Annotated in this window: 50 protein-coding genes and 1 pseudogene; 37 read left to right on the forward strand and 14 right to left on the reverse strand. The window is 62.3% G+C overall.

Annotation, left to right across the window (positions count from 1 at the left end):
• Positions 1–233: 233 nt before the first annotated feature.
• The 6 genes from cobA (at position 234) to CO670_RS26875 (ending at position 5,261) form a co-directional block, all read left to right on the forward strand.
• Positions 234–1,073: a uroporphyrinogen-III C-methyltransferase gene (cobA, locus tag CO670_RS26850; RefSeq protein WP_097593020.1), complete on the forward strand. Its 840-nt coding sequence runs from the start codon at positions 234–236 to the stop codon at positions 1,071–1,073.
• Positions 1,070–2,377, forward strand: a complete 1,308-nt coding sequence (locus CO670_RS26855; protein ID WP_097593021.1) for a cobyrinate a,c-diamide synthase — start codon at positions 1,070–1,072, stop codon at positions 2,375–2,377. Before cobA ends, CO670_RS26855 begins: the two co-directional genes overlap by 4 nt.
• Positions 2,374–3,417, forward strand: coding sequence for a threonine-phosphate decarboxylase CobD (gene cobD / locus CO670_RS26860; RefSeq protein ID WP_097593022.1), 1,044 nt, complete (start codon positions 2,374–2,376; stop codon positions 3,415–3,417). Before CO670_RS26855 ends, cobD begins: the two co-directional genes overlap by 4 nt.
• Positions 3,414–4,394 carry an adenosylcobinamide-phosphate synthase CbiB gene (gene cbiB, locus CO670_RS26865; protein ID WP_097593023.1) on the forward strand — a complete coding sequence of 327 codons (981 nt, stop codon included), beginning with the start codon at positions 3,414–3,416 and terminating at the stop codon, positions 4,392–4,394. Before cobD ends, cbiB begins: the two co-directional genes overlap by 4 nt.
• A gap of 88 nt (positions 4,395–4,482) precedes the next feature.
• The gene (locus CO670_RS26870; protein ID WP_097593024.1) at positions 4,483–4,683 is read left to right on the forward strand and encodes a hypothetical protein; all 201 of its coding nucleotides are present in this window, start codon (positions 4,483–4,485) and stop codon (positions 4,681–4,683) included.
• A gap of 149 nt (positions 4,684–4,832) precedes the next feature.
• A complete protein-coding gene (locus CO670_RS26875; RefSeq protein WP_097593025.1) occupies positions 4,833–5,261 on the forward strand; it encodes a L,D-transpeptidase in 429 nt (142 codons plus the stop codon).
• Here the strand turns inward: CO670_RS26875 and CO670_RS26880 are convergent.
• Positions 5,251–5,970, reverse strand: coding sequence for a Crp/Fnr family transcriptional regulator (locus CO670_RS26880; RefSeq protein WP_097593026.1), 720 nt, complete (start codon positions 5,968–5,970; stop codon positions 5,251–5,253). The two genes, CO670_RS26875 and CO670_RS26880, sit on opposite strands and share 11 nt — an antisense overlap.
• A gap of 105 nt (positions 5,971–6,075) precedes the next feature.
• On the opposite strand from CO670_RS26880, the gene CO670_RS26885 reads away from it, so the two are divergent.
• The 8 genes from CO670_RS26885 to CO670_RS26920 all read left to right on the forward strand — a co-directional run bounded on the left by CO670_RS26885 (position 6,076) and on the right by CO670_RS26920 (position 12,684).
• The gene (locus tag CO670_RS26885) at positions 6,076–6,291 is read left to right on the forward strand and encodes a hypothetical protein (protein WP_097593027.1); all 216 of its coding nucleotides are present in this window, start codon (positions 6,076–6,078) and stop codon (positions 6,289–6,291) included.
• A 52-nt stretch (positions 6,292–6,343) separates the two neighbouring features.
• On the forward strand, positions 6,344–6,622 hold the full coding sequence (locus CO670_RS26890; RefSeq protein ID WP_003540486.1) for an acyl carrier protein: 279 nt from the start codon (positions 6,344–6,346) through the stop codon (positions 6,620–6,622).
• A gap of 179 nt (positions 6,623–6,801) precedes the next feature.
• On the forward strand, positions 6,802–7,284 hold the full coding sequence (locus CO670_RS26895; protein ID WP_004678659.1) for a 3-hydroxyacyl-ACP dehydratase FabZ family protein: 483 nt from the start codon (positions 6,802–6,804) through the stop codon (positions 7,282–7,284).
• A complete protein-coding gene (locus tag CO670_RS26900) occupies positions 7,281–8,486 on the forward strand; it encodes a beta-ketoacyl-ACP synthase (protein ID WP_097593028.1) in 1,206 nt (401 codons plus the stop codon). The genes CO670_RS26895 and CO670_RS26900 overlap by 4 nt, the downstream gene beginning before the upstream one ends.
• A 10-nt stretch (positions 8,487–8,496) precedes the next feature.
• A complete protein-coding gene (locus CO670_RS26905) occupies positions 8,497–9,783 on the forward strand; it encodes a beta-ketoacyl-ACP synthase (RefSeq protein WP_088687586.1) in 1,287 nt (428 codons plus the stop codon).
• Positions 9,784–9,839: 56 nt separating this feature from the next.
• A complete protein-coding gene (locus tag CO670_RS26910) occupies positions 9,840–10,868 on the forward strand; it encodes a zinc-binding dehydrogenase (protein ID WP_004669770.1) in 1,029 nt (342 codons plus the stop codon).
• 6 nt (positions 10,869–10,874) lie between these two features.
• A complete protein-coding gene (locus CO670_RS26915) occupies positions 10,875–11,810 on the forward strand; it encodes a lipid A biosynthesis lauroyl acyltransferase (protein WP_097593029.1) in 936 nt (311 codons plus the stop codon).
• A gap of 181 nt (positions 11,811–11,991) precedes the next feature.
• Positions 11,992–12,684 carry a PAS domain-containing protein gene (locus CO670_RS26920; RefSeq protein WP_097593030.1) on the forward strand — a complete coding sequence of 231 codons (693 nt, stop codon included), beginning with the start codon at positions 11,992–11,994 and terminating at the stop codon, positions 12,682–12,684.
• A 5-nt stretch (positions 12,685–12,689) separates the two neighbouring features.
• Here the strand turns inward: CO670_RS26920 and CO670_RS26925 are convergent, their stop codons facing one another.
• From CO670_RS26925 to CO670_RS26935, 3 genes are all read right to left on the reverse strand, one after another.
• Positions 12,690–13,049 (reverse strand): VOC family protein, encoded by a 360-nt coding sequence (locus CO670_RS26925; protein ID WP_097593031.1) that lies wholly within the window; start codon positions 13,047–13,049, stop codon positions 12,690–12,692.
• The gene (locus CO670_RS26930) at positions 13,050–13,448 is read right to left on the reverse strand and encodes a polyketide cyclase (protein ID WP_097593032.1); all 399 of its coding nucleotides are present in this window, start codon (positions 13,446–13,448) and stop codon (positions 13,050–13,052) included.
• Between the two features lie 69 nt (positions 13,449–13,517).
• On the reverse strand, positions 13,518–14,303 hold the full coding sequence (locus CO670_RS26935; RefSeq protein WP_097593060.1) for a helix-turn-helix domain-containing protein: 786 nt from the start codon (positions 14,301–14,303) through the stop codon (positions 13,518–13,520).
• A 214-nt stretch (positions 14,304–14,517) separates the two neighbouring features.
• Between CO670_RS26935 and gndA the strand changes: the two genes are divergently transcribed.
• The 5 genes from gndA to CO670_RS26960 all read left to right on the forward strand — a co-directional run bounded on the left by gndA (position 14,518) and on the right by CO670_RS26960 (position 18,319).
• On the forward strand, positions 14,518–15,969 hold the full coding sequence (gene gndA, locus CO670_RS26940) for an NADP-dependent phosphogluconate dehydrogenase (RefSeq protein ID WP_176539032.1): 1,452 nt from the start codon (positions 14,518–14,520) through the stop codon (positions 15,967–15,969).
• Positions 15,970–16,130: 161 nt separating this feature from the next.
• Positions 16,131–16,409 carry a type II toxin-antitoxin system ParD family antitoxin gene (locus CO670_RS26945; RefSeq protein ID WP_097593034.1) on the forward strand — a complete coding sequence of 93 codons (279 nt, stop codon included), beginning with the start codon at positions 16,131–16,133 and terminating at the stop codon, positions 16,407–16,409.
• A 171-nt stretch (positions 16,410–16,580) separates the two neighbouring features.
• Complete coding sequence (locus tag CO670_RS26950; RefSeq protein WP_097593061.1) at positions 16,581–17,075, forward strand: N-acetyltransferase; 495 nt, start codon at positions 16,581–16,583, stop codon at positions 17,073–17,075.
• Between the two features lie 22 nt (positions 17,076–17,097).
• On the forward strand, positions 17,098–17,607 hold the full coding sequence (locus CO670_RS26955) for a GNAT family N-acetyltransferase (RefSeq protein ID WP_097593035.1): 510 nt from the start codon (positions 17,098–17,100) through the stop codon (positions 17,605–17,607).
• Between the two features lie 94 nt (positions 17,608–17,701).
• On the forward strand, positions 17,702–18,319 hold the full coding sequence (locus tag CO670_RS26960; protein WP_097593036.1) for a class I SAM-dependent methyltransferase: 618 nt from the start codon (positions 17,702–17,704) through the stop codon (positions 18,317–18,319).
• 185 nt (positions 18,320–18,504) lie between these two features.
• Here the strand turns inward: CO670_RS26960 and CO670_RS26965 are convergent, their stop codons facing one another.
• The 5 genes from CO670_RS26965 to CO670_RS26985 all read right to left on the reverse strand — a co-directional run bounded on the left by CO670_RS26965 (position 18,505) and on the right by CO670_RS26985 (position 22,910).
• The gene (locus CO670_RS26965; protein ID WP_097593037.1) at positions 18,505–19,038 is read right to left on the reverse strand and encodes an AAA family ATPase; all 534 of its coding nucleotides are present in this window, start codon (positions 19,036–19,038) and stop codon (positions 18,505–18,507) included.
• A 3-nt stretch (positions 19,039–19,041) separates the two neighbouring features.
• Positions 19,042–20,118, reverse strand: a complete 1,077-nt coding sequence (locus CO670_RS26970) for a D-alanine--D-alanine ligase family protein (protein WP_097593038.1) — start codon at positions 20,116–20,118, stop codon at positions 19,042–19,044.
• A gap of 32 nt (positions 20,119–20,150) precedes the next feature.
• Positions 20,151–20,765: a hypothetical protein gene (locus CO670_RS26975; protein ID WP_097593039.1), complete on the reverse strand. Its 615-nt coding sequence runs from the start codon at positions 20,763–20,765 to the stop codon at positions 20,151–20,153.
• Positions 20,766–20,949: 184 nt separating this feature from the next.
• Positions 20,950–21,648 carry a class I SAM-dependent methyltransferase gene (locus CO670_RS26980; RefSeq protein ID WP_097593040.1) on the reverse strand — a complete coding sequence of 233 codons (699 nt, stop codon included), beginning with the start codon at positions 21,646–21,648 and terminating at the stop codon, positions 20,950–20,952.
• A 218-nt stretch (positions 21,649–21,866) separates the two neighbouring features.
• On the reverse strand, positions 21,867–22,910 hold the full coding sequence (locus tag CO670_RS26985; protein WP_097593041.1) for a LacI family transcriptional regulator: 1,044 nt from the start codon (positions 22,908–22,910) through the stop codon (positions 21,867–21,869).
• Positions 22,911–23,363: 453 nt separating this feature from the next.
• Between CO670_RS26985 and CO670_RS26990 the strand changes: the two genes are divergently transcribed.
• The 11 genes from CO670_RS26990 to CO670_RS27045 all read left to right on the forward strand — a co-directional run bounded on the left by CO670_RS26990 (position 23,364) and on the right by CO670_RS27045 (position 37,714).
• The gene (locus CO670_RS26990) at positions 23,364–24,599 is read left to right on the forward strand and encodes an ABC transporter substrate-binding protein (RefSeq protein ID WP_097593042.1); all 1,236 of its coding nucleotides are present in this window, start codon (positions 23,364–23,366) and stop codon (positions 24,597–24,599) included.
• A gap of 208 nt (positions 24,600–24,807) precedes the next feature.
• Positions 24,808–25,713: a sugar ABC transporter permease gene (locus tag CO670_RS26995; protein ID WP_097593043.1), complete on the forward strand. Its 906-nt coding sequence runs from the start codon at positions 24,808–24,810 to the stop codon at positions 25,711–25,713.
• 4 nt (positions 25,714–25,717) lie between these two features.
• A complete protein-coding gene (locus CO670_RS27000) occupies positions 25,718–26,650 on the forward strand; it encodes a carbohydrate ABC transporter permease (protein WP_097593062.1) in 933 nt (310 codons plus the stop codon).
• A 4-nt stretch (positions 26,651–26,654) separates the two neighbouring features.
• Entirely contained in the window at positions 26,655–27,761 is a 1,107-nt protein-coding gene (locus CO670_RS27005) for an ABC transporter ATP-binding protein (RefSeq protein WP_097593044.1), read from the forward strand.
• Positions 27,762–28,039: 278 nt separating this feature from the next.
• Entirely contained in the window at positions 28,040–30,499 is a 2,460-nt protein-coding gene (locus tag CO670_RS27010) for a glycoside hydrolase family 2 protein (RefSeq protein ID WP_097593045.1), read from the forward strand.
• Positions 30,500–30,538: 39 nt separating this feature from the next.
• Entirely contained in the window at positions 30,539–31,300 is a 762-nt protein-coding gene (locus CO670_RS27015; RefSeq protein WP_097593046.1) for a sugar phosphate isomerase/epimerase, read from the forward strand.
• Positions 31,301–31,308: 8 nt separating this feature from the next.
• Entirely contained in the window at positions 31,309–32,442 is a 1,134-nt protein-coding gene (locus CO670_RS27020; RefSeq protein WP_097593047.1) for a Gfo/Idh/MocA family oxidoreductase, read from the forward strand.
• A 232-nt stretch (positions 32,443–32,674) separates the two neighbouring features.
• The gene (gene mgrA / locus CO670_RS27025) at positions 32,675–33,706 is read left to right on the forward strand and encodes an L-glyceraldehyde 3-phosphate reductase (protein WP_097593048.1); all 1,032 of its coding nucleotides are present in this window, start codon (positions 32,675–32,677) and stop codon (positions 33,704–33,706) included.
• A 240-nt stretch (positions 33,707–33,946) separates the two neighbouring features.
• The gene (locus CO670_RS27035; RefSeq protein WP_097593049.1) at positions 33,947–35,560 is read left to right on the forward strand and encodes a glycoside hydrolase family 43 protein; all 1,614 of its coding nucleotides are present in this window, start codon (positions 33,947–33,949) and stop codon (positions 35,558–35,560) included.
• 469 nt (positions 35,561–36,029) lie between these two features.
• Entirely contained in the window at positions 36,030–36,956 is a 927-nt protein-coding gene (locus CO670_RS27040) for an ABC transporter ATP-binding protein (protein ID WP_097593050.1), read from the forward strand.
• Positions 36,953–37,714, forward strand: coding sequence for an ABC transporter permease (locus CO670_RS27045; RefSeq protein WP_088673697.1), 762 nt, complete (start codon positions 36,953–36,955; stop codon positions 37,712–37,714). The genes CO670_RS27040 and CO670_RS27045 overlap by 4 nt, the downstream gene beginning before the upstream one ends.
• A 507-nt stretch (positions 37,715–38,221) precedes the next feature.
• On the opposite strand, the gene CO670_RS27055 is transcribed toward CO670_RS27045, so the two are convergent.
• Positions 38,222–38,659, reverse strand: coding sequence for an EamA family transporter (locus CO670_RS27055; RefSeq protein ID WP_097593052.1), 438 nt, complete (start codon positions 38,657–38,659; stop codon positions 38,222–38,224).
• A gap of 391 nt (positions 38,660–39,050) precedes the next feature.
• Here CO670_RS27055 and CO670_RS27060 point away from each other — a divergent pair, with 391 nt between their 5' ends.
• Positions 39,051–40,325 (forward strand): MFS transporter, encoded by a 1,275-nt coding sequence (locus tag CO670_RS27060; protein ID WP_097593053.1) that lies wholly within the window; start codon positions 39,051–39,053, stop codon positions 40,323–40,325.
• A 17-nt stretch (positions 40,326–40,342) separates the two neighbouring features.
• On the opposite strand, the gene CO670_RS27065 is transcribed toward CO670_RS27060, so the two are convergent.
• Genes CO670_RS27065 through CO670_RS27075 form a run of 3 tightly spaced genes read right to left on the reverse strand, consistent with a single transcriptional unit; the run spans position 40,343 to position 42,060 of the window.
• Positions 40,343–41,044, reverse strand: coding sequence for a TIGR02281 family clan AA aspartic protease (locus CO670_RS27065; protein ID WP_097593054.1), 702 nt, complete (start codon positions 41,042–41,044; stop codon positions 40,343–40,345).
• Positions 41,041–41,259, reverse strand: a complete 219-nt coding sequence (locus CO670_RS27070) for a DUF1289 domain-containing protein (protein WP_097593063.1) — start codon at positions 41,257–41,259, stop codon at positions 41,041–41,043. The genes CO670_RS27065 and CO670_RS27070 overlap by 4 nt, the downstream gene beginning before the upstream one ends.
• Before the next feature lie 18 nt (positions 41,260–41,277).
• Positions 41,278–42,060, reverse strand: coding sequence for an adenosylcobinamide-GDP ribazoletransferase (locus CO670_RS27075; protein WP_097593055.1), 783 nt, complete (start codon positions 42,058–42,060; stop codon positions 41,278–41,280).
• A gap of 157 nt (positions 42,061–42,217) precedes the next feature.
• Between CO670_RS27075 and cobT the strand changes: the two genes are divergently transcribed.
• Positions 42,218–43,234, forward strand: a complete 1,017-nt coding sequence (gene cobT, locus CO670_RS27080; RefSeq protein WP_097593056.1) for a nicotinate-nucleotide--dimethylbenzimidazole phosphoribosyltransferase — start codon at positions 42,218–42,220, stop codon at positions 43,232–43,234.
• Positions 43,235–43,244: 10 nt separating this feature from the next.
• On the forward strand, positions 43,245–43,628 hold the full coding sequence (locus tag CO670_RS27085; RefSeq protein WP_097593057.1) for a diacylglycerol kinase: 384 nt from the start codon (positions 43,245–43,247) through the stop codon (positions 43,626–43,628).
• Between the two features lies 1 nt (position 43,629).
• Here CO670_RS27085 and CO670_RS27090 read toward each other — a convergent pair whose 3' ends face one another.
• Complete coding sequence (locus tag CO670_RS27090) at positions 43,630–45,165, reverse strand: HAMP domain-containing sensor histidine kinase (RefSeq protein WP_088673704.1); 1,536 nt, start codon at positions 45,163–45,165, stop codon at positions 43,630–43,632.
• Positions 45,166–45,271: 106 nt separating this feature from the next.
• On the opposite strand from CO670_RS27090, the gene CO670_RS27095 reads away from it, so the two are divergent.
• From CO670_RS27095 to CO670_RS27115, 4 genes and pseudogenes are all read left to right on the forward strand, one after another.
• Positions 45,272–45,829, forward strand: a complete 558-nt coding sequence (locus CO670_RS27095; RefSeq protein WP_097593058.1) for a thermonuclease family protein — start codon at positions 45,272–45,274, stop codon at positions 45,827–45,829.
• Between the two features lie 4 nt (positions 45,830–45,833).
• Positions 45,834–46,466 (forward strand): uracil-DNA glycosylase family protein, encoded by a 633-nt coding sequence (locus tag CO670_RS27100; RefSeq protein WP_097593059.1) that lies wholly within the window; start codon positions 45,834–45,836, stop codon positions 46,464–46,466.
• Positions 46,467–46,535: 69 nt separating this feature from the next.
• On the forward strand, positions 46,536–47,024 hold the full coding sequence (locus tag CO670_RS27105; RefSeq protein WP_004678404.1) for an Lrp/AsnC family transcriptional regulator: 489 nt from the start codon (positions 46,536–46,538) through the stop codon (positions 47,022–47,024).
• Between the two features lie 674 nt (positions 47,025–47,698).
• Positions 47,699–47,816 (forward strand): annotated as a pseudogene (locus tag CO670_RS27115) (porin); the annotation flags it as partial.

Consider the following 47,816-nt stretch of genomic DNA (forward strand, 5'->3'; position numbering starts at 1 on the left):
GCACAAGGCCGAGGATGACGTCGAGGAAAAGGCGAGGCTTGTGAACAAGCTGTGGCCGACTGCAATACGATCGGTCCTTTCTGAAATATTACTATATATTCATAACCTTGCCCGGCTTTCCCGAGATTTCGAATCCGCCTCCTCGCAAAGTGAGTCACCGCCGTCTCAGCAACTTCAAGTGAGGTGGTGCAGGCGGCGTTGACCTTGCTCCTCGCTGGGCCTAGATCAACAAAATGTCGATTAATCCACTTTCACATTTGCCGGCGCTGGAGCCGGGCAGCGTCTGGCTCGTCGGGGCCGGTCCCGGCGATCCCGGGCTGCTGACGCTGCTTGCCGCCAAGGGATTGGCGGAGGCGGATGTGGTCGTGCACGACGCGCTCGTCAACGAGGACTGTCTGAGGCTCGCACAGCCAGGCGCGGAACTGGAATATGCCGGCAAACGCGGCGGCAAGCCCTCCGCCAAGCAGCGGGATATTTCCCTCCGGCTGGTGGAGCTGGCGCGCGCCGGCAAGCGGGTGCTGCGGCTGAAGGGCGGCGATCCCTTCGTTTTCGGGCGGGGCGGCGAAGAGGCGCTGACGCTGGTCGAGCACAATATTCCCTTCCGCATCGTGCCAGGCATTACCGCCGGCATCGGCGGGCTTGCCTATGCCGGCATTCCGGTCACGCATCGCGAGATCAACCATGCCGTGACCTTTCTCACCGGTCATGATTCCTCCGGCATCGTGCCCGATGCGATCAATTGGGAGGCGATCGGCAAGGGGTCGCCCGTCATCGTCATGTACATGGCGATGAAGCATATCGCCCAGATCAGCGCCAATCTGATGGCGTCGGGCCGCCCGGCATCCGAGCCGGTCGCGTTCGTCTGCAATGCGGCGACCGGCGCGCAGCAGGTGCTGGAGACGACGCTCGGCGAAGCGACCGATGCCGCCGCCGCCTCCGGGATCGAGCCGCCGGCGATCGTCGTGGTCGGCGAGGTGGTGCGGCTCAGGGCCTCGCTCGACTGGCTCGGCGCCCTTGCGGGCAGGCGGCTGCAGCCCGATCCTTTCGGCCGGTCCGGCAAGGTGCTGATATGAGCGGCCTCCTGATCGCAGCTCCTTCCTCCGGCGCCGGCAAGACGACGGTGACGCTCGGGCTGCTGAGGGCGCTTCGCCGGCGCGGCGTGGCGATTGCACCCGGCAAGGCCGGCCCTGATTATATTGATCCCGCCTTTCACGCCGCGGCAAGCGGCACGCCCTGCCTGAATTTCGACCCCTGGGCGATGCGCCCGGAGCTGATCTCGGCCAATGCCGCGCTGCATCGCTCCGGCGACCGCATTCTGGTCGTCGAGGCGATGATGGGACTGTTCGACGGGGCCGCCGACGGAAAGGGGACGGCGGCCGATCTTGCCGCTCAGCTCGGCCTTTCCGTCGTGCTGGTGGTCGATGCCTCGCGCATGTCGCAGTCGGTCGCGCCGCTGGTCTCAGGCTTTGCCGGCTTCCGCGCCGATGTCCGCGTCGCAGGCGTCATTCTCAACAAGGTCGGCAGCGACCGGCACGAGGCAATGCTGCGCCAGGCGCTGGAAGCGATCCGCATGCCTGTTGTCGCCGTGATCGGCAACGACAAGACGCTTGCCCTGCCGGAGCGCCATCTCGGGCTCGTCCAGGCCGGGGAGCATGCGACGCTCGAGAATTTCATCGACCATGCGGCGGATGCCGTCTCGGAAGAATGCAATTTCGAGTTCCTGCTGCGCATCGCAAGGCAGGGGCTCAACCGGCCGTCGCCCGCCAATATCGACCGGCTGCCGCCGCTGGGCGCCCGCGTTGCGGTTGCGCGCGACATCGCCTTTGCCTTTTCCTATGAGCATATGCTGCTCGGTTGGCGGCGGCGGGGTGCTGCGATCTCCTTCTTCTCGCCGCTCGCCGACGAGAGGCCCGCTGCCGACGCCGATGCGATCTATCTGCCGGGCGGTTATCCCGAGCTGCATGCCGGACAGCTGGCCGGAGCGAAGAATTTTCGCGCCGGGCTTCTGGATGCGGCGGCGCGCGGCATCAGGATCTACGGCGAGTGCGGCGGCTACATGGTGCTCGGCGAAGGGCTGATCGATGCGCAAGGCGAGCGCCACGAAATGCTCGGCCTGCTGCCTGTCGTCACCAGCTATGCCACGCGAAAGCGCCATCTCGGCTATCGCCACGTCACGCCGCTCGATGGCACCATCTTCCAGCGGCCGATGACGGCCCATGAATTCCACTATTCCACCGTGGTCTCCGAAGCCGAGGGCGAGCGGCTGTTTCAGGTGCGGGATGCGCTGGGCGCCGATCTCGGCACGGCCGGGCTGCGGCGCGGGCAGGTGGCGGGTTCCTACATGCATCTGATCGATCTTGCGAGAGCCGCCGCGTGAGCGCGCCGATCGCCCATGGCGGCGGCATCACCGCCGCTGCCGCTGCCTTCGGCGGAGCGCCGGAGGATTGGCTCGACCTTTCCACCGGCATCAATCCGTGTCCCGTCGCTCTGCCTGAGATCCCGGCAAGGGTGTGGCACCGGCTGCCGGACAGGCATGTTTTCGACGACGCAAGGCGGGCGGCGCGCGATTACTACGGCAGCCGCGAAATCCTGCCGCTGCCGGTGCCGGGCACGCAATCGGTGATCCAGCTTCTGCCGCGGCTGTTGGTGACGGATGGCAGGGTCGCGGTGACGGACGACAAGGTCGCCGTGACGGACGACAGGGTCGCCGTGGTGGCGCCTACCTACGGGGAATATGCACGCGCCTTCGCCTCGGCCGGTCTCGCCGTCGATGCGGTTGGCGATATCGCCGCGATCGGCGAGGAACACAGGCTTGCCGTCGTCATCAATCCCAACAACCCGGACGGGCGGGCGTGGCCGGCTGAAAGGCTGATCGCGCTGCATGACCGGATGAAATCGCAAAACGGCTTGCTTGTCGTCGACGAAGCCTTTGGCGATGCCGATCCGGCGCTCAGCCTCGCGCCCCATGCGCAAGAGCTTTCCCAACTGGTGATCTTCCGTTCCTTCGGCAAGTTCTTCGGGCTTGCCGGCCTGCGGCTCGGTTTCGTGATTGCGCGCGACGATATTCTTCAGCGTTTCGAGGAGTGGCTCGGGCCCTGGGCGGTTTCCGGTCCGGCGCTGTCGCTGGCCGCATCGCTGCTGCGCCAGGATGTTTCCGCCATTCGCGGCCGCATCGAGGAGCGCAGCGCCGGCCTGCACGCGGTGCTGGCCGCAGCGGGCCTGCGGGCCGCAGGGGGAGCGGCGCTCTTTACGCTGATTGCCGATCCCAGGGCCGGCGAGATTTACACGCATCTCTGCCGCCATCATATTCTGGTCCGCAAATTCGATTATGCGCCGGACTGGCTGCGTTTCGGGCTGACGCCCGATCCGGCGGCCGACAGGCGGCTTGGTGAAGCCCTTCAGAGTTTTGAGCGATGACGATCGACGAAAACCTTCTCGTGCTGCTCCTGGCATTGCTGCTTGACCGGATCCTTGGCGATCCGCAATGGCTGTGGTCGCGCCTGCCGCATCCGGTCGTGCTGTTCGGCGAGGCGATCTCCTTTGCCGACCGGCAGCTGAACAGTGTGAGCCTGACGGGCTCGCAGCGGCGGATGAACGGCGTGGCGGCCATCGTGGCGCTGCTTCTGGTGGCCCTTATCGCCGGTTTCGCCTTCGACCGGTTCTTCGCGCTTTTCGGCCTTGCCGGCATCCTGCTCGAAACCGGGCTGGTCGCGATCTTCCTGGCGCAGAAGAGCCTTGCAGACCACGTCTCGGCGGTCGCGGCCGCGCTTCGTCACGAAGGGATCGCCGGCGGGCGGGCGGCGGTTTCGCGCATCGTCGGGCGCGATCCAGAGACGTTGGACGAGCCCGCCGTCTGCCGGGCAGCAATCGAAAGCCTTGCGGAAAATTTCTCCGACGGCGTCGTGGCGCCGGCGCTCTGGTATGCCGTCTTCGGCCTGCCGGGGCTGCTGGCCTACAAGATGCTGAACACGGCGGATTCGATGATCGGCCACAAGTCGGAAAAATACATCGATTTCGGCTGGGCGGCCGCCCGGCTCGACGATTTCGCCAATTGGCCGGCCGCCCGGTTCTCCATCCTGCTGATCGCCGCCGGCGCCTGGCTGCGGCGCGGCACCAGCGCCTGCCGCGAGGCCATCCGCGTGGCGGTACGCGACGGCGGCCTGCATCGCTCGCCGAATTCCGGCCGCCCGGAAGCGGCCATGGCCGGCGCACTGAACGTCCAGCTCGCCGGCCCCCGCATCTATGGCGGCGTGATCGTGACCGAGCCGATGATCAACAATGCCGGCCGCGACGTCGCGACATTGCGTGACATCGAGGACGGCGTATCGGTGTTTCATGCGAGCTGCATGGTGCTTGCGGGTGTGACCTTCGGGTTGTTTCTGTGTTTTCTGTAGGGCGTGCGGTTGGGGCACCCCAGTGGACACATCAGCCTCAAAGGTTTATGCGAAGCGCCTCATATCTCCATCTGACCGGAAAAGAGCGATGACAGTCCAGGTTGAATTACCGTGCCCGAAGTGCAAGAGCACCAAGATGAAGTTCGAGCGGCCCGAGATCCGCGAGACCGATATCATCACCTGTGCCGCCTGCGGACATAAGCTCGGCACGATGGCTTCGATCCGCGAGCGTATGAACAAGGCCTATCAGCAGATGAAGCGGCCTTCGGCGGCGCCGAAGCTTCAGTGAGCGGGTGCCGCTGTCCGGCGGCGCTCTATTGCTGCTACGCCCGTTAGAATTGTGATTACCATTCGGGTTAAAGCAATTTAGAAAGTATCGGCGTAGTCTCTTCCTCGTGAGGGCGCAATTAAACTGCGCGGGTGCGAAGAGGGGCTATCATGAAGACGATTTTGGCGGCCGCGGCCGCAAGTTTATTGCTGCAATTTTTCCCCGTTGCTGCCGAGGCGGCAAATCTGGTTGCCAATATCAGCATCGGCAAGCAGACGATGACCGTCACCGAGAACGGCTTCGTCAAATATCGCTGGAAGGTTTCGACCGCGCGCCGCGGCTATGTCACGCCGACCGGCTCATGGAGAGCCAAGTGGCTGTCGCGCGATCACCGTTCGCGCAAATACGACAATGCGCCGATGCCCTATGCCGTGTTCTTCAACGGCGGTTATGCCGTTCACGCGACCTTCGACCTGAAGCGGCTGGGCACGCCGGCTTCGCATGGCTGTGTGCGCCTGCATCCCGACAATGCGGCGCAGTTCTTCTCGCTGGCGCGCCAGGCCGGGCTTGCCAATACGCGCGTGGTGATCACGAGGTAATCCGCTCCAGCTCATCCATATCGGGCACGACGATATGCCTCGAGTTCTCGATCAGGATGACGCCGCGCTTGCGCAATCTGGTCATTTGGCGGCTGACGGTTTCGATCGTCAGCCCCAGGAAATCGCCGATCTCGGCGCGTGACAGCGGCAGATCGAAGGCGGTGCTTGTCGCCGTCTGCGGTTCGGCATGGGTGGCGATGAGATGGAGCAGGCTTGCAACCTTCTCTTCCGCCGTGCGCCGGCCAAGCGTCAGCATCCACTCGCGCGCGGCATCCAGCTCCTTCAGCGCCTGATCGTGCAGGCTGCGCTGCAGCTCCGGCGTCTCCGCTATCATGCGGTCGAGCAGGCTGCGGGGGAAGACGCAGATCTCGGCGTCAGTCGCGGCCTCGGCCGACAGCGTGCTCTCGCGCACGAAGGGCCTACCGACGAAATCGGGCGCGAATTGCAGGCCGACGATCTGCTGGCGCCCGTCCGGCATCACCTTGCAGAGCTTCACCACGCCGCGCATGATGTTCGAATAGAAAGACGTTTCCGCCCCTTGAGCGATGATTTCCGTGCCGGCGCCGACCTTGCGGCGCAGCGAGTGGCGGTTGAGCTCTTTCAGCTGGCCGTTGGACAAGGCGCCGCAGACGACGCCGTGCCGGGCCTGGCAGGAGCGGCAGGCGGCGGGCGTGCCCGCCTCGAAAACCTGACTGCTTGCAATGTCCATGTCCCGATCCCTTCAAAAACCCGGCACGCCAGAAAAAGCCGGACATGCGATCCCTGGTCCTCCCGCCCGGCTTGATGATTATCAAATGGCCGGGATCGCTGTTTGATGCAGATCAAACTCGGTGCCGATGTTGCGGGGTTTTGTCCGGCACCCGGCGGGCTTGATTCGGACGGGCTCTTCGGGCTGGCTGCGGCACGGCGCTTCGTCCGCTGCGGCCCGATGCCTTTGCCGGTGTCGGGAAAGGCCGGCATTCCATTGCTGTTTAGGCAACACCTCGTTGGCAAATTGCCGCAACGCCTGGACGAAAGCATTGGCTTTTGAAATGGATTTGCCTATGAGGGGGTTTAAATCGTCATTTCATGAGGTACAGCGCGTGACCGCTACATTCGATAAAGTTGCCGACATTATTGCAGAAACCAGCGAGATCGATCGCGCCACGATCACGCCGGAGAGCCATACGATCGACGACCTCGGTATCGACAGCCTCGATTTCCTCGACATCGTCTTTGCGATCGACAAGGAATTCGGCATCAAGATCCCGCTCGAAAAGTGGACGCAGGAAGTCAACGAAGGCAAGGTTTCCACCGAAGAATATTTCGTGCTGAAGAACCTCTGTGCCAAGATCGACGAGCTCAAAGCAGCCAAGGCCTGAGCACATACCGGTCTTTTTTGAACGCCCTGCCGCCCTGAATATGGCGGCCGGGCGGTTTCGTTCCTAGATCAGTTCAGATTCGCACTTCCGGACGGAAAACCGCTTCGCACTTTTCCTGGAATTGCTCTAAGTAGGCGTCACCGGCGGGCGGATTTTGCCCGTTGGGCCGGAGGATCCGAATGCTGCTGGAATATTTCCAGATGATTGACCGCGTCGAAGCGGTGGACCTGAAGAAGGGCACGCTTGCGGCGCGATCCGTCGTGCCGGCCAAGAGCCCCGTTTTCGAAGGCCATTTTCCCGGCATGCCGCTGGTTCCCGGCGTGCTTCTGATCGAGACCATGGCGCAGGCCTCCGGCATGCTGGTGCTTGCCGCCACCGATTTCGCCGCCATGCCCTTCCTGATGTCGGTCGACGGCGCCAAGATGCGCACTTTCGTCGAGCCGGAAGCCGTGCTCGACATCGAGGCGGTGCTGGAGCATGACGGTTCGGGTTTCGCGGTCACCAAGGCCAAGATCACCAGCGGCGGCAAGAAGGTCTGCGATGCGCAGCTGAAACTGCGCACCATGCCCTTCAGCGAGGTTCCGCTCGGCGATATCGTGAAAAAACGCGCCGGCGAGGTCGGGCTTCTCGACGCGATCGCAGCGCAGGGAGTGATTGGATGAGCAAGGCTGCAAACGACGTCGTCATTTCGGGCGTCGGCATCGTTACCTGTCAGGGCGTCGGCAAGGACGCGCATATCGCGCTGCTTTCGGCCGAAAGCGCGCCGAAGGCGATCGTCGAAACCGAGAAATTCAAACCCTACCCGGTGCATCCGCTGCCGGAGATCGACTGGTCGCAGCAGATCGCCAAGCGCGGCGACCAGCGCCAGATGGAAAACTGGCAACGTATCGGCGTCTTCGCTGCTGGGCTCGCGCTCGACGATGCCGGCTTCAAGGACAATATCGAGGCTTGCGGCACGATGGACATGATCGTGGCGGCGGGCGGCGGCGAGCGCGACATCAACGTCGATACGCTGATCGTCGACGAGGGCCTCAAGCGCAACGACCGCGAGCTGCTGCTGAATGAGAAGCTGACGACGGAGCTGAGGCCGACGCTGTTCCTGGCGCAGCTTTCCAACCTGCTTGCCGGCAACATCTCCATCGTCCACAAGGTCACCGGCTCCTCGCGCACTTTCATGGGCGAGGAAGCCTCGGGCGTTTCCGCCGTCGAGACGGCTTTCTGGCGCATCCGCTCCGGCGAATCCACCCATGCGCTCGTCGGCGGCGCCTTTGCCGCCGAACGCCCCGACATGATCCTGCTCACCGAAGCGATCGGCGCCCATACGCGCGACGAATGGGCGCCGCTCTGGTCGCGCTCTGGCCTCGAGGGCGGCGGCATGATCACCGGTTCGGCCGGCGCCTTCCTGGTGCTGGAATCGCGCAAGCATGCGGAAGATCGCGGCGCGCATATCTACGCGACGATCAGCGCCGTCGAAGGCGACCGCGGCAATCGCGCTGCGGGCAATTTCGAACTGCGCATGGAGCGGCTCTTGAAGCCTGCGGCCGAGCTGCCGCCCGAGAGCACAGCGATCTTCTCCGGCTCGACCGGCATGCATGAGATCGCCGCCCGCGAAAAGGCGGTGCTGGAGCATCAGCTTCCCGGCGCTGCGATCCGCGGCTTCGGCGGCGTTTCCGGTCACACGATCGAGGCGCAGTTCCCGCTGGGGCTGGCGCTTGCCGCCCTTGCCATCGACGCCGAGGCCAAGGTTCCGCCCTTCGACGCCGCTCATGAAGCGCCGATGAAGGCGGGCACGAAGGCCGCCGTCGTAACGACAGTCGGACACCAGCGCGGCGAGGGCGTCGCCGTTGTTTCCGCAGAGGCGTGAGAAGAGAGATATGACAGATTCCGCTTACAAGGATCATCTCGGCCGGCCGATCGTCGCGGTCACCGGCATGGGCATCATCACCTCGCTCGGCCAGGGCCTGAAGGACAACTGGGCGGCGCTTTCTTCCGGCACCTCGGGTATCCACGCGATCAACCGCTTCCCGACCGAAGGCCTGTCGACCCGGATCGCCGGGACCGTCGATTTCATCGACATTCCCGTGCCGAACGCCGTCGAGCGCTCCTATGCCTTTGCGCGCGAGACGACCATCGAGGCGCTGGCCGATGCCGGAATTTCAGGCGATTTCAACGGCCCGCTGTTCCTTGCCGCGCCGCCGATCGAGCCCGAATGGAGCGCCCGTTTCGAACTTGCCGACCGTTCGCCGGCTGCCGACCATCCGGGTGACGCCTATGAGCGCTTCCTGACGGCGCTACGCCAGCGGCCGGACCCGGCCTTCCATGAAGCGGCCCTGTTCGGCGCGATTTCCGAGCGTCTTGCCGACCGGTTCGGCACGCGCGGCCTGCCCGTGACCTTGTCGACGGCCTGCGCCTCCGGCGTGACCGCGATCCAGCTCGGCATCGAGGCGATCCGTCAGGGCCGTACCGACCGCGCATTGACGGTTGCAACGGATGGGTCGCTGAGCGCTGAAGCGCTGATCCGCTTCTCGCTGCTGTCGGCCCTTTCGACGCAGAACGATCCGCCGACCAAGGCTTCCAAGCCGTTCAGCAAGGATCGCGACGGCTTCGTCATCGCCGAAGGCGCAGCCACGCTGGTGCTGGAATCGCTGGAATCGGCGGTCGCTCGCGGCGCCAAGGTGCTCGGTATCATGAAGGGCGCCGGCGACAAGGCCGACAGCTTCCACCGCACCCGGTCCTCGCCGGACGGCGGCCCGGCGATCGCGACGATCCGCGCGGCGCTTGCCGATGCCGGGATCGACGAGAGCGGAATCGGCTATATCAACGCGCACGGCACCTCGACGCCAGAGAACGACAAGATGGAATACGGCTCGATGTCTGCCGTCTTCGGCGAGAAGCTGGTCGGCATTCCGGTGTCGTCCAACAAGTCGATGATCGGCCATACGCTGACGGCGGCCGGCGCGGTCGAAGCGGTGTTCTCGCTGCAGACGATGCTGACGGGCACGCTGCCGCCGACGATCAACTACAACAATCCCGATCCGTCGATCGTGCTCGATGTCGTGCCGAACAAGAAGCGGGAAGCCCAGGTTTCGGCCGTTCTTTCCAACTCCTTCGGCTTCGGCGGGCAGAATGCCAGCCTTGTCATGGCGCTCGAACCGGCTTAAGCGGTTCCGACACATTTTTAAGACGAGACGACGCCTTCGGGGCGAGGGATTTTGCCATGCGCGCTTTGCAACTGATCGACGACCGTAAGCTTGAGATCACCGACCTGCCGGAACCGGACGCGCCCGCCGCCGGCGAGGTGACGCTGCGCGTCAAGGCGGTGGCGCTCAACCATATCGACGTCTGGGGTTGGCGCGGCATGGCCTTCGCCAAGCGCAAGATGCCGCTCGTCATCGGCGCGGAAGCCTCCGGCGTCGTTGAAGCGATCGGGCCGGGTGTCGCCAATGTGCTGCCGGGGCAGCTGGTGTCGATCTACGGCGCGCGCACCTGCGGTCTCTGCCGCCCGTGCCGCGAAGGCCGCGACAATCTCTGCGAACATGTTTCCGGCGTGCACGGCTTCCATCTCGATGGTTTTGCGCAGGAGAAGGTCAACCTGCCGGCGCGTCTGCTCGTCCCGGCTCCTCCCGGCGTCGACGCCATTGGTGCGGCGCTTGCGCCCGTCACCTTCGGCACGGTCGAGCATATGCTGTTCGACAACGCCAAGCTCGAGCCGGGCGAGACGATCCTCGTCCATGCCGGCGGCTCCGGCATCGGCACGGCGGCGATCCAGCTTGCCAAGAAGATCGGCTGCACCGTCATCACCACCGTCGGCTCCGACGACAAGATCGAAAAGGCCAAGGCGCTCGGCGCCGATCACGTCATCAACTACCGCACCGACCGCTTCGAAGGCGTGGTGCGCAAGCTCACCAAGAAGAAGGGCGTCGACGTCGTCTTCGAACATGTGGGCAAGGATACCTGGGCGGGTTCGATGCTCTGCATGAAGCGCGGCGGTCGCCTCGTCACTTGCGGCTCGACCTCGGGCGTTTCCACCGAGATGAACCTGATGATGCTGTTCCAGCAGCAATTGAAGCTGCTCGGCTCCTTCGGCTGCCGCATGGAAAACATGGCGGATGCGATGCAGAAGATGGGTCGCGGGCTCGTGCATCCCGTCATCGATACCGAAGTCGGCTTCGACGATATCGACCGGGCGCTGGAGCGGATGGAATCGCGCCAGATCTTCGGCAAGATCATCCTGAAGATGGATTGACCTGACGTGAAGCTGATCATCACGCGGATCGTCCTGGCGCTCAGGAATTTCCAGCAATGGCTGGTGGCGCAGGCGATGTTCGGCTTCCTGAACCTGCTAAAGCTGTTTCCGGCCGATGGCGCGATCCGTTTTGCCGACAGGGTGATGCGCCGGCTCGGCCGGCAGACCCGCCGCCACAGGCTGATGCTGACCAATCTGCGCAACGCCTTTCCCGAAAAGAGCGAGGCCGAGATCGAGGAGATCGCGCTCGCCAGCTGGGGCAATATGGGAAGGCTTGCGGCCGAATATGTCTTCCTCGATCAACTGTTCGACTATGATCCCGAAAAATCGGAGCCGGGCAGGGTGGAAGTGTCGGGCATCCCGATCTTCCTCGACCTGCGCGACAATCCGCGCCCCTTCATCGTCTTCACCGGCCACACCGCCAATTTCGAGCTGCTGCCGGTGGCGGGTGCGGCCTTCGGGCTGACCGTGACGGTGCTCTTCCGGCCGCCGAACAACCCCTATGTCGCCAAGAAGGTGTTCGATTTCCGCAGCGCCCGCATGGGCAAGCTGGTGCCGTCGCATGCCGGCTCCTCCTTCGCGCTCGCGCGTCAGCTGGAAGCGGGCCAGGGGGTGGGCGTGCTCGTCGACCAGAAATTCGGCAAAGGGCTGAAAGGCACCTTCTTCGGGCGCGAGGTGAAGACCAATCCGCTGCTGCCGAAGCTGGTGCGCCAGTTCGATTGCGAGGTCTATCCGGCGCGCTGCATCCGCCTGCCGGGGAATCGCTACCGGCTGGAAATCGAGCCGAGGCTGGAGATGCCGCGCGACGAGAGAGGCAATCTCGACCTGCCGGCGGCCGCACAACTGCTCAACGACAAGGTGGAAAGCTGGGTGCGGGAATATCCCGAACAGTGGCTCTGGTATCACGACCGCTGGCAGATCAAGAAGACGCTCGCGAATTGATAAGCGCACCCTGAATTATCAGCGGTGAAAAGCGGCAGGTGCTCTCGGATTGAAACCGAGTACACTTCATGTTACCCGTCACCACTAATACGCGAATAAAATCAACCGTAAGGCGCATTTTGGGAAAATGCAGCCATCTCTATTCTGGACACGCCACTTGGGACAATGGGAGTGAGGCGTCTTGCTGGAGCTTTTTCGAGCCTTTTCCTTGCGTTGCACGCAAATAGAGGAAGCGATACGCCTGGGCGACGACCAGCGCGTCATGTCGCTCGACCGGCATGTCGAGCCGCTGGTCGAGGCGATCCTGGCATGCCGGGCGACGAATCTGCTCGAAGTCTATATGCAGCTGCAATTCGTCAGCCATCTCATCGCGCGGGACGCCGACGACAGCGCCAGCGTCAGCGAACACACGGCGGTGCTTTCCTACCTGCTTGACTGCTATTTCGGCACGCATGCGCCGGATTGGCGGGCGCCATCGCCGCAGGATGTGCGCATCGAGCCGCCGGCAGCCTATATACCCGACACCGATAACGGCCAGTTCCTCAATGCGGCGATCCTCGAAAGCCTGCCGGATCGGGTGGCGGTGCTGACCAGGGACTACCGTTACCTCTATTCCAATGCGGCCAACAGCGCGCATCTCGACAGGAAGCCGATGGAGCTCATCGGCAGCCATATTTCCGAATTCATCGGCGAGGAACGCTTTGCCGAATGCGCCAGGCACAAGCTGGATGCCTGCTTTGCCGGCGAGCAGATCGACTACACCTATGAGCGGGCGACCGGCGACGGCGCATCGCGGCAGGTCCGCTGCCGCATGTCGCCGCTGCGCGATGCGGGCGGCACGGTGATCGGCGCTCTGATCGTGATGGATCAGTAACCCGATCAGGCAGTCGCCCAGACGGCGAGCTCGTAGCCGTCGCGGTCGAGGAAATGGAAGCGGCGGCCGCCGGGAAAATCGGTGATCGGCCGGCAGATCGTGCCGCCGGCCCTTTCGACCGAGGTCAGCACCTCTTCCAGATCCGTGGCGTAGACGACGACCAGCGGGCCGCCCGGCCGCACGGGGCCGAAATCGGTAAAGCCGCCCTTCAGCCGTCCGTCGTCGAATTCGCAGTAGTTCGGGCCGTAATCGGTGAAGCGCCAGCCGAAGGCGGAGCCGTAAAAGGCTTTGGCGGCGGCGATGTCGGCGACGTTGAATTCGACGTAATCGATGCGGCGGTCATTGTGTTCTGATTTGTCGGCCATCTATCTCTCCATCAGGGCTTTCAGCATGACGAGATCCTTCTCTATGTGAGCCGCATCGGCGGCAAACTGCGCATCGGTCATGCCGGGAAGGCGCAGCAGCGTGAACATGACCTCGCAGCCATCGCCGTTCGGCACGATGCGCAGGGCATTATAAACCCTGAGTCCGGATTCGATCGTCACCGTATGGTCGATCACGCCGAATTCATTGGCCGGAACGAAGCTCACCTTGATGGTGCCGAGAGGGCCTTGGGCGATCCAGTCGGCGCCGTCGACCTCCAGGCCGCTCGCAAGGCCGGAGGCCCAGAGCGGCATGTTCTCCGGCTTGCCGGCGAAGTCGTAGACGTCACGCCAGTCGCGCTCGATCGATCGGTGGATGATTCTTGCGGGCATCGTCGACATGATGTGCAGGTCCTTGATATTGGTCTCGCGAAAATAACAGGCCGGCCCGAGGCGTCTTGAACAAAACGGTCAGCCGGGCTTTTTCCGCATGCCAAGCTGGTCGAGGATGACGGCGGGGGTCAGCGTCGAGAATTCGCCGACCTCGCGCGTCATGTGGGCCTGGTCGGCAAAACCCGCTTCGAGCGCAAGCCGGGCAAGCGGCATCGCACTTTGCCTGCGGCAGAGATCTAGAAAACGCTGGAAGCGGCGGATGCGTTCCAGGGTTTTGGCGCCATAGCCGAAATGATGGTGGCAGCGGCGGCGAAGCTGCCTTTCGCTCATCCCGAGCCGGCCCAACAGACCGGAGGCCGGATGGCCGCTTTCGGCAGCGGCAAAGATCACGGCCGCATCCCGGGGCGGTTCCTCCTCATCGCGCGTGGCCTCTTCAAGCAGGCGGCCAAACAGCGCTCCTGCGACGGCGGGATCGGAACAATCCCGGAGCCGCGCCTCGTATTCGCTCGTGTGCTTGCGGCCGATCTCGGCAAGCGGCACGGAAAGGCCGACCAGCGCCGAAAGCGGCGTCTTCAGCCAGGATGCCGCAGCGCCCGGCGCAAAACGCGCGCCGATGACGGTGGAACCCGGCCGAATGAGGGGAAAGGCGGCCGTCCTGTCTGGGCCGGCGACGGCCAGCCGTCCGTCGATCCAGAGAAGATCGCAATAACCGTCCGGTACGATCGCCACCGTTGCGGGCGGCCCGTCATCAAGCCTATGCGACCAGAGGCGGCTGAAATGGCGCCGCAGGGCGGGCGCCGGCGCATATTCGCGGTAGCGGCCGGCGCGGGCCGCAAGCAGCCCATGTCTTCTCGTGTTTTCGATACCAAGCGATATCTCCCGGGGTCGCGCATGATACCATGAGATAGGGCCTTGCGGGCAGGCCACGAGAAAAATTGCGGTTTGCGGATCAGGCTGAAAAAGGGCAGGTTGTCGGACAAGTCTGGAAATCAAAGCCGTATTTCATGGGCTTTGCGAACCGATTAGACCCTTGGCAGACTTGCCGTTTGGTGAAGACAGTGCCACAACACCGGTCCAAATGACACATCGGAGGTTTGTCGTGGAAAAGGCAGAAATCGGACTGATCGGCCTTGCGGTCATGGGCTCCAACCTGGCGCTCAACATCGCGGAGAAAGGCAACAAAATTGCGGTCTTCAACCGCACGCCGGAAAAAACCGACGAATTCTACGAAAGCGCCGGCGATCTGAAGAAGCAGATCATTCCCTGCAAGACCATCGAGGAGTTCGTCGATGCGATCCGGCCGCCGCGTCCGATCATCATCATGATCAAGGCCGGCGAGGCCGTCGACCAACAGATGGAAGCGCTGCGCCCGCACCTGTCCAAGGGCGACATCATGATCGACGCCGGCAACGCCAATTTCCGCGACACCGTCGCCCGCTTCGACCGCCTGAAGAACACCGATCTCACCTTCATCGGCATGGGTGTTTCCGGCGGTGAGGAAGGCGCGCGCCATGGCCCTTCGATCATGGTCGGCGGCACTGAGGAATCCTGGAAGCGCGTCGAGAAGGTGCTGACCTCGATCGCCGCCCGCTACAATGACGAGCCCTGCGTCGCCTGGCTCGGCAATGACGGCGCCGGCCACTTCGTCAAGACCATTCATAACGGCATCGAATATGCCGACATGCAGATGATCGCCGAAATCTACGGCATCCTGCGCGACGGCCTCGGCAAGAGCGCCTCCGAAATCTCCGGCATCTTCGGCGAATGGAACAAGGGCCGGCTGAACTCCTACCTGATCGAAATTTCCGAAAAGGTGCTGGCGGCGACGGACCCGGTTTCCGGCGGCCCGATGGTCGACATGATCCTCGACAAGGCCGGCCAGAAGGGCACCGGCAAATGGTCGGCGATCGAGGCGCAGAACATGGGCATTCCGGCCACGGCGATCGAAGCCGCGGTCGCTGCCCGCAGCATCTCCTCGATGAAGTCCGAGCGCGAAGCCGCCGAAAAGATCTTCGGCAATCTCGGCAGCGCCTTTTCGACCGCCTACGGCCCCGAGTTCAACAAGGATCTGGAACTGGCGCTGTTTGCCGGCAAGATCGGCGCCTATGCGCAGGGCTTCGCGGTGATGGCGGAGGCGTCCAGGGAATTCAACTGGTCGCTGCCGATGCCTGTTATCGCCAAGATCTGGCGCGCCGGCTGCATCATCCGCTCGCAGTTCCTCGACGAGATCACCAAGGCCTTCACCGATGCGCCCGATGCGGCGAACCTCATCGTTACGCCGGCCTTCTCTTCCATGGTCAAGGAATCGATTCCGGCGCTGCGCCGCGTCGTGACCGCCGCGCTCGCCGCCGGCCTGCCGGTGCCGGCGCTGACCTCGGCGCTCACCTATTTCGACGCCTACCGCCAGGGCAGGGGAACGGCCAACCTCATCCAGGCACAGCGCGACTTCTTCGGTGCCCACGGTTTCGACCGCCTGGATGGCAAGGATTTCCACCACGGCCCCTGGGGCAGCGGCGCGGCGACCTTCTAAGGTTTGCGCAGAAGAGATCGAGGAAGCCCGGCCATCGCGCCGGGCTTTTTTGTCGGGTGCGTGCTCTTCCTTGCGTGCAAACGACCAGCGCGTAAGCAGGGAAAAGTGTAGGATTTAAATCATGCTCTACGCGATGATAGGGAGAAACGAGAGGTAGTTCCATGCGGACAACTCAATCCTTAAGCATCACCTTGCCGATCGAGATGGCGGAGATGGTCAAAGCCAAAGTTGCCTCAGGCGAATACGCCACCGAGAGCGAAGTCATCCGCGACGGGCTGCCTACGCTTGCCGCACGCGATGCGGCGGTGGAACGTTGGCTTCGCGAAGAGGTCGCGCCCGTTTACGATGAGATCAAGGCGCATCCGGAGAGGACGGTATCCCTTGAAGACGCCTTCGAGGGTTTCAACAAGCGTATTAAATCGATCGCCAAAACCAGATAATGAAATACGGCGTTCGTCTGAGCATTGCCTTCACTGTTAAAGAGGAAACGGTTTATATCCTCAGGGTCATGTCTGGCGGGCAGGAGCTGCGCCTTTACGACGAGTGATCCCATCGGCGCCATAGAGGCGTCTGTGGACGGGAATATCTCGTGCACCTGAGGAATGACGGAGATGCTAGTCCGATATGAGACGCCGGCGGATATCGATGCGATCCATGAGCTGACGTCGATCGCCTTTGCGCCCATGCCCTATAGCGAGGGTACGGAGGCTGAAATCATCCGGAGGCTTCGCGCGAGCGGCGATCTGGTGATCTCGCTGGTCGCCGAAGAGGAAGGCGAGATATTGGGGCATGTCGCGTTTTCGCCGGTGGCGATCGATGGCGCGCATGGCGGCTGGTTCGGGCTGGGTCCGATATCGGTCAAGCCGGAGAGACAGCGGCAGGGCATCGGCAAGGCGCTGATTGCAAAGGGGCTCGCATTGCTGGAGGAGATGGGCGCCAGCGGATGCGCGCTGATCGGCAATCCCGATGTCTATCGCGGCGCGGGTTTCAGCAGCGACGGGAAACTCGGCTATCACGATCTCGATACGCGGCTCGTGCAGCGCATCGTCCTTCGCGGGCCGGCGCCGAGCGGCACGCTTCGGTTCGCTCCGGCGTTCGGAAGCTAATATTCTGCAGAAAGGCGATGACATGTCCGAAACGGGCGCGATCACTCTCCGAACTGAGCGCCTTAGGCTCCGTATGCCCGAGATCGATGACTTCGCCGCCTATGCGCGGCTGATGGCTTCGCCGCGATCCACAGGAATGGGCGGCCCGTTCGATCTCAGGGCGGCGTGGGGGATGTTCTGCCACGACGTGGCGCTCTGGCGGCTTTTCGGGCATGGGGCTTTGATGATCGAGCTTGCCGAGAGCGGCGAATGCGTCGGCCAGGTGGGGATCAATCACGGGCCGCTCTTTCCCGAGAAGGAACTCGGGTGGTTCGTCTATGAGGGCCATGAGGGCCGGGGCTATGCGACCGAGGCGGCCCTGGCGCTGCGGGACTGGGCTTTTTCGACGCTCAAGCTGTCATCGCTCGTCAGCTATATCGCTCCCGGCAATGCCGCATCCGTTGCCGTTGCGGAACGGCTGGGAGCGCGCCTCGATGCGACGGCGCCTCGAACCGATCCTGCCGATCTCGTCTATCGGCACCTCGTCTCCTGAGATTATGGTCGCAGCTAAAAGACGGTTGACGGACGTCTCAATCCTTACATCTTGATGGGTCAGGATCGGGCTCTGCAAGAGAATGGGGTGCCGGATGACGGACGCGAAACGGGAACATTGGGACGAGGTCTATCGCACGAAAGCTGCCGACAGCGTCAGCTGGTATCAGCCGACGCCGGAGCCTTCCCTGCGGGCGCTTGACGAGCTGCAACTGCCGGCCACGGCGGCACTGATCGATGTCGGCGGCGGCGCGTCGAGCCTTGTCGATCGTCTGATCGAGCGCGGCTGGTCCGACCTTTCGGTTCTCGATATCGCCGAACCGGCGCTCGAGGTCGCCAAGGCGCGGCTGCGGGGCGAGGCGGCTCGTGTCGAATGGGTGGTGGCCGATGTCACCATATGGCGACCGGCGCGCCATTACGACGTGTGGCACGACCGCGCCGTCTTTCATTTCCTCACCGAGCCGGAGCAGCGGCTGGGCTATCGCAACGCCCTTGAAGCCGGCACGGCACCGGGCAGCGTCGTGATCATCGCGACCTTCGCGCCGGACGGGCCGGAGCGCTGCAGCGGTCTGCCCGTCCAGCGCTACGATGCGGCGGCGCTTGCGGCGGAATTCTCATCCGCATTCGTCCTGGAGCGTGAGTGGCGGGAGGAGCATACGACGCCTGCCGGAGGCCGGCAGTCCTTTCAGTGGTGTGTTTTGCGCAGGCGCTGAGTGTGTTTGCGCAAGCGACCCGAGGGGTGCTGGCGCTTGGTTGATGAAGTTCGTTTTCTATTGGTCGTCATCCTCGACCTTGTGTTGAGGATCTACTGCCCTATCGACCGGGCAGATGCTCGCGACAGGCCCAAGCATGACGAAGGAGAAGCGTTTCTCACGCGTTCGAAGCGGCCGAGAGGCGGCTATTTCGCCGTCAGGCGGTCAAGGATGAAATTGACGCGGTCGGCAACACCGATTTTCGGCAGGATAACGACCTCGTAGCCGAGCGCCGGATAGGTCGCGGCGAGCCGGTCGTATTCGGCGACAGCCTCATCGAAACCGTGGCGACGTTCGGGATCGGACGTGTAGATCTCGGGCCATGGCGGCGTCAGGAAGACGGTTTGGTGATAGCGGTGGGCGGTGCTCAATTTTTGGAGCACCGGTTCGCCGGTCAGATGCTGGAGCGCCGAGGCGGCATCGATCAGGCCGCGGTCGAAAAACGTCCAGCCGGCCTGTCCCTTCGCCGCCGCGTGGTCGGCCGTCGACATCTCGATTGCGCGCCGCGCGAAGGCAATCGCGTCGATCCAGGGCAGGGCCGTTCCATTGCTCGCGAGCTCCTGCTTGACGATCCTCCGGCCGGGCTCCTCGACGATCGCGTGACCGCGGCGGCCGAGCTCCGCAAGCAGCGTCGATTTTCCGCCGCCGGAACATCCTGAGATCAGGACCAATCCGTTCATGATCTAGCCGGCCCGGCGGGAGCGCGCCATGCCGTGCTCCACCAGCCGGTCGATGACCTCGGCATAGCTGACGCCGCTTGCCGCCATCGCCTTGGAATACATGCTGATATCGGTGAAGCCGGGAATGGTGTTGAGCTCATTGATGACGAAACGCATGTCGGAGGTCAGGAAAAAGTCGACGCGGGCCATGCCGTCGCAGCCGACGGCCCGGAAGGCCCTGGCGGCCATATCGCGCATAGCGGCCTCGATTTCCGGCGGCAACTCGGCCGGCACTTTCAGCGCCGCACCGTTCTCATCGATATATTTGGCGTCGTAATTGTAGAAGCCGTGGCTTTCCGCCGGCACGATCTCGCCCGGCCGGGAGACGAAGAGTTCTCCCGCCGTATCCTCCAGCACGCTGAATTCGATCTCGCGGCCGGCGATGAATTCCTCGGCAAGCAGCGTGCGGTCATGGCGGAAGCCTCCAGCAAGGGCTGCGGCAAATTCCTGGCTGGCATGGACCTTGGAGACGCCGACGGACGATCCTTGCCGCGCCGGCTTGATGAAGAGGGGCAGGCCGAGCTCGCTTTCTAGCCTATCCAGCGAAGGGGCTGAACCCTCATGGATCGTCACGGCGCGCGCCACAGGCAGGTCCGCTGCCCTGAGCAGGCGCTTGGCGATATCCTTGTCGAGGGCTGCGGCGGAGCCGAGAATGCCGCAGCCGACGAGCGGCACGCGCGCCACCTCAGCTGCGCCCTGGACCGATCCGTCTTCGCCATGCGGGCCGTGCAGCACCGGAAACAGGATGTCGATCCCCGGCAGTGCATGCGGCGCGCCATGGGCAGTGATCGCCAGCATCCGGCCTCGGCCGCCCGGCACCAGGCAGATCTCCGTGCCCGAGGAAGGCGTGGCCAGCGCGCCGTTCCCGAAGCTGCTCAGCAGCCATTGTCCCTCTCGGGTGACAAAGACCGGGATTGCGTCGTATTTCGCAGGGTCGAGCGCGCCCATGACATTGGTCGCCGAAAGGATGGAAACCTCATGCTCGGCCGAGCGGCCGCCAAAGAGTACGGCGATGCGCAGCCGGTTTACGGAAGGGGCCATGAAAATCTCCTGATGATCTGGGGTGAGTGGGATCAGCCGTCGACCGATATGCCGCGATTGGCGAAGAAGCGGTCGAAGGCGGCAAGCGGCAGCGTGACATCCGCCTGGCTTGCCGTGTCATGGCCGGACGGATTGTGGAAGCGGATCGTCTGCGGCGAGGCCGCTGTCACCAGCACCAGATGCCCGCCCTTTGCCGGCGGCTCGCGCTCCGGCCAGCGAATCCCGGGATGCACCGAGGCGATGAAGAAGCGCCGCTTCGACAGGATGTCGGGGAGGGCCGTTGCCTGAACACCGGTCATCGTCTCGGCGCCGAGCGCGAAGCGGTCGCTGACGAAGCGGACGAAAGGCGCATAGATCAGCCCCTTGATCGAGGCGTCGACGTCGTTAACGACGTAACCGCCATATGCGGTGCAGGCGCGGGCAAGCTCCAGCGTCGGATGGATCTCGCCGCGCGCAGCAAGGATCATCTTCAGGCAGGCCATGCCGCAGACATTGACGGCCCAGCGCACATATTCCTCGATCGTCGCGGCTCCCGAATGACGCCAGAGCGGATCGCCGAGCAGGGCCTGCGCGCCTTCGGCAACCACCGGCAGCGTCATATCAGGCGTTTCCCACTGACTGAAATACGGCACGCCGCTCTGCTGCATATGATCGAGATCCCCCGTGGCTCCTCTGCGGGATGGCCGGCAATCAAGGCTTTTTCGAGCCGTTGCGACGTTTTCCGAAGGCGGGAGGAAGATCTGGCATCGTGGTAATTTGGCCGCGAGGGCACCTTCGCCATCGGCAACGGAGTGGGCGGTCGGATATTCTGCCGAGAGATGAACGCGCCGCTCAGTGTGAATTCTTCGCGATGATCACAAATTCCGTTTTCCGTCCTCCTCGCTTGTGGCCGGAGATGAGCCGGATAACGAACCCAGTCGACTCGTATAGCCAGTAGAGCGGCGGCATTCGCTTCCGCAGCGCATCGACATGGGTTGAAATATACTCGCCGACGAAGACGACCTCCATGCCGAGCTGCCGCAAGGTGGCGGCGATTTCCGAGTGGGAGGCATCGACGGAATGTTCGACCGGGAAGGGAGCATAGCCCGGCTTGCCGGCGTTCGGCTGCTTCAGGACGAGACGATAGAACATGATGTGCACCCAGCGGGGCGTCATGGTGGTGACCATGCCCTTGATCGAGGTCGAGATCGGCCCCTTGACCACGACCACGCCTCCCGGAGAGAGCGTATTGGCGGCCTTCGAGAGCGCTGATTTCGGGCTTTCGACATGCTCCAGAACATCCCAGAAGACGCAGGCGTCGAAGACGCGCCCGCCGTAATCGACGGTCTGGGCGTCGCCCAAGATCTTCTCGCTTGCATATCTGTTTTTGTCGAGCTGCTCCTTGGAAATATCCAGAGCAGTATATTCGGCGCCCTCGACATAGACGTAAGTCCTGCTGCCTCCGCCGACCTCAAGAATTTTCGGATGCGGCTTGGTTAAAAGAGCCGGACCGGCATGGGCTAAAACATCATTCTCCCAAGGTGACGGCATGTTTCTCCTCCAAGAATGTTGCCGCTACACTTGGTAAAATACTCATGAATTACATGTCTATGCAACCGCTAATCATTAATGGTGGGTGATATCGACTGTCGGCTTGATATGGATGCTGTCATTCCCGGAGGGAATTCTGTGCCAAATCAAGACGATGGAGCGTTCCTGGCGTGCCCTTTCGAGCGCGCCTCAGGCTCCGGTGTACGGAAGCAGGGGTCCTACTTCTCGCCCTCCGGCCAGATCGGCTGGCTGATGCTCTGCAGCAGTTCCGGTTCGACGCCGTCGATGCGGGCGATGACGGCCTTGGCCATTTCGCGGCCGGCCTGGCGGACGTCTTCCTGGGCGGTGATGATCTCAGGGCGGATCCAGTTGAGGATCGGCACGGATTGCTTGGAGACCATGTCGAGATCGCGGCCGAGCGCCTTGCCGGCGGCCTCGATGCCGGCATTGACGGCGATCGCCGCGCTGCCGGCCGAACAGACGATCCCGTCGGGGGCGTTGGCCGAACGCATCATCACCTCGATGATGTCGCGGATATCGGCAAGCGGCGCATCGGTGTTGATGCGCAGCGGCACCTCCTCGGCGCCGTAATCATGCAGGCCGGTTTGGAAGCCGATCCGGATATGGGCGTAGTAGGTGAGCTTGCTCGGCGGCTGCAGCAGGGCGATGCGCCGCCGGCCGCGCCTGACGAGCCGCTCCACCGCCTGATGGGCGAAGGCCTCGTTGTCGAAATCGTGGAAGGGGTGCGTGAGACCGGCATCGGTGCGCCCATGCGTGGCAAAGGGCATGCCGCGCTCGGTCAGAAGCCGCACGCGCGGATCGTCCGGCTCGATGCGCGAGATGATGACGCCGTCGGCCGAGCCGGTCTCGAGGATATAGCGGACCGGCAGCATCGGGTCCTTGCTGTGGGAGTGCGGCGTGACGACGATATGATAGGGCGTGCCGGACAGCACCTCCGATATGCCGAAGACCATCTGGCTTGAGAAGCCCATGATCTCCTCATCGATGCTGAGGACGAGGGCGATGACGTTGGTCTTGCCGGTGCGCAGGCGCACGCCCGCCCTGTTCGGCTGGTAGCCGAGCTGGCGGGCGACCATGCGCACCCGCTCCTTGGTTTCGGCCCCGATATCCGGCGCATCCTTCAGTGCGCGCGATACCGTCGTTACGCCGAGGCCGGTCATGAAGGCGATCGTCTTCAACGTCGGGCGCTCGCGCGTCACCGCCGTCGATGCCGCTTGTCCGAAATTTCCTTTGTTTTCCATCCCTGTAGGCCGCCCTGCGCGAATTGGTCTCGCTTATAGAGGCTTTTTCAGGCGCCGTAAGCCCGCCGCCTGCCAAAATCGCGCCTCCCTGAAGAATGCAATCTGTAACGATACAGTAGAAATGTCGAGTGTTTTTTCTTGTGTGCGTCGCAATATCATTCGCATAGGTTGAATCGGCGTTTTCCTCACGATTTTTCCGCAGCTGCGAAAAGGGCGACGCGAGGGCTGAAATTACATGATCAAATTATACCTTTATCTTCAATTATATAAATGGACAGCGCATATGCGGAAAAGCCGAAGGAAGTTCCGATTTAGAGAGTGTGGCGGGGCGGCCGGGAACAGTCAGAAGTAGCAATCCGGATCTTTAAGGAAAAATTTACAGGCGGGCAGTTGCGTGTGGAAATCGATTGATCTAAGTTTTTCCGGCAACGTTTCAGTGAGGGAGGAGAACTCATGAAAATCCGTATGATGGCGGCTGTGCTTGCCGCTTCGGCCGCGCTTCCGCTCGGCGCAGCCAATGCTACCGATCTCGAAGTCACGCATTGGTGGACGTCCGGCGGCGAATCGGCTGCCGTCGCCGAGCTGGCCAAGGCCTTCGACGCCACCGGCAATCACTGGGTCGACGGCGCTATCGCCGGTTCCGGCGGCACGGCCCGTCCGATCATGATCAGCCGCATCACCGGCGGCGATCCGATGGGCGCCACGCAGTTCAACCATGGCCGTCAGGCCGAGGAACTCGTTCAGGCCGGCCTGATGCGCGATCTGACCGACGTCGCCACCGCCGAGAAGTGGAAGGACATCATCCGTCCGTCGAGCCTGCTCGACTCCTGCACCATCGACGGCAAGATCTACTGCGCTCCCGTCAACATCCACTCCTGGCAGTGGCTGTGGCTCTCGAACGCCGCCTTCAAGAAGGCCGGCGTCGAAGTGCCGAAGAACTGGGACGAGTTCGTCGCTGCCGCTCCGGCTTTGGAAAAGGCCGGCATCCTTCCGCTCGCCGTCGGCGGCCAGCCGTGGCAGGCCGCAGGCGCCTTTGACGTTCTGATGGTCGCGATCGCCGGCAAGGATACGTTCAACAAGGTCTTCAAGGACAAGGACGCCGAAGCCGCTGCCGGCCCCGAGATCGCCAAGGTCTTCAAGGCCGCCGACGATGCGCGCCGCATGTCCAAGGGCACCAACGTCCAGGATTGGAACCAGGCGACCAACCTCGTCATCACAGGCAAGGCCGGCGGCCAGATCATGGGCGACTGGGCGCAGGGCGAGTTTGCGCTGGCCGGTCAGAAGGCCGGCACCGACTATACCTGCCTGCCGGGCCTCGGCGTGAACGAGATCATCTCGACCGGCGGCGACGCCTTCTACTTCCCGCTCCTGAAGGACGAGGAAAAGTCCAAGGCGCAGGCCGTGCTCGCCAAAACCCTGCTCGACCCCAAGACCCAGGTTGCCTTCAACCTGAAGAAGGGCTCGCTGCCGGTGCGCGCCGACGTCGATCTCGCCGCCGCAAACGACTGCATGAAGAAGGGTCTCGATATCCTGGCGAAGGGCAATGTGATCGAAGGCACCGACCAGCTGCTTTCGGCCGACAGCCAGAAGCAGAAGGAAGACCTCTTCTCCGAATTCTTCGCCAATCCGTCGATGACGCCGGAAGACGCCCAGAAGCGTTTCGCCGAAATCATCGCTTCGGCCGACTGATCCTCGGTCCTCAAGCTCATCGGATCCGGTCCTGCTGTTCGCAGGGCCGGATTGTGCCGCCGGATCTCTGATACCGGCGAGAGCTTCCGCAGCCGGCTGCACGAGCGCGTATGCGTGGAGTGCGTGACGGCTTCGGATAGGGACGGGAAGGGCAGCCGTTCAGACGGCGTCCCGATCACCGAAGCGACCGCGCTTCAGGAGGAAACCTATGACAGGTCAAGCGAAAGCCGGCCGGCCGTTTAAATTGCTGCGCAATCTGAATTCGAAGATTGCCTCCATTCCCATGATCCTCACCGCCATGGTCATCTTCGTCGGCGGCACGATCTGGACCGTGTTCTATTCCTTCACCAATTCCAAGCTTCTGCCGCGATTGACCTTCGCCGGCATCGAGCAATATGAGCGTCTCTGGGCCGCGCCGCGCTGGGTGGTGTCGATCCAGAACCTGGCGATCTACGGCATCCTGTCGTTGATCTTCAGCCTGGTCATCGGGTTCCTGCTGGCGGCTCTGATGGATCAGAAGATCCGTTTCGAGAACACCTTCCGTACGATTTTCCTCTATCCCTTCGCGCTGTCCTTCATCGTCACCGGTCTCGTCTGGCAGTGGATTCTCAATCCCGACTTCGGCGTGCAATTCGTGGTGCGCTCGCTCGGCTGGACGAGCTTCACCTTCAATCCGCTCTATACGCCCGAAATCGTCATCTACGGCATTCTGATCGCGGCTCTCTGGCAGGGCACCGGTCTCGTCATGTGCCTGATGCTTGCCGGCCTGCGGGGCATCGACGAGGACATCTGGAAGGCCGCGCGCGTCGACGGCATTCCAATGTGGAAGACCTATCTGCTGGTCGTCATCCCGATGATGCGGCCGGTCTTCATCACCACGATCGTCATCATCGCCTCCGGCATCGTCAAGGTCTACGACCTCGTCGTGGCGCAGACATCGGGCGGTCCGGGCATCTCGTCGGAAGTGCCGGCGAAATATGTCTACGACTACATGTTCCAGGCGCAGAATCTCGGCCAGGGCTTTGCCGCCTCGACCATGATGCTCGTCACGGTCGCCATCATCATCATTCCCTGGGCGTATCTGGAATTCAGCGGAGGGCGCAAGCGTGTCTGACAATATCGCTCTCAAATCAGTCGATGGCGGCGGCGTCCCCTTCGAAGGCAAGGCGGTTTCCGGTCCGGCCGGGCCGAAGCCGCGGCCGATGATTTCGCCGCGCAACATCATCATCTACGGCACGCTGTTCGTGGCCGCCGTCTACTACCTGATCCCGCTTTACGTGATGGTCGTCACCTCGCTCAAGGGAATGCCGGAAATCCGGCTCGGCAACATCTTCTCGCCGCCGATGGAAATCACCTTCGAACCCTGGGTGAAGGCCTGGGCGACGGCCTGCACCGGTCTGAACTGCGACGGTCTTTCGCGCGGTTTCTGGAATTCGGTGCGCATCACCGTGCCGTCGGTCATCGTTTCGATCGCGATCGCCTCGGTCAACGGCTATGCGCTGGCGAACTGGCGCTTCAAGGGATCGGAGTTCTTCTTCTCGGTCCTCATCATCGGCGCCTTCATTCCCTATCAGGTGATGATCTATCCGATCGTCATCATCCTGCGCGAAATCGGCATCTACGGCACGCTGACCGGCCTCATCATCGTGCATTCGATCTTCGGCATGCCGATCCTGACGCTGCTCTTCCGCAACTACTTCGTGTCGCTGCCGGAAGAGCTGTTCAAGGCGGCCCGTGTCGACGGGGCGGGCTTCTGGCAGATTTTCCTGCAGATCATGCTGCCCATGTCGCTGCCGATCTTCGTCGTGGCGATGATCCTGCAGGTGACCGGCATCTGGAACGACTTCCTGTTCGGCGTGGTCTTCACCCGGCCGGATACCTATCCGATGACCGTGCAGCTCAACAACATCGTCAACTCAGTCCAGGGCGTGAAGGAATACAACGTCAACATGGCAGCAACGATCCTCACCGGCCTGGTGCCGCTGATCGTCTATTTCGTCTCCGGGCGGCTTTTCGTTCGCGGCATCGCCGCAGGCGCAGTGAAGGGGTGATCACATGAACATGAATTCAACTGTCTCCAATTCGAGCGTCTCCATCAAGGATCTGTCGCTGAATTTCGGCGCCGTCAGCGTGCTCAAGGATCTCAACCTCGAAATCAACGACGGCGAGTTCCTGGTGCTGCTCGGCTCGTCCGGCTGCGGCAAGTCGACCTTGCTGAACTGCATCGCCGGCCTGCTCGACGCCTCGGAAGGGCAGATCTTCATCAAGGGCAAGAACGTCACCTGGGAGGAGCCGAAGGACCGCGGCATCGGCATGGTCTTCCAGTCCTACGCGCTCTATCCGCAGATGACCGTCGAGAAGAACCTCTCCTTCGGCCTGCGCGTTGCCAAGGTGCCGCAGGCCGAGATCGACAAGCGTGTGGCGCGCGCCGCCGAGATCCTGCAGATCCAGCCGCTCCTGAAGCGCAAGCCGGCCGAGCTTTCCGGCGGTCAGCGCCAGCGCGTGGCGATCGGCCGGGCGCTGGTGCGCGATGTCGACGTCTTCCTGTTCGACGAGCCTCTGTCCAATCTCGACGCCAAGCTGCGCTCGGAGTTGCGCGTCGAGATCAAGCGCCTGCACCAGTCGCTTGAGAATACGATGATCTATGTCACGCACGACCAGATCGAGGCGCTGACGCTTGCCGACCGCATCGCCATCATGAAGAGCGGCATCATCCAGCAGCTCGACGATCCGACGACGATCTACAACCGGCCGCGCAATCTCTTCGTCGCCGGCTTCATCGGCTCGCCGTCGATGAATTTCCTGCGCGGCGAACTGGTCAAGACAGGCGACGGAATTGCCTTCGTGGCGAACGGGGTCAATTTCTCGCTCGCCGCCTACGAAGCCAACGAGGCGCTGCAGCCCGGCCGCAAGGTGGTGCTCGGCGTTCGCCCCGAGCACATCAAGGTCAACGAGAATACCGGCGGCGAGGAACATGACGCCACCGTCGATATCGAGGAGCCGATGGGCGCGGACAATCTTCTGTGGCTCAAACATGCCGGCCATACGATGTCGGTCCGCGTCAACGGCGCCCGCCGCTTCAATGTCGGAGCCAAGGTGAAGCTGAGTTTCGACATGGCGCTGGCTTCGGTGTTCGATGCGGAGAGCGAGCTGCGGCTCTAGACGGTTCTGCGGATTGAGGGCACTAGCCGGGGCGAGTTTGACGAAAGGGCCAACCCCGCCCTCCGTCATCCTCGGGCTTGACCCGAGGATCCATGCCCGTTGCTGCAGGTGGATGTGGTGTAGATCCTCGGCTCAAGCCCGAGGATGACGGAGAGCGGAGTGGGCGGATGAGGACAGAAACGACACGTCTCTGACGAACGACCAGGTGAAAGCCACCGCACAGTGACATTTGCCCTTCCTTCAAGACCACAACCCTTTTCAAAATCGGAAATGAAATCGTGACGCAACAACCGCTCCCCTCCAGCATCGACCTTTCCGGATCGTGGCAGCTGACCTCCGTCGATGGTGAGATCCGCACGGCGATTGCGCTGCCGGGCGATGTGCATACGGCGCTTCACCGGGCCGGTCTGATCCCCGATCCCTATTTCGGCCGCAACGAGGAGAAGGTGCAGTGGGTCGCCCAGCGTGAATGGGCGGTCGAGCGCAGCTTTACGCTGCAGGAGGCGGAGGGCGACTGGTATCTCGATGTCGATTATCTCGACACCGTCGCCAGCGTCTACGTCAACGGTTTCCTGGCGCTCGAAGCCGATAACAGCTTCCGCCGCTACCGGCCTGATGTTTCCAGCATGCTGAAATCGGGCGACAACGTCATCCGCATCGTCTTTGCTTCCAACCCCGGCGTCGGAGCCGCGCGGCAGAAGCAGCAGCCGTTCTACATTCCCTACAGCACCGGCAATTCGCCGATCCCCGACGGCAACATGCTGCGCAAGCCGCAATGCCATTTCGGCTGGGACTGGAATATCGCCATTGCGCCGCTCGGCCTTTACGGCACGATCGCGCTCAAGAAGCTCGAGACGGCGCGCATCGAGCATGTCGTTATCCGCCAGACCCACAACAATGACGGCTCCGTCGATCTGACGGTGACGGCGAGCCTCCATGCCAAGCATGCCGGCATCGCCCAGGTCTATTTCGATCTCGACGGCGAGCGCGTGCGCCTCGATGTCGGCGTCAAGGGCGAGACTGATGTCAACTATCTCTTCCATATCGACACGCCGCGCCTGTGGTGGCCGTCCGGCAGCGGCGAGCAGGCGCTCTACACGCTTTCGGTCGAGCTGTCCGACGAGGTGGTGACGAAGCAGATCGGCCTTCGCACCATCGAGCTGATCACCACGCCGGATGCTTCAGGCGCTCGTTTCGCCTTCGAGGTCAACGGCCGCGAGATCTTCTGCCGCGGCGCCAACTGGATCCCCGCCGACGCGCTCTATTCGCTGTCTTCGCCCGAGAGGACGGAAGATCTGCTGCAGTCGGCGAAAGCCGCCAATATGAACATGATCCGCGTCTGGGGCGGCGGCTTCTACGAGCAGGATCATTTCTACGACATCTGCGACCGGCTGGGCCTGATGGTCTGGCAGGACTTCATGTTTGCCTGCAACCTCTATCCTTCGACCGAAGACTTTCTCGATAATGTGGCGATCGAGGTCGATTACCAGGTGCGCCGGCTCTCCTCGCATCCCTCGATCGCGCTCTGGTGCGGCGACAACGAGCTTGTCGGTGCGCTGACCTGGTTCGAGGAATCCAGGAAGGACCGCGACCGCTATCTCGTCTCCTACGACCGCCTCAATCGCACGATCGAGCAGGCGGTGAAGAAGGCGCTGCCCGGCGCGCTCTGGTGGCCGTCGAGCCCGGCCTCCGGCTATCTCGATTTCGGCGATGCCTGGCATGCCGATGGTTCCGGCGACATGCATTACTGGTCGGTCTGGCACGAGAACAAGTCGTTCGACAATTATCGCTCGGTGCGGCCGCGCTTCTGCTCGGAATTCGGCTTCCAGTCCTATACCTCGCTGCCTGTCATAAGGACCTATGCCGAGGAGAAGGATATGAACATCGCTTCTCCCGTCATGGAACTGCACCAGAAGAATGCCGGCGGCAACGAGCGCATCGCCGGCACGATGTTCCGCTATTTCCGCTTCCCGAAGGACTTTCCGAACTTCGTCTATCTCTCCCAGATCCAGCAGGGCCTGGCGATCAAGACGGCGGTGGAATACTGGCGCTCGCTCAAGCCCCATTGCATGGGCACGATCTACTGGCAGCTCAACGACACCTGGCCGGTCGCCTCCTGGTCGAGCCTCGATTATGGCGGGCGCTGGAAGGCGATGCATTATCTCGTCAAGCGCTTCTTCCAGCCGGTGGCGGTTGCCGCCATTGCTTCCGAAGACGGCAAGACGATCCGCTTCTCGCTTGTTAACGACACGCTCGCCGATGTCAGCGTCGATCTTTCGATCTCGCTGCTGACGATGAAGGGTGAACGGAAGCACCTGAAGGACGTGCAGGCGGTCTGCTCGCCGGATGCGGCGGTGACGGCTGCGACCGTCGACGTTTCCGAAATCGGCGAGGGGACGCTGCTTGCCTGGCGTTTCACCGCGTCGAACGGCATGGGCGGCGAGGGGCACCATGTCAACGGCACCTACAAGGCGCTGGAGCTGGAGCCGTCAGGGCTTGTCGTCACCCATGAATATGTCGAGGCGAGCGGCGCCGTCGACATCAACGTCACTGCTAGGGGACTTGCGCTCTTCGTGATGATCGAGAGCGAGACGGACGGCAAATATTCCGACAACGCCTTCGATCTTGCGGCCGGCGAGAGCCGCCGCATCACCTTCACCCCGGCACATCGGCTCGAACGCGGCAAGCTGCCGGATTTCCGGTTCTACGACCTGCATTCCTGCCAATCGGCGGATTGATCCTTCCCAAGCGTGGGCACGAGGCCCAAGGAGAACATGATGACGAAACTCAGCTACCAGCTCTACAGCGCGCGTAATTTTCAGCCCTATTCGGCGATTTTCGAGAAGCTCGGCAAGGCGGGCTATGCCGAAGTCGAAGGTTTCGGCGGCATCTATGCCGATCTCGACGATGCCGGTCTGAAGAGCCTTCGCGCCGAGCTCGACAAGAACGGCCTCGTCATGGCGAGCGGCCATTTCAGCCCCGATTTCCTGGAGAAGGAAGTCCAGAAGTCGCTCAACATCGCCAAGATCCTCGGCATGGATTCGATCTATGCGCCGCATCTGGCGGCTGACCAGCGCCCCTCTGACGCCGCCGGCTGGACCGCCTTCGGCAAGCGTCTGCAGGAGATGAGCAAGCCTTACAAGGAAGCCGGCTACGAGTTCGGCTGGCACAACCATGACTTCGAATTCGTCAAGCTGGCCGACGGCTCGCTGCCGATCGAGCGGATCTTCGAAGGCGCGCCCGATATTTCCTGGGAAGCCGATATCGCCTGGGTCATCCGCGGCGGCGCCGATCCCTTCGCCTGGATCGAGAAGCTCGGCTCGCGTATCACCGCAGTCCACGTCAAGGACATTGCGCCGGCGGGCGAGGCGAAGGACGAGGACGGCTGGGCCGATGTCGGCCACGGCAAGGTCGAGTGGGCCAAGCTGATTGCGGCGCTTCGCGGCAGCAAGGCCAAGCACTTCGTCGTCGAACATGACAACCCCAAAGACATCGACCGCAACATCGGCCGCTCGATCGCATCCTTCAAGACTTATTGAGGCACATCATGACCAGGGAACTTGGCGTCGGCATCATCGGATGCGGCAACATCTCCACCACCTATTTCTCGCTCGCACCGCTCTTCAAGGGGCTGAAGGTGCTGGCCTGCGCCGATATCAACGTGCAGGCCGCCGAAGCCCGCGCCAAGGAATATGGCGTGAAGGCACAGACGATCGACGCGCTTCTCGCCAATGACGAGATCGACGTCGTCGTCAACCTGACCATTCCGGATGCGCATTTTCCGGTATCGAAGGCAATCCTCGAAGCCGGCAAGCACGTCTATTCGGAAAAGCCGCTGGTGCTTTCGCTGGAGCAGGGCGAAGAGCTTCGCCGCATCGCCAAGGCGAAGAACCTCGCCGTCGGCTGCGCGCCGGACACCTTCCTCGGCGGCGCCCATCAGCTCGCCCGCAAGTTCATCGACGATGGCGGCATCGGCCGGGTAACCTCCGGCGCCTGCTATGTCATGAGCCCCGGCATGGAAATGTGGCATCCGAACCCGGACTTCTTCTTCCTGCCGGGCGGCGGTCCGATCCTCGATCTCGGCCCGTACTACATCGCCAACCTGATCAACCTGATCGGCCCGGTAAAGCGCGTCGGCGCCATGACCTCGATGGCATCGGCAACCCGCACGATCACCAGCCAGCCGCGCAACGGCGAGATCATCCCGGTCAAGACGCCGACGACGATCCAGGCACTGCTCGAATTCGTCAACGGCGCCACGGTGACGCTGTCGGCAAGCTGGGATGTGTGGTCGCATCGTCATGCCAATATGGAGCTCTACGGCACCGACGGCTCGCTCTACGTGCCGGACCCGAACTTCTTCGGCGGCACCGTCGAGGCAAGCGGCCGCGACAAGGACATCAAGCCGCTGGAAGACTGGGACCATCCCTTCGGCAAGATCAACCAGGAAAGCCCCAGCGGCTCGCGCGCCAACTACCGCACGGCCGGCCTTGCCGACATGGCGATGTCGCTGATCGAGGGGCGTGACGCACGCTGCTCGCTCGACCGTACGCTGCACGGCGTCGACGTGATGACCTCGATCCTGAAGTCGGGCGAGGAGGGGCGGTTCATCGACCTCACCACGACCTGCACCCAGCCGGCCGCGCTCGGCATCGAAGAGGCGCAGGCGCTGTTGAAGTGATAGGATAGCGTTAGAATCGTTGTGCCGAGATTGCCCCTCACCCTAACCCTCTCCCCGTAAAGAACGGGGAGAGGGGACATGCCAAACGCAGGGTCGAGATTTAAGCGAGCGGGCGCGGCATACCCCTTCGCCCCGTTTACGGAGAGAAGGTGGCGGCAGCCGGATGAGGGGCAGACTCCTTAGTCAGGTCCTGCGGGGCATCAAGAGAGATATTTTTAGTAAGGAGAGTTTCATGAGCTGGCAACCGGCCGAAGACCGCTATTCGAAGATGAAATATAACCGCACGGGCCGTTCCGGCCTGAAGCTGCCGGCCGTTTCCCTCGGACTCTGGCACAATTTCGGCGGCGACACGCCGCATGACCGCAAGATCGACATGTGCCGCACGGCCTTTGATCTCGGCATCACCCATTTCGACCTCGCCAACAATTACGGCCCGCCTCCCGGCAGCGCCGAGACCGCTTTCGGCGAGATCCTGCGCACCGAATTTGTCGGGCTTCGCGACGAGCTGATCATCTCCTCGAAAGCCGGCTACGACATGTGGCCGGGTCCCTATGGAGAATGGGGCAGCCGCAAGTATCTGATCGCCTCCTGCGACCAGAGCCTGAAGCGCATGGGTCTCGACTATGTCGACATCTTCTATTCGCACCGTTTCGACCCCGACACGCCGCTCGAGGAAACCTGCGGTGCGCTCGACCATATCGTCCGCTCCGGCCGGGCGCTCTATGTCGGCATCTCCTCCTATAATTCGCAGCGCACCCGTGAAGCCGCCGCGATCCTCAAGAGCCTCGGCACGCCGTGCCTGATCCACCAGCCGAGCTATTCGATGCTCAACCGCTGGGTCGAGGACGACAAGCTGCTCGATACGCTCGACGAGGCCGGCATGGGCTCGATCGTGTTCTCGCCGCTCGCCCAAGGCATGCTGACGACGAAATATCTCGGCGGCATACCGGCCGATAGCCGCGCCGCCCAGAACCATTTCCTGAAGCGCGACTTCATCCGGCCTTCGATCATCGATAATATCAGGAAGCTCAACGAGATCGCCGAGCGCCGCGGCCAGACGCTGGCGCAGATGGCGATCGCCTGGGTGCTGCGCGGCGGACGCGTGACCTCGGCGCTGATCGGCGCCAGCCGCTCGTCGCAGATCGTCGATTGCGTCAAGGCGCTGGATAATCTGGAATTTTCGGCCGAGGAGCTTGCAGAGATCGACGTCTACGCCCGTGAGGCGGATATCAATCTTTGGGCGAAGTCGGCGGAGCGGGAGTAGGGAAGGCGAGAGAGCGATCCACAGGAGAGTGGAGACTGAGGGTTACCACCATCTCCCTCATCTCTGTGCTCGTCACAGAGATCCAGCCAGCCCAAGTCATTGGGCTGAAAAGACTCTTTTGCCGCGCAGACACGCGGCGGCTGGATTCCTGTGACGAGCACAGGAATGAGGGTGGGGAGGTGAGGTAACCGCCCACATTTGACGTACGTACCACATAAAAACCTCGGAGGAGGCCACACTATGATCCGCAATCCCATCCTGCCGGGGTTCAATCCCGATCCGTCGATCTGCCGTGTCGGCGACGATTATTACATCGCGACCTCCACCTTCGAATGGTATCCCGGCGTACAGATCCACCATTCGCGGGACCTGGTGAACTGGACGCTGGTGCGCCGGCCGCTGGAGCGCCGGTCTCAGCTCGACATGAGGGGAAATCCCGACAGCTGCGGCATCTGGGCGCCGTGTCTTTCCTATGCGGACGGACAGTTCTGGCTTGTTTATACCGACGTCAAGCGCTTCGACGGTAATTTCAAGGATGCGCCGAATTACATCGTCACCGCGCCTTCGATCGAGGCCGAATGGTCCGATCCGGTCTATGTCAATTCTTCCGGCTTCGATCCCTCGCTCTTCCACGACGATGACGGCCGCAAGTGGTTCGTCAACATGCAGTGGAACCACCGCACCGAAAGCTTCGGCGGCTCGCCGAAATCGCCCGCCTTCGACGGCATCCTGCTGCAGGAATGGGACCCGGCGGCGAAGGCGCTGAAAGGCCCGATCAAGAACATCTTCGCCGGCAGCCCGCTCGGCCTTGTCGAGGGACCGCATCTCTTCAAGCGCAACGGCTGGTATTATCTGACGACTGCCGAGGGCGGCACCGGCTATGATCACGCCGTCACCATGGCGCGCTCGCGCCGCATCGAAGGGCCCTATGAGATGCACCCGAACATGCATCTCATCACCTCCAAGGATCATCCGGGCGCGGTGCTGCAGCGGGCAGGGCACGGCCAATATGTCGAGACGCCGGATGGTCAGGCCTATCACACCCATCTCTGCGGCCGGCCGCTGCCGCCGAAGCGGCGCTGCACGCTGGGACGCGAAACGAGCCTGCAGAAGTGCGTCTGGCGCGACGACGACTGGCTCTACCTGGAGAATGGCACCACGGTTCCCGATGTCGATGTGCCGGGCCTCTTCGGCGCGGTGCCGGCGGAAAAGCCGATGCGCACCGAGTACGGTTTCGACGGTGGCCAGCTGCCTGGCGATTTCCAGTGGCTGCGCACGCCCGAGCCTCAGCGCATCTTCAACCTGACGGACCGGCCTGGGCATCTCAGCCTGATCGGGCGGGAAAGCATCGGCTCCTGGTTCGAGCAGGCGCTGGTCGCCCGCCGGCAGGAGCATCACAGCTTCCGCGCCGAAACCGTGATCGAGTTCTCGCCTGACACCTATCAGCAGGTGGCGGGGCTGACGCATTATTATAATCGCCACAAGTTCCACGCACTGGCTGTGACGCTTCACGAGACGCTCGGCCGCTGCGTCACCATCCTCTCCTGCAACGGCGACTATCCGAACGGACGCCTGAGCTTTCCTGCCGAAAGCGGTGTCGCCATATCAGCCGAGGGCCGCGTCCAGCTCGCCATGGAAATCCGCGAGAACGACCTGCAATTCTTCTGGCAGACCGAAGGGATGGGCGCCTGGCAGCCGATCGGCCCGGTTCTCGATGCCGGCGTGATTTCCGACGAAGGCGGGCGCGGCGAACACGGCTCCTTCACCGGCGCCTTTGCCGGCATGTTCGCCTTCGATACGTCGGGACGCGGGAAGGTCGCCGATTTTGATTGGTTCAACTACGACGAGTTGTGAGGGAGCACTCCCCCGCGTTACTCCCCACAAAAAGAAAGCCGGCGCGGGGGCCGGCTGAGACGAACGCGGCTGGACAGGGGATACTGGCCGGTTCCAAGCACTTGGTGACTGACAATAACTTTCATTACATGCCGAGGCAGCGGAAAAGGCGCAACGAGAACGCCGAAGGACGGCTCCGCAAAGGAATGGGCGGCGGGGCGGATGCCGGTGCTTGCCTCGGCTCTCTTATCGGGCATGAAGATCACCGGATGATGACATTCCAAACCGGCCGTCAGCTTTCTTTTCACCGCAGGACCGGTCGCTGCGGTCATCGCCAAAAAGCCGGCTATCGCAGCATGTCGCTAGTGGGATACTTTGCCGTCGTTGGTGTTGCGTGAATGCAGTGTTCACGTTCCCGAAGGATGTCAAAGCTGTCACAGACAGCTTATATAGCGGGCCGAAATACTTTCCGAATCCGCAAGAGTCCTGCATGGCCCCCATCATTTCCGTTCAGAACCTCACAAAGACTTATGCCAATGGCTTCGAGGCCCTGAAAGGCATCAACCTCACCGTCGAGAAGGGCGAGATCCTGGCGCTGCTCGGGCCGAATGGCGCGGGCAAGACGACGTTGATCTCGATCATCTGCGGCATCGCCAATCCGAGCGGCGGTCAGGTGCTGGTCGCCGGTCACGACGTGGTGAAGGATTTCCGCGCCACCCGCTCGATGATCGGACTGGTGCCGCAGGAGCTGACCACGGATCAGTTCGAAACGGTGTTCAACACGGTGAGCTTTTCGCGCGGGCTGCACGGCAAGAAGGCCAATCCGGCCCATATCGAGAAGGTGCTGCGCGCCCTTTCGCTCTGGGACAAGAAGGACAATATGCTGCGTCAGCTCTCCGGCGGCATGAAGCGGCGCGTGCTGATCGCCAAGGCGCTCTCCCATGAGCCGGATATTCTTTTCCTCGACGAGCCGACCGCCGGCGTCGACGTGACGCTGCGCAAGGACATGTGGCATGTCGTCGAAGGGCTTCGGGCCTCCGGCGTCACCATCATTCTCACCACCCATTACATCGAAGAGGCCGAGGAGATCGCCGATCGCGTCGGCGTCATCAATGGCGGCGAATTGCTGCTCGTCGAGGACAAGGCGGCGCTGATGGCCAAGCTCGGCCGCAAGCAGCTGATCCTCGATCTCGCTGAACCGCTGGAACGGCTGCCGGATTGTTTTGCCGGCAACGGACTGACGCTGGAAGCCGGCGGCAACCGGCTGACCTATGATTTCGACACCGACAACGAGCAGGAGAGCATTGCGGCGCTGCTGACCAGACTCGGCGAGAACAATATTCATTTCAAGGATCTCTCGACGCGGCAGAGCTCGCTCGAAGACATCTTCGTGGCGCTGGTAGGAGCGGGCAAATGAACTTCGAGGCGGTCAAATCGATCTATTTCTTCGAGATGGCGCGCACGCGCCGCACACTGCTGCAGAGCGTCATCTCGCCCGTCATCTCGACCTCGCTTTATTTCATCGTCTTCGGCGCGGCGATCGGCTCCCGCATCCAGGAAGTGGAAGGCGTGTCTTATGGTGCCTTCATCACGCCCGGTCTGATCATGCTGACATTGCTCGGCCAGTGCATCAGCAACGGTTCCTTCGGCATCTATTTCCCGAAATTCACCGGCACGATCTATGAGGTGCTTTCCGCGCCAGTGGCGATGACGGAGATCCTGCTCGGTTATGTCGGGGCGGCCGCCACCAAAGGCGTGATCATCGGCGCGATCATTCTCCTGACCGCCAATCTCTTCGTCGACGTCAGGATCGAGCATCCCTTCATGATGATCCTGTTCTTCCTGCTAACGGCGATCACCTTCAGCCTGTTTGGCTTCATGATCGGCATATGGGCCGGCAATTTCGAGCAGCTGAACCTGATCCCGATGCTGGTCGTGCCGCCGCTGACCTTTCTCGGGGGCAGCTTCTATTCGGTCAGCATGCTGCCGCCCTTCTGGCAGGCGGTCAGCCATTTCAACCCGGTGCTTTATCTGGTGAGCGGCTTCCGCTGGAGTTTCTACGGGATCGCCGACGTCAACCCCGTCATCAGCCTGGCGATGATCACGGTGTTCCTGGCGATCTGCCTGGGAACGCTCGGGTGGGTCTTCAAGACCGGCTATCGGCTGCGTAACTGATGCGCTCTAAAGGAGCGCCGTAATTTCAACATCAAGATTGCTCAGCAAGGCTTGGTTGGTTCATGGGGCAATCGGGATGGGTGGCAGCAATGTGTTCGGATGTTTCGCAATCGCCACTATCTTCTGCCTAGCTCCGCAGCAGAGTCTGTCGGAGGAGACCACCCATCCCATCAGGGTTACCTATGCCGTGGCGATCGAGGGAAAGGAGCCTTTCTCTGCTGAGGTATCATGCCTTCCTGACAGTACCTGCAGCCTCGCCGATCAAAGCGAACCCAGTATCAATCTTGCGATCACATTGTATTCGGGCTCAGGGGCGAATGGTGAATTGAGCATTCATTGCTCGCCAAATCCTTGCTCCTTTCAAAACTCGCGAGCTCAGCTAGAATTCTCTGGTCGGCGAGCGACTGTCGATATTTTGTCGGGTGAGGCTGACTCTGGTATCACGACTCTGCTGGTTGTAAGGCGACGCCAGCGGATCGGTGAAGTTCTCATCTCTTATTGATTCGCTCATGCACTGCTGACGAGAAGGGCGCCTGACAGGATGAGGAGGGTGCCTATGGCAAGCTTGACTATGTTCAGCTCGGAGGCTTCGCCAAGAAAGACGGCAGCGATTGCTAGCGTCACCAGCACGTTGCAGCTCCAGATCGGAGCGAGTTTCGAGACTGGGACGCCATAGGCAAAGAGCGTGAAGCTGATGAGCCCGGTGCCGGCAGCGAAGCAGGCGCCTGCAGTTGCCGCGAAACCAAGGCCCTCGGTGGTCCATGGGGCCGGGCGCCAGATCAGTGCGGCGATCAGGCCCGATATGGCGCAGGCGGCGCCGAAAGCGATCAGATAGATGGCGGAGCCGGTCGCAGCCACCGCACTCTGTTTCTGGAAGATGGCGGTGATGCCCCAGAAAATGGCGGGCAGAATGCCGCCGAGGACGATCGGCCAGAGTGAATTCATCGCGAAACTCCTGTCGCACCCATGGGTCAGGACCTCCGCCTCAGGCGAAGGCCGGTCGAGCATGCGGGGTGCCACCAGACTAGGAGTTTCTTTTTGCTCTTTGTGGTCTTGTTGTTTGCGGGTGAAGGTGGCAGATCCGGCCCGTGCCGTAAAGCGCATCTTCCCTGAATGCGCGTTGACGAGACGCGAATTCCTTTCTAGTTGTAGCGGCTATGAAGATCGTAATGGTTCTCGTCGTGGTGATAGGGCGCATGGGCAGGATGGTGTAACCATCCGGCGATCAGCTCCATGCGCGGTCAATCAAGCTCCTGACGGGGCTTTTTTTGTGCCCTGAATTTGCGCTTCGCCTCGTCAGACTTCCCCACAATCTCGATGACAGACGGGCAAGACCATGACACGCGACGATTCCGCGCAGACTTCCGCCAGCCGCATGACCGAGGAGACGGCTATGGCCGCGACCGCAGCGCCGCGGCGCTCGATCCTTCTCCTGCTGACGGCGCTCTCCGTGCTGCCGGTGAATATCTATCTTCCGGCGCTGCCCAACATTGCGGCTGCATTCCAGGCGGATTTCGCGCTCGTCAATCTTTCGATTGCCGGTTATGCGATCATCAGTGCGCTGACGGAGGTCATCGCAGGCGCGATGTCGGACCGATATGGGCGCCGGCCCGTCGCGCTGGTTGCCGTTTCCATTTTCATCGTCGCGTCGATCGGCTGCGCTTTGGCTCCCACTATCGGTGTTTTCCTGCTGTTTCGCGTCATGCAAGCGTCCATCGCCGCCTGCTTCTGCGTTGCCCTCGTCGTCATCAAGGAGACGGCGGGCGAACGTCAGGCCGCCAACAGGATCGGCTACGCCGCCATGGGATGGGCGATCGCGCCGATGCTAGGCCCGACCTTCGGCGGCGTGCTGGACGAACTCTTCGGCTGGCGGGCGATCTTCGTGACCCTTGCATTGCTCGGCACAGCGATCCTCGCCATATCCATGCGCGAATTGAAGGAAACCGCCGGACACGCGTCGAGGCCGAGAGGCAACTACTTCGCCTCCTATGGGCAGTTGCTGAGTTCGGCGCGGTTCTGGGCCTACGCACTGTGCATGGCCTGCTCCACGGGCACTCTCTATATCTTTCTCGGAGGCGCATCACTTGCCGTTGGCGCGTCGCTCGGCGGATCAAGCGCGAAACTCGGCTTCTTTATGGGAATGGTGCCCGCGGGATTTATCTTCGGCAGTTATCTCGCTGCCCGATTCGCCGGTAGCTCGCTGAGCAAGACCCTTGTCGCCGCACGCCTGTCGACCTGCATGGGTCTGTTACTGGGGCTGGTTCTCTCCATCTCCGGCCTCACGCATGTCCTGGCATTTTTCGGACCTTGCGTCTTCATCGGCATCGGCAACGGATTGACCTTTCCTGCCGCGAACCTCGGCGTCATGTCGATTCGCACCAATCTCGCAGGCACCGCGGCGGGGCTTGCGGCCGCCATGTCGATCGCCGGCGGAGCGTTGATCGCTTCGATTGCGGGTCTGTTTCTTCAGGCGGCAGGCGCAGTTCCGACGCTCTTCCTGATGTTGCTGACATCGGCATCGCTTGCCTTGTCGGCAGCGCTTTTCGCGGCTTTTATCGAACGGCGATCGACGGAGCGGCTTCCTCGCGGAGAGCCTGCAGAAAGCGGCTGATTAGCGAGCTTAGTTGTTTAGTCCCGCATACGCAGTTCGTCGGTCTGCATCTGCAGGGAGCCCAGCGTTTCCAGGAAGCTCATGCCGAGCAGGCTCTGGTCGAGCCGGCCGTCCTCGGCGACGCTGGCTGCGACATTGTTGCGGACGATCGGGCCGACCGCGACCTGATCGAGCGTGATGGGCGCCGCGCGGCTGCGGCCGTTGGCGGTCATGACCGTCATCGAATAGGTGAGGCGGGACAGATCGATCCCGATTCTTTGGGCGTCCTCATGCGAAAGCGCCACCATGCTGGCGCCGGTATCGACGAGCATTTCGATCGTCTGGCCGTTGACGCTGACATCGGCCTCGAAATGGCCGTTCAGCAGCTTGTGCAGGATCACTTCCTGGCCGCCCTCGCTTGTGGTGACGACGACGGCGCGGCCGGGAACGAGGCCGGCCAGCAGCCGGTTGCCGACGCCGAGCGCTTCCTGGCGATAGAGGTAGACGGTGGCGAGCGCCAGGATGATGACGAGCCAGATCATCAGCTGGCGCATCGTCTCGCCGACGCTGCGCCGGCTCGCCCAGATGCCTGCCGACAGCATCAGCGCGATCGGCAGCAGGTAGATGAAGCGGCCGAATTCTTCGCTCTGCAGGCCGAGGATGCGGCTGCTGTCATTGTTGACGATCAGCACGGCAAGGCCGATGCCGATCACGACGAGGAGGAGGGTGAGACGAATCATAAAGGCCGCTCCGGCGCGCCGGCAAAGTTTGTTTTTGTCTGGTTGGAGCCCATGTCGGCGCCCGAAAGCCTTGCCGGCAGCAGCGCCATGATCCGGCGTCTCTCGGCATCGGAATAACCCATCCAGCCGCCGATTTCCTGGAGAGTCCGGCCGCATCCGGTACAAAATCCGGAGCCGGGATCCATTGAGCAGACGTGGATGCAGGGTGTTTGCATGAGAGACATATCGGGGTTTCAGAGAGCCGTGGCAAGGGCGCAGATGGCGGCGATTTCGCAAATCTGCTGCATTGCGCCGAGCGTGTCGCCGGTGTGGCCGCCGAGCTTGCTGCGAATGAAGGCGGTGAAGGCGAGCCCCGCAATTCCGGTGGCGAGCAGGCTCGCAACGAGCGGCAGCAGGCCGAATGCCGGCCAGATCAGCAGGGCGCCCAGGAGGCCGGCGGCGGTGAGCGCAAACTGCATCGCCGCTTCATCAGGCTGGCCGGTGGAGGCGGCGATGCCATCGGCCTTTGCCGGCGGCAGCCGCTGCCAATGCCAGGCGATGGCGCCGCGGCTGAGAGCGGCGACGGCGGGGATGGCGAGAGCGGCCGCAAAGGCCGGGGAATCGCCTGTGATGGCGGAGAGTGCTGCGGCGCGGATCGTAAAGGAAAGGATCAGTGCTATTGCGCCGTAGGTGCCGATCCGGCTGTCCTTCATGATCAGAAGGCTGTGTTCGCGGCTCTTGCCGCCGCCGATGCCGTCGGCCGTGTCGGCGAGGCCATCCTCGTGCAGCGCCCCCGTTACGGCGACCTGGACGGAAAGCGCGATCAGCGCCGACATCAGAGGATCGGCCCGCAGGCCCAAGAGAAGGAGAAGGGCGAGGGCAGGGATGAAGCCGAGGACGATGCCGGCGAAGGGAAATGCGCGCACCAGCCGGCCGAGCCTGCCGTCATAGCCTTCGAACAGCCATTGCGGCATGGGAATGCGGCTCAAGAAGGCGACGGCGCGGGCGGCATCGACCGCATGATCCTTGATCTTCATTCTGCTTCATCCGCCGGAGGTCGCGGCGCTTTTGGAGTTGTTCGCGTCGTCCGCCCGCTTTAAGAGAGTTGCCACCGCAAACAAGCTGATTTGCTCGACGCAAACAAGTGGTTTGCGTGAAAACAAGAATACCCGGATTCATAGGATAACCGCACAGATGAGCGTTTCAGGCCTGCCGTTCGACGATTTCCGTACCCTGCTCCGCGACCTGCCGGGACCGGATGCCCGAGCGCTGGTGGCCGCGCGCGAACGCGATGCGCAGCTGACCAAGCCGCCCGGCGCGCTCGGACGGCTGGAGGAAATCGCTTTCTGGCTTGCCGCCTGGACCGGTCGGCCGCCTGCCGTCAACCGGCCGCTGGTGGCGATCTTCGCCGGCAATCACGGTGTGGCGAGGCAAGGCATCACGCCCTTTCCGCCCGCAGTGACGCAGCAGATGGTGGAGAATTTCGCGGCCGGCGGCGCTGCCATCAACCAGATCTGCGTCGCCTATGACCTCGGCCTGAAAGTCTTCGACCTAGCGCTCGATTACCCCACCGGTGACATTACCGAAGAGGCAGCGCTTTCCGAGCGCGATTGCGCCGCGACCATGGCCTTCGGCATGGAGGCGATTGCCGGCGGCACCGACCTGCTCTGCATCGGCGAAATGGGCATCGGCAACACCACGATTGCCGCAGCGATCAACTATGCGCTCTACGGCGGCTCGGCGCGCGACTGGGTCGGACCCGGCACCGGCTCGGAAGGCGAGATGCTGGAGCGCAAGACCGCGGCGGTGGAAAAGGCGGTGGAGCTGCACAGCGACCATCTCGACGATCCGCTGGAGATCATGCGGCGCCTCGGCGGCCGCGAGATAGCGGCGATGGCCGGCGCCATCCTTGCCGCGCGCATGGAGCGCATTCCCGTGCTGATCGACGGCTACGTCGCCACCGCGGCGGCGGCGATCCTGAAAGCCGCCAATCCGTCCGCGCTCGACCATTGCCTGATCGGCCACGTCTCCGCCGAGCCGGGACATCTGCGCGCCATCGAGATGCTCGGCAAGACGCCGCTTCTGGCGCTCGGCATGCGTCTCGGCGAAGGCACTGGAGCGGCGCTCGCCGCCGGCATCGTCAAGGCGGCCGCCGCCTGCCATTCCGGCATGGCGACGTTTGCCCAGGCAGGTGTGAGCGGCAAGCATTAGGAGGGGTATCTTGACGAAGCCTGCGGTGACCAAGGAGACCGGATTTCGGCATTTCATCGCAGCCGCCAGCTATTCCTGGGCCGGCTTCCGGCGTGTGCTGAAAGAGGCGGCCTTCCGCCAGGAGCTCGGCTTCTTCTTCGTTTCGCTCGCGGCGCTGGCGCTGGTCGGGGCGAGCGCCGGCGAGATCGTCGTCGCGGTGATTCTGTTTCTCGGGCTGTTTTCGATGGAGGCGATGAATACCGCCGTCGAGGAAGTGATCGACCGGATTTCACCGGAGATTTCGATCGTCGGCAAACATGCCAAGGATCTCGGCTCCTTTGCGGTATCCTGCATGATCGCCGCCTGCTGCCTCTATCTGGCTTTCGTGCTCGGCAAACACCTGTTCTTCGGCTGAATCACGCGAAACTCTTGCGCTTGCGGGCGACGGCCTGCGCCTCTTCGACCGCCGGCAGGCTCTGGAGCACGCGCTTGGCGGGCAGGATGGCGATCACCTCGGTGCCCTCGCGCAGCTTCGATTTCAGCAGGAACTGCCCGTCATGCTTGGCAAGGATCGCCTGGACGATCGGCAGCCCGAGGCCGGTGCCTTGTTCGGCGCTCTTGATGGCGATCGAGCCCTGGCCGAAAGCCGACAGTACGACGGGAATCTCGTCTTCCGGAATGCCTGGGCCGTTGTCCTTGATCGAGATGTACTGGCCGCCGCCGGCCGTCCAGCCGACCTTGACGTGGATCTCGCCGCCCTGCGGCGTGAACTTGACGGCGTTGGAGAGAAGATTGAGCACCACCTGGCGCATCGACTTCTCGTCCGCCCAGATGGCCGGCAATTGCCGCTCGAACTGATCCGATATGGCAATGTTCTTGGCGCGGGCGCGCAGCTGGACCATGCCGATGCAATCCTCGGTGATATCGAGAAGGGAGATCGCCTCCTCGCTCAGCTCGTATTTGCCGGCTTCGATGCGCGAGAGGTCCAGGATCTCGTTGATGAGATCGAGCAGATGCTGGCCGGAGCGGTGGATGTCGCCGGCATATTCCTTGTAGGTCGGATTGGCGAGCGGCCCCAGCACTTCCGCCGACATGACCTCGGAGAAACCGAGGATGGCGTTGAGCGGAGTCCTGAGTTCGTGCGACATGGAAGCGAGGAAGCGGGATTTGGCAAGATTCGCCTCTTCGGCGCGTCGGCGGGCCTCGTCCGACATGGACTTCGCCACTTCCAGCTCGGCGATGAGATCGTCCTTTTCCGACTGGTAGGAAAGGATCATCAGGTTCGACCGGAAAAGCCGGTCGCTGATATAGCTGAAGAAGACGACCGTGGTGGTGAAGACGGCAGTCAGGCTGATTTCGAGGAAGTCACGCGACAGGCCGCTCTTGGCGGTGAGCGCCACCACCGCCGGTGCGAAAGCGACCAGCACGGAGGGCGTCAGCATGAAATTCGACATCGCCGTGACGGAAAGCGCGATCAGCAGCGTCGCGCCCTTATAGAGAATGAAGCTCGACGGCTCGCAGGTGTCGCAGCCCTGCAGCGCGAAGACAGCCCAGCAGCAGCCGAGCAGAAATTGGCCGGCGAGCAGCAAACGACGCCATCTGCGGGCGCTCTCGGCAGTGATCTCCTGGCGGCGCGCGCGCCGCGCAAGCAGGATATTGCCGGTGTGGCAGGTGAGCGTCAGCAGCGCCCAGAAGAGCAATTGCGTGTTCTGAGTAAAGTAAACACCGAGCGCCGTAATGATGACGACGAAGAGCGGCATGATCGTTGCGCCTTGCAGCGCCGATGCCACATACATCTTAAGTACATCGCGGTCGAAGGAAGAATTGGACGCATGACCAGACTGAAGACGTTCGCGGGTCTGCCGCACGGCCTTGGAAACGGCCTTGTTGCGGTGGCTACGCGACTTGTCGACGATAATTTTGTCGGTCGATGTGCTTACGCCGGTACTCATGTGCACGTTGAAACTTCATCCCAGGGTGGATAAGAGCCTAACCGACAATTCTTAAGAAGATGTTTGCCATCTTTGCCAAGGATTTGTTTTTTAAGGAGGCGAAAGCGTGACAAGAGGCCTGCGCCTGATTCGCGACGGCGTAACGGCATTTGCCTTGCTGGCGCTCATCGCGCTGATCGCCGCCAAGCTCAACGATGCGGCAAGAATCGAGCATGCGGGCGCATTTCACGCTGCCGACGGCGACAGCCTGACATTGGGGGAGGAACGTTTGCGCCTCGAAGGAATCGATGCGCCGGAGCTCCATCAGAGCTGCGAGAGAGCCGGGAAGGCCTGGGCCTGCGGGCGTGCGGCGCGGGAAGCGCTGCAGGCCATGGTGCTGACCGCAGGGACGGTATGCCGGGGCAATCGCCGCGACCGTTACGACAGGCTGCTCGTCGTCTGCCGGAATGGTGCGCGCGGTGACATCAATGCCGCCATGGTGCGCGGCGGCATGGCCATCTCCTATGGTGATTATGGCAGGGAGGAGGCTGAGGCGAGGGCTGCCAAAGCGGGCCTTTGGGCCGGGACTTTCGAGAGGCCGCGCGACGTGCGCGACCATGCGCGCCAAAGCTCGGGTTTCGACAGCGCTCTGCGCTTCATCGGGCAGATCGCCGGATGGGAGTAAAGACATGACCGACGAAGCCAGGCTGGAGGCGCTGCGGCAGGAGATCGGCCGCTGCCGCATCTGTCGTGATGCACCGGCAAAGGGCCTCGAAGACCGACTGCCGCATGAACCGCGGCCTGTGGCGGTGATCTCGTCGACAGCGCGCATCCTGATCGCCGGGCAGGCGCCTGGGATTCGGGTTCACGAGAGCGGGCTGCCGTTCGACGACGCCTCCGGCGACCGGTTGCGGTCATGGCTCGGCGTCGACAGGGCAATCTTCTACGACCGCGACCGATTCGCCATCGTGCCCATGGGTTTCTGCTTCCCCGGCTACGACGACAAGGGCTCCGATCTGCCGCCGCGCCGCGAATGCGCGCCGTTCTGGCGGCAAAGGGTGATCTCGGCCATGCCGCAGATCGAACTGGTGCTGGTCATCGGCCAATATGCGCAGGCCTGGCATATGGCCGGCGAGGGGCGGGGCAATATGACGGAGACGGTGCGGGCATGGCGCGACAGTCTTCTTTCCGACCGGTCGCCCGCCGTACTGCCCCTGCCGCATCCGAGCTGGCGCAACAGCGGCTGGCTGAAGCGCAATCCATGGTTCGAGGAAGAATTGCTGCCGATCCTGCGGGAACGGACGAAAAAGCTGGTTTCCTGAAACAAAATTCTTTTCGCCGCCCGGAATCGGGTTATACAAAGAAAATAATTCGAAAGGACTGTTGTGCGCATGGACCGCCTCGACCGAAAGATACTGCGTCTTCTGCAAGAAGATTCGACCCTTGCCGTTGCCGATCTGGCCAAGAAAGTGGGGCTTTCGACGACGCCTTGCTGGCGGCGCATCCAGAAGATGGAAGAGGATGGCGTCATCAAGCGCCGGGTCGCCATCCTCGATCCCGAGAAGGTCAACACCAAAGTTACTGTTTTCGTGTCGATTCGCACGGCCACCCATTCGATCGAATGGCTGCGGCGTTTTTCCGAGGTGGTTGCCGAGTTCCCCGAGGTGGTCGAGTTCTACCGGATGAGCGGCGACGTCGATTATCTCCTGCGAGTCGTCGTGCCTGATATCGCTGCTTATGACGCTTTCTATAAGCGAATGATCGCCAAGATCGAGATTCGCGACGTCTCTTCGGCTTTCGCGATGGAGCAGATCAAGTATTCGACTCAGTTGCCGCTCGATTACATGATCCTCGAGAACGCCAAATCCAACGAGGACTGAGTCCAGGCGAGCCTTCGCTATCCTATGCTGATGTACAACTGCATGGGGAATGAGGCCGGATCGGCATTTCGTTATAGGCGGAAATGCGGCCGATCCGGCGGGCTGAGATCAAAATGGGCGGCTCAGACTGTAGAAAAGCCGCGGGAATAGCAAAAAAATGCTCGAATCCTGCCGGAATCCAGAAAAATACATAGCCCGGTAACCATTGCCGAGCTATGGTGACTGGAACCAGTGAGGCCAATGTCATGATTTTGACTCATTGGTATCGAAATCAGAACATCATGTTCTAAACTGCCATCTTGCATGTGTTGAGTAGCTGGCGGTAGAATTTATTCGCTTCACCAGTATGTTCGACGGGGGTCGGACGGTGAAGAATTTGACAAATGGGGTGTAACGTTTGCGGCTTGCGATGGAGGATTTCCGTCGCGGAGCCGCTTGTTGTGTTTTCAATCTAAATATCTGAAGTTGTTGTATAAAAATCACGTTGCCGGGGAAAGTTGGCTGGCGCAGCCTATCTGGCGTGCATCGAGAATTGCTTGATTAAGCCCGGTATGGGATGACGGTTTGGCGGTTCGATCGATCCGCACGCCGAGATGGCTGTTCAAACTGGGCCGGCTTCAAATCGACTACCCGATGGGAAATCAGCCCCGATCGACAAAGGAATGGATTGGTAAATGAACATCAGAATGGTTTTGCTTGCATCAGCAGCAGCATTTGCTGCATCGACGCCGGTTCTTGCAGCTGACGCTATTGTTGCTGCTGAGCCGGAACCGGTTGAATATGTTCGCGTCT

The organism is Rhizobium sp. J15, from assembly GCF_002531825.1.
Lineage (GTDB): Bacteria > Pseudomonadota > Alphaproteobacteria > Rhizobiales > Rhizobiaceae > Rhizobium.

Bases quoted from the DNA above. Each gene is read 5' to 3' on its own strand.
- cobA (WP_097593020.1), top strand. From the start codon at position 234: ATGTCGATTAATCCACTTTCACATTTGCCGGCGCTGGAGCCGGGCAGC.
- CO670_RS26855 (WP_097593021.1), top strand. From the start codon at position 1,070: ATGAGCGGCCTCCTGATCGCAGCTCCTTCCTCCGGCGCCGGCAAGACG.
- cbiB (WP_097593023.1), top strand. From the start codon at position 3,414: ATGACGATCGACGAAAACCTTCTCGTGCTGCTCCTGGCATTGCTGCTT.
- CO670_RS26870 (WP_097593024.1), top strand. From the start codon at position 4,483: ATGACAGTCCAGGTTGAATTACCGTGCCCGAAGTGCAAGAGCACCAAG.
- CO670_RS26875 (WP_097593025.1), top strand. From the start codon at position 4,833: ATGAAGACGATTTTGGCGGCCGCGGCCGCAAGTTTATTGCTGCAATTT.
- CO670_RS26880 (WP_097593026.1), bottom strand. From the start codon at position 5,970: ATGGACATTGCAAGCAGTCAGGTTTTCGAGGCGGGCACGCCCGCCGCC.
- CO670_RS26885 (WP_097593027.1), top strand. From the start codon at position 6,076: ATGCAGATCAAACTCGGTGCCGATGTTGCGGGGTTTTGTCCGGCACCC.
- CO670_RS26895 (WP_004678659.1), top strand. From the start codon at position 6,802: ATGCTGCTGGAATATTTCCAGATGATTGACCGCGTCGAAGCGGTGGAC.
- CO670_RS26900 (WP_097593028.1), top strand. From the start codon at position 7,281: ATGAGCAAGGCTGCAAACGACGTCGTCATTTCGGGCGTCGGCATCGTT.
- CO670_RS26905 (WP_088687586.1), top strand. From the start codon at position 8,497: ATGACAGATTCCGCTTACAAGGATCATCTCGGCCGGCCGATCGTCGCG.
- CO670_RS26910 (WP_004669770.1), top strand. From the start codon at position 9,840: ATGCGCGCTTTGCAACTGATCGACGACCGTAAGCTTGAGATCACCGAC.
- CO670_RS26925 (WP_097593031.1), bottom strand. From the start codon at position 13,049: ATGGCCGACAAATCAGAACACAATGACCGCCGCATCGATTACGTCGAA.
- CO670_RS26930 (WP_097593032.1), bottom strand. From the start codon at position 13,448: ATGTCGACGATGCCCGCAAGAATCATCCACCGATCGATCGAGCGCGAC.
- gndA (WP_176539032.1), top strand. From the start codon at position 14,518: ATGACACATCGGAGGTTTGTCGTGGAAAAGGCAGAAATCGGACTGATC.
- CO670_RS26945 (WP_097593034.1), top strand. From the start codon at position 16,131: ATGCGGACAACTCAATCCTTAAGCATCACCTTGCCGATCGAGATGGCG.
- CO670_RS26950 (WP_097593061.1), top strand. From the start codon at position 16,581: ATGCTAGTCCGATATGAGACGCCGGCGGATATCGATGCGATCCATGAG.
- CO670_RS26955 (WP_097593035.1), top strand. From the start codon at position 17,098: ATGTCCGAAACGGGCGCGATCACTCTCCGAACTGAGCGCCTTAGGCTC.
- CO670_RS26960 (WP_097593036.1), top strand. From the start codon at position 17,702: ATGACGGACGCGAAACGGGAACATTGGGACGAGGTCTATCGCACGAAA.
- CO670_RS26965 (WP_097593037.1), bottom strand. From the start codon at position 19,038: ATGAACGGATTGGTCCTGATCTCAGGATGTTCCGGCGGCGGAAAATCG.
- CO670_RS26970 (WP_097593038.1), bottom strand. From the start codon at position 20,118: ATGGCCCCTTCCGTAAACCGGCTGCGCATCGCCGTACTCTTTGGCGGC.
- CO670_RS26975 (WP_097593039.1), bottom strand. From the start codon at position 20,765: ATGCAGCAGAGCGGCGTGCCGTATTTCAGTCAGTGGGAAACGCCTGAT.
- CO670_RS26980 (WP_097593040.1), bottom strand. From the start codon at position 21,648: ATGCCGTCACCTTGGGAGAATGATGTTTTAGCCCATGCCGGTCCGGCT.
- CO670_RS26985 (WP_097593041.1), bottom strand. From the start codon at position 22,910: ATGGAAAACAAAGGAAATTTCGGACAAGCGGCATCGACGGCGGTGACG.
- CO670_RS26990 (WP_097593042.1), top strand. From the start codon at position 23,364: ATGAAAATCCGTATGATGGCGGCTGTGCTTGCCGCTTCGGCCGCGCTT.
- CO670_RS26995 (WP_097593043.1), top strand. From the start codon at position 24,808: ATGACAGGTCAAGCGAAAGCCGGCCGGCCGTTTAAATTGCTGCGCAAT.
- CO670_RS27005 (WP_097593044.1), top strand. From the start codon at position 26,655: ATGAACATGAATTCAACTGTCTCCAATTCGAGCGTCTCCATCAAGGAT.
- CO670_RS27015 (WP_097593046.1), top strand. From the start codon at position 30,539: ATGACGAAACTCAGCTACCAGCTCTACAGCGCGCGTAATTTTCAGCCC.
- CO670_RS27020 (WP_097593047.1), top strand. From the start codon at position 31,309: ATGACCAGGGAACTTGGCGTCGGCATCATCGGATGCGGCAACATCTCC.
- mgrA (WP_097593048.1), top strand. From the start codon at position 32,675: ATGAGCTGGCAACCGGCCGAAGACCGCTATTCGAAGATGAAATATAAC.
- CO670_RS27035 (WP_097593049.1), top strand. From the start codon at position 33,947: ATGATCCGCAATCCCATCCTGCCGGGGTTCAATCCCGATCCGTCGATC.
- CO670_RS27040 (WP_097593050.1), top strand. From the start codon at position 36,030: ATGGCCCCCATCATTTCCGTTCAGAACCTCACAAAGACTTATGCCAAT.
- CO670_RS27045 (WP_088673697.1), top strand. From the start codon at position 36,953: ATGAACTTCGAGGCGGTCAAATCGATCTATTTCTTCGAGATGGCGCGC.
- CO670_RS27055 (WP_097593052.1), bottom strand. From the start codon at position 38,659: ATGAATTCACTCTGGCCGATCGTCCTCGGCGGCATTCTGCCCGCCATT.
- CO670_RS27060 (WP_097593053.1), top strand. From the start codon at position 39,051: ATGACACGCGACGATTCCGCGCAGACTTCCGCCAGCCGCATGACCGAG.
- CO670_RS27065 (WP_097593054.1), bottom strand. From the start codon at position 41,044: ATGATTCGTCTCACCCTCCTCCTCGTCGTGATCGGCATCGGCCTTGCC.
- CO670_RS27070 (WP_097593063.1), bottom strand. From the start codon at position 41,259: ATGCAAACACCCTGCATCCACGTCTGCTCAATGGATCCCGGCTCCGGA.
- CO670_RS27075 (WP_097593055.1), bottom strand. From the start codon at position 42,060: ATGAAGATCAAGGATCATGCGGTCGATGCCGCCCGCGCCGTCGCCTTC.
- cobT (WP_097593056.1), top strand. From the start codon at position 42,218: ATGAGCGTTTCAGGCCTGCCGTTCGACGATTTCCGTACCCTGCTCCGC.
- CO670_RS27090 (WP_088673704.1), bottom strand. From the start codon at position 45,165: ATGAGTACCGGCGTAAGCACATCGACCGACAAAATTATCGTCGACAAG.
- CO670_RS27100 (WP_097593059.1), top strand. From the start codon at position 45,834: ATGACCGACGAAGCCAGGCTGGAGGCGCTGCGGCAGGAGATCGGCCGC.
- CO670_RS27105 (WP_004678404.1), top strand. From the start codon at position 46,536: ATGGACCGCCTCGACCGAAAGATACTGCGTCTTCTGCAAGAAGATTCG.